The 57,671-nt window shown below is 64.4% G+C and carries 43 protein-coding genes and 1 pseudogene (1 of these 44 running past the window's edge); 9 read left to right on the forward strand and 35 right to left on the reverse strand.

Annotated elements, in window-relative coordinates:
* Window positions 1-1,074: 1,074 nt before the first annotated feature.
* A complete protein-coding gene (locus tag ACIBG0_RS36775; RefSeq protein ID WP_397039276.1) occupies window positions 1,075-1,605 on the reverse strand; it encodes a DUF6907 domain-containing protein in 531 nt (176 codons plus the stop codon).
* A gap of 357 nt (window positions 1,606-1,962) precedes the next feature.
* Between ACIBG0_RS36775 and ACIBG0_RS36780 the strand changes: the two genes are divergently transcribed.
* Window positions 1,963-2,103 carry a hypothetical protein gene (locus ACIBG0_RS36780; protein WP_397039279.1) on the forward strand — a complete coding sequence of 47 codons (141 nt, stop codon included), beginning with the start codon at window positions 1,963-1,965 and terminating at the stop codon, window positions 2,101-2,103.
* Here ACIBG0_RS36780 and dnaG read toward each other — a convergent pair.
* The 21 genes from dnaG to ACIBG0_RS36885 all read right to left on the reverse strand — a co-directional run bounded on the left by dnaG (window position 2,084) and on the right by ACIBG0_RS36885 (window position 31,010).
* On the reverse strand, window positions 2,084-4,066 hold the full coding sequence (gene dnaG, locus ACIBG0_RS36785; RefSeq protein WP_397039282.1) for a DNA primase: 1,983 nt from the start codon (window positions 4,064-4,066) through the stop codon (window positions 2,084-2,086). The genes ACIBG0_RS36780 and dnaG overlap by 20 nt on opposite strands.
* On the reverse strand, window positions 4,063-5,574 hold the full coding sequence (locus ACIBG0_RS36790; RefSeq protein ID WP_397039284.1) for a hypothetical protein: 1,512 nt from the start codon (window positions 5,572-5,574) through the stop codon (window positions 4,063-4,065). The genes dnaG and ACIBG0_RS36790 overlap by 4 nt, the downstream gene beginning before the upstream one ends.
* A 360-nt stretch (window positions 5,575-5,934) precedes the next feature.
* Window positions 5,935-7,788 carry a hypothetical protein gene (locus ACIBG0_RS36795; protein WP_397039287.1) on the reverse strand — a complete coding sequence of 618 codons (1,854 nt, stop codon included), beginning with the start codon at window positions 7,786-7,788 and terminating at the stop codon, window positions 5,935-5,937.
* A 201-nt stretch (window positions 7,789-7,989) separates the two neighbouring features.
* On the reverse strand, window positions 7,990-9,156 hold the full coding sequence (locus ACIBG0_RS36800; protein ID WP_397039289.1) for a hypothetical protein: 1,167 nt from the start codon (window positions 9,154-9,156) through the stop codon (window positions 7,990-7,992).
* A 69-nt stretch (window positions 9,157-9,225) separates the two neighbouring features.
* The gene (locus tag ACIBG0_RS36805; protein ID WP_397039292.1) at window positions 9,226-11,523 is read right to left on the reverse strand and encodes a hypothetical protein; all 2,298 of its coding nucleotides are present in this window, start codon (window positions 11,521-11,523) and stop codon (window positions 9,226-9,228) included.
* 815 nt (window positions 11,524-12,338) lie between these two features.
* The gene (locus tag ACIBG0_RS36810; RefSeq protein WP_397039294.1) at window positions 12,339-12,830 is read right to left on the reverse strand and encodes a hypothetical protein; all 492 of its coding nucleotides are present in this window, start codon (window positions 12,828-12,830) and stop codon (window positions 12,339-12,341) included.
* The gene (locus tag ACIBG0_RS36815) at window positions 12,827-14,233 is read right to left on the reverse strand and encodes a type IV secretory system conjugative DNA transfer family protein (protein ID WP_397039297.1); all 1,407 of its coding nucleotides are present in this window, start codon (window positions 14,231-14,233) and stop codon (window positions 12,827-12,829) included. Before ACIBG0_RS36815 ends, ACIBG0_RS36810 begins: the two co-directional genes overlap by 4 nt.
* On the reverse strand, window positions 14,230-14,748 hold the full coding sequence (locus tag ACIBG0_RS36820) for a hypothetical protein (RefSeq protein WP_397039300.1): 519 nt from the start codon (window positions 14,746-14,748) through the stop codon (window positions 14,230-14,232). Before ACIBG0_RS36820 ends, ACIBG0_RS36815 begins: the two co-directional genes overlap by 4 nt.
* On the reverse strand, window positions 14,745-15,728 hold the full coding sequence (locus ACIBG0_RS36825) for a phosphoadenosine phosphosulfate reductase family protein (protein WP_397039302.1): 984 nt from the start codon (window positions 15,726-15,728) through the stop codon (window positions 14,745-14,747). The genes ACIBG0_RS36820 and ACIBG0_RS36825 overlap by 4 nt, the downstream gene beginning before the upstream one ends.
* Window positions 15,729-16,062: 334 nt before the next feature.
* Window positions 16,063-17,568, reverse strand: coding sequence for an ATP/GTP-binding protein (locus ACIBG0_RS36830; protein ID WP_397039305.1), 1,506 nt, complete (start codon window positions 17,566-17,568; stop codon window positions 16,063-16,065).
* A 22-nt stretch (window positions 17,569-17,590) separates the two neighbouring features.
* A complete protein-coding gene (locus ACIBG0_RS36835; protein WP_397039307.1) occupies window positions 17,591-19,162 on the reverse strand; it encodes an SCO6880 family protein in 1,572 nt (523 codons plus the stop codon).
* The gene (locus ACIBG0_RS36840; RefSeq protein ID WP_397039310.1) at window positions 19,159-21,336 is read right to left on the reverse strand and encodes a hypothetical protein; all 2,178 of its coding nucleotides are present in this window, start codon (window positions 21,334-21,336) and stop codon (window positions 19,159-19,161) included. The genes ACIBG0_RS36835 and ACIBG0_RS36840 overlap by 4 nt, the downstream gene beginning before the upstream one ends.
* Before the next feature lie 7 nt (window positions 21,337-21,343).
* On the reverse strand, window positions 21,344-22,102 hold the full coding sequence (locus ACIBG0_RS36845) for a hypothetical protein (RefSeq protein ID WP_397039312.1): 759 nt from the start codon (window positions 22,100-22,102) through the stop codon (window positions 21,344-21,346).
* 28 nt (window positions 22,103-22,130) lie between these two features.
* Window positions 22,131-22,478, reverse strand: coding sequence for a hypothetical protein (locus ACIBG0_RS36850; protein ID WP_397039315.1), 348 nt, complete (start codon window positions 22,476-22,478; stop codon window positions 22,131-22,133).
* A 74-nt stretch (window positions 22,479-22,552) separates the two neighbouring features.
* Window positions 22,553-23,977 (reverse strand): MinD/ParA family protein, encoded by a 1,425-nt coding sequence (locus tag ACIBG0_RS36855; RefSeq protein ID WP_397039318.1) that lies wholly within the window; start codon window positions 23,975-23,977, stop codon window positions 22,553-22,555.
* Window positions 23,961-24,419, reverse strand: a complete 459-nt coding sequence (locus ACIBG0_RS36860) for a hypothetical protein (RefSeq protein ID WP_397039321.1) — start codon at window positions 24,417-24,419, stop codon at window positions 23,961-23,963. Before ACIBG0_RS36860 ends, ACIBG0_RS36855 begins: the two co-directional genes overlap by 17 nt.
* A gap of 275 nt (window positions 24,420-24,694) precedes the next feature.
* Window positions 24,695-26,323 (reverse strand): peptidoglycan DD-metalloendopeptidase family protein, encoded by a 1,629-nt coding sequence (locus ACIBG0_RS36865; RefSeq protein ID WP_397039323.1) that lies wholly within the window; start codon window positions 26,321-26,323, stop codon window positions 24,695-24,697.
* Between the two features lie 3 nt (window positions 26,324-26,326).
* The gene (locus tag ACIBG0_RS36870; protein ID WP_397039326.1) at window positions 26,327-28,288 is read right to left on the reverse strand and encodes a cutinase family protein; all 1,962 of its coding nucleotides are present in this window, start codon (window positions 28,286-28,288) and stop codon (window positions 26,327-26,329) included.
* On the reverse strand, window positions 28,285-29,013 hold the full coding sequence (locus ACIBG0_RS36875; protein ID WP_397039329.1) for a hypothetical protein: 729 nt from the start codon (window positions 29,011-29,013) through the stop codon (window positions 28,285-28,287). Before ACIBG0_RS36875 ends, ACIBG0_RS36870 begins: the two co-directional genes overlap by 4 nt.
* 107 nt (window positions 29,014-29,120) lie before the next feature.
* Window positions 29,121-29,870: a hypothetical protein gene (locus ACIBG0_RS36880; RefSeq protein WP_397039331.1), complete on the reverse strand. Its 750-nt coding sequence runs from the start codon at window positions 29,868-29,870 to the stop codon at window positions 29,121-29,123.
* A gap of 27 nt (window positions 29,871-29,897) precedes the next feature.
* Entirely contained in the window at window positions 29,898-31,010 is a 1,113-nt protein-coding gene (locus tag ACIBG0_RS36885) for a hypothetical protein (protein ID WP_397039334.1), read from the reverse strand.
* A 731-nt stretch (window positions 31,011-31,741) separates the two neighbouring features.
* Here ACIBG0_RS36885 and ACIBG0_RS36890 point away from each other — a divergent pair.
* Entirely contained in the window at window positions 31,742-32,227 is a 486-nt protein-coding gene (locus ACIBG0_RS36890; protein WP_397039338.1) for a hypothetical protein, read from the forward strand.
* 93 nt (window positions 32,228-32,320) lie between these two features.
* Here ACIBG0_RS36890 and ACIBG0_RS36895 read toward each other — a convergent pair whose 3' ends face one another.
* From ACIBG0_RS36895 to ACIBG0_RS36925, 7 genes and pseudogenes are all read right to left on the reverse strand, one after another.
* Window positions 32,321-34,468 (reverse strand): hypothetical protein, encoded by a 2,148-nt coding sequence (locus tag ACIBG0_RS36895; RefSeq protein WP_397039340.1) that lies wholly within the window; start codon window positions 34,466-34,468, stop codon window positions 32,321-32,323.
* 358 nt (window positions 34,469-34,826) lie between these two features.
* A complete protein-coding gene (locus ACIBG0_RS36900; RefSeq protein WP_397039343.1) occupies window positions 34,827-36,641 on the reverse strand; it encodes an acyl-CoA dehydrogenase family protein in 1,815 nt (604 codons plus the stop codon).
* Between the two features lie 99 nt (window positions 36,642-36,740).
* Window positions 36,741-38,252 (reverse strand): flavin-containing monooxygenase, encoded by a 1,512-nt coding sequence (locus tag ACIBG0_RS36905; RefSeq protein WP_397039345.1) that lies wholly within the window; start codon window positions 38,250-38,252, stop codon window positions 36,741-36,743.
* Between the two features lie 130 nt (window positions 38,253-38,382).
* Window positions 38,383-38,775 (reverse strand): hypothetical protein, encoded by a 393-nt coding sequence (locus tag ACIBG0_RS36910; protein WP_397039439.1) that lies wholly within the window; start codon window positions 38,773-38,775, stop codon window positions 38,383-38,385.
* Window positions 38,776-39,153: 378 nt separating this feature from the next.
* Window positions 39,154-39,540: pseudogene (locus tag ACIBG0_RS36915) on the reverse strand (GAF domain-containing protein); the annotation flags it as partial.
* Window positions 39,541-40,180: 640 nt separating this feature from the next.
* On the reverse strand, window positions 40,181-40,654 hold the full coding sequence (locus tag ACIBG0_RS36920; RefSeq protein WP_397039348.1) for a hypothetical protein: 474 nt from the start codon (window positions 40,652-40,654) through the stop codon (window positions 40,181-40,183).
* Between the two features lie 85 nt (window positions 40,655-40,739).
* A complete protein-coding gene (locus ACIBG0_RS36925) occupies window positions 40,740-41,993 on the reverse strand; it encodes a cutinase family protein (protein WP_397039350.1) in 1,254 nt (417 codons plus the stop codon).
* Between the two features lie 875 nt (window positions 41,994-42,868).
* Between ACIBG0_RS36925 and ACIBG0_RS36930 the strand changes: the two genes are divergently transcribed.
* On the forward strand, window positions 42,869-43,621 hold the full coding sequence (locus ACIBG0_RS36930) for a helix-turn-helix transcriptional regulator (protein ID WP_397039353.1): 753 nt from the start codon (window positions 42,869-42,871) through the stop codon (window positions 43,619-43,621).
* Window positions 43,618-44,037, forward strand: coding sequence for a hypothetical protein (locus ACIBG0_RS36935; RefSeq protein ID WP_397039355.1), 420 nt, complete (start codon window positions 43,618-43,620; stop codon window positions 44,035-44,037). Before ACIBG0_RS36930 ends, ACIBG0_RS36935 begins: the two co-directional genes overlap by 4 nt.
* 33 nt (window positions 44,038-44,070) lie before the next feature.
* Here the strand turns inward: ACIBG0_RS36935 and ACIBG0_RS36940 are convergent, their stop codons facing one another.
* The 4 genes from ACIBG0_RS36940 to ACIBG0_RS36955 all read right to left on the reverse strand — a co-directional run bounded on the left by ACIBG0_RS36940 (window position 44,071) and on the right by ACIBG0_RS36955 (window position 51,864).
* Complete coding sequence (locus ACIBG0_RS36940) at window positions 44,071-44,820, reverse strand: DUF6545 domain-containing protein (protein ID WP_397039358.1); 750 nt, start codon at window positions 44,818-44,820, stop codon at window positions 44,071-44,073.
* Between the two features lie 1,380 nt (window positions 44,821-46,200).
* The gene (locus ACIBG0_RS36945; RefSeq protein ID WP_397039361.1) at window positions 46,201-46,770 is read right to left on the reverse strand and encodes a hypothetical protein; all 570 of its coding nucleotides are present in this window, start codon (window positions 46,768-46,770) and stop codon (window positions 46,201-46,203) included.
* Window positions 46,767-48,599, reverse strand: a complete 1,833-nt coding sequence (locus ACIBG0_RS36950; protein WP_397039363.1) for an FAD-dependent monooxygenase — start codon at window positions 48,597-48,599, stop codon at window positions 46,767-46,769. The genes ACIBG0_RS36945 and ACIBG0_RS36950 overlap by 4 nt, the downstream gene beginning before the upstream one ends.
* Window positions 48,600-49,224: 625 nt before the next feature.
* Window positions 49,225-51,864: an AAA family ATPase gene (locus ACIBG0_RS36955; protein WP_397039367.1), complete on the reverse strand. Its 2,640-nt coding sequence runs from the start codon at window positions 51,862-51,864 to the stop codon at window positions 49,225-49,227.
* 416 nt (window positions 51,865-52,280) lie between these two features.
* On the opposite strand from ACIBG0_RS36955, the gene ACIBG0_RS36960 reads away from it, so the two are divergent.
* Window positions 52,281-53,600: a cytochrome P450 gene (locus ACIBG0_RS36960; protein ID WP_397039372.1), complete on the forward strand. Its 1,320-nt coding sequence runs from the start codon at window positions 52,281-52,283 to the stop codon at window positions 53,598-53,600.
* A 7-nt stretch (window positions 53,601-53,607) separates the two neighbouring features.
* Window positions 53,608-54,450 (forward strand): class I SAM-dependent methyltransferase, encoded by an 843-nt coding sequence (locus ACIBG0_RS36965; protein WP_397039374.1) that lies wholly within the window; start codon window positions 53,608-53,610, stop codon window positions 54,448-54,450.
* A 162-nt stretch (window positions 54,451-54,612) separates the two neighbouring features.
* Here the strand turns inward: ACIBG0_RS36965 and ACIBG0_RS36970 are convergent, their stop codons facing one another.
* Window positions 54,613-54,855 (reverse strand): hypothetical protein, encoded by a 243-nt coding sequence (locus ACIBG0_RS36970; protein WP_397039376.1) that lies wholly within the window; start codon window positions 54,853-54,855, stop codon window positions 54,613-54,615.
* A gap of 395 nt (window positions 54,856-55,250) precedes the next feature.
* Between ACIBG0_RS36970 and ACIBG0_RS36975 the strand changes: the two genes are divergently transcribed.
* The 3 genes from ACIBG0_RS36975 (at window position 55,251) to ACIBG0_RS36985 (ending at window position 56,407) form a co-directional block, all read left to right on the forward strand.
* Window positions 55,251-55,628, forward strand: coding sequence for a hypothetical protein (locus tag ACIBG0_RS36975; RefSeq protein ID WP_397039441.1), 378 nt, complete (start codon window positions 55,251-55,253; stop codon window positions 55,626-55,628).
* Window positions 55,511-55,957 carry a GNAT family N-acetyltransferase gene (locus ACIBG0_RS36980; RefSeq protein WP_397039431.1) on the forward strand — a complete coding sequence of 149 codons (447 nt, stop codon included), beginning with the start codon at window positions 55,511-55,513 and terminating at the stop codon, window positions 55,955-55,957. The genes ACIBG0_RS36975 and ACIBG0_RS36980 overlap by 118 nt, the downstream gene beginning before the upstream one ends.
* A 252-nt stretch (window positions 55,958-56,209) precedes the next feature.
* Window positions 56,210-56,407 (forward strand): hypothetical protein, encoded by a 198-nt coding sequence (locus tag ACIBG0_RS36985; protein WP_397039379.1) that lies wholly within the window; start codon window positions 56,210-56,212, stop codon window positions 56,405-56,407.
* A gap of 726 nt (window positions 56,408-57,133) precedes the next feature.
* Here the strand turns inward: ACIBG0_RS36985 and ACIBG0_RS36990 are convergent.
* Window positions 57,134-57,671: the 3' portion of a transposase gene (locus ACIBG0_RS36990; RefSeq protein WP_397039432.1), read on the reverse strand. Its footprint extends 371 nt past the window's final position; the window shows 538 of its 909 coding nt (coding positions 372-909); its start codon lies beyond the right edge, outside the window — the gene reads right to left on this strand; its stop codon occupies window positions 57,134-57,136.

A 57,671-nucleotide genomic window follows, 5' to 3' on the forward strand; every position in this document is an offset into this window, starting at 1 on the left:
CAGCCACACCCATCACCCCGTGGTCTGCGAGATCAACTGAAACCGATCGACCCCGGACTCAAAGACCGGATGGTCGCATCATCGGGGACCGGCCATACTCATATCGCTACCTCCGTAGTGCTCGGACTTGACGAAGATTCGATCAGGCCTGGCGACTTAGGTTGGTATCTGACTTGCCTCGCCTTGCTTACTACGAAGCTACGATTTGCTTTCCCGCAACTGAGTCGTGGGCTCGCCGGTAAGGACCAGTAGCCGCGAGAAACACGGCCAGGTGCCTGTAGGCGCGCTTGAGACGGTCGAAATGAGGTCCCATGCAGTGTAGATCAGCTCGTGCGAGTTGTCTCCGATTCGTGACGGCGCTTCGTCGGCAATGTTGAACGCAAGTGCGGTTCATCCGTTTGTGAATCATTTCGAGTAATTGAGGACACTTTCGAAAGTCGCGTGTTCTTCCGCGGTGGCTTGACCTTTACGCCCGCTCCGCGAGCTATTTCCCTTTCGGCAGATCGGGCGCGGGTAGTCAGTCAACCGCTTGCAGGGCTTGTCGATACACGCATGGGTGCGGCTAGGTTGTGTGGAAGTCGAAGTCGAGTGCTAGGTGTGCGCAGAGCCATAGCCATCGGTCACCCAAACTCTGCGTCCATCGGTCCCGATGGACGTCCGCTGCTTCCAGAACTCGAGCTCCACAGACCGCGACAATCAGTACGAAGTCACAGCAGCGAAGTTGCTGTAGCATGTCGGCCGCTTCGCGGTCCTTTGCGGCGGCCGGGCACCAACCCAACGGCCGGATAACAGGGCGCCTGGTGTTTGTGTGGGTTGTTGTCGGCCACGTGGGCATGGCCTCACGTTCCGGCTCCCGACGCGGGCGAGCCTGACGCGAGCTTGATGCAGTAGCGGCTCGTTGTGCTGAGGCCCGCCGAAGTCTGGGTCATCCCAGAGAGAAGGAAGGACAAACTGGCGTCCGGCCGCTGCTACGCCTTCGCCAGCTCCCGACATCGGTTACGCAACACATCCATGGTCGCACCGGTTTGCCGCGTTGATGTGCGGAATGCGACCAACTCCGGCAAGAGGACGACGTCAATTGCCGATAGCGCGGGCGACCTGAGCGAGCAGCAGACTAGCGAGTTGGGCGGCCTCGCTGACGGTCATCTCGTGGCCGCCGTCCCCCACGTCCATGACAATGGTGGTGAGTTGTTCCCCTGCCGGGCTATCTGACCGGGCGAGCCCCACACGTGTGGGATTGGCGCGGTCGGCGACGCGGATAGTTTCGTCCTCCGCGAAGTGGAAGTGCCCGCCGTCGGGTTCGTCGGGGTCGTGGTGGCGTGCACACCATGATGGGCAATTGCGTTGCTGGACTACATTCGACATCTGCCGGAGCCTCCCCTTGATCTTCTCGGCCCGAGAGATTCCCAGCGTACTACCGCTTGCCCTTTGGCTACAGACCTCCACGCCCAAAAGCCTGGCGAGTTCGCGGATGATCGCCGGGCGCTCAAACGGCTTCGAGTCGCGCAAGGCGTAGATCGAAACGGCTGTCCGCCATGCAGCGGCAGATGCAGGCTTAAATGCGGCGGCAATCGCCGTAAGGGTGGCAGCCACGATGAATTCCACTGCGTTCCGTCTCCTAGCCTCCAGCCGAGACAGAGCGGGCAAGCCCTCAGCTCGACCAGAATTCGTCTGGTTGAACCAAGGTCCTGCCTCCGGCAGTGGCGGATCTTGATTGGAAACACAGGACTCTCAGGTGACACAGCAGACATCAAGCGGCACTCCAGGGCACCTGCCGGGCGGCGCCCCTCGGGTGAATCCGAATGCGCGCGAGCCTACTGACCGCGCATAGTCAACGCAACGGCCTCGGTGGTGTGTCGGGTATTCCCCAGGGATCGACGAAACAGATTGGCCTACTGAGCTTTCCGAAACAGCTTGTCACCCTGGGCGGAGGTTTCATTCGCCGTCCAGTTCCCAAACGCCGTGACCAGCGCGGGCCGCAACAAGATCGATACCACCAACGGTGCAGCGGGCGTGCGTGCGGAGGTGCCCGAACCTGAAGAGACGCTGACCTCGATCTCTGAAGGCGCTCTTTCGATTTCGGTCAGAGCCGCGGCCTTCTGAATCGCGGGTTTGTACGGGCGGTTGCTGGTTGGTGCCTCGCGGTTCGGGCGTTGTCAGCGGCAATCTGAAATCTCGGCGCGGTTGTGGATGTCGAAGGTGAAGCAGGTGACGGCTCCGTGCGCACCGCTAATAGTTCGTGTCGGCGTTGCTCGGTCTTCTGGATTGCCGCTATCAGCTCGTGAATGCGGTCGGGATTGTCGAGCACGGAGACCGAGTCCAGTTCTCGGCGTAGTGTTTCCGCGTGCGTTTCGAGGTGTTGGGCGGTGACTATGGTGAACACGGCGCGCAGATAGGCGCCTGGTTCGGCACCTGGGATGGGTAGTGGTTCGATGATCAGTTCGGCGACCGGTGCGGTGTCGGTGCCCAGTTGTTTGGTGATGGTGTCGAGCCATATTGCGGTGTTGGCTGGCGCGGCCTGGACACCGCCGATATCGGCAATCGCTCGATACAGCCGCGAGTAGAGCGGGTGATCGAATACGCCGACGGGTACGTCGTCAAATCCGTGTTGAGCGGCAAGCACGGGATGCTGCAGGGCGGCTTGTATTGCAGTGCGCTGCCATCGAATCCGGTTGTCGCCGGGCGCGTGGGCCCGTCCGTCGGGCGCGTCCTTGGTCGGCGCGGTGGTCTCGTGGCCGTACGCGTGGTTGGGCTGTAGCGCGGCGTCGGGGTCGATGCCGATCCATCGTGCGAGTTGACGGGCGTATTCGCCACGGATGACCGGATCCGTGAGGTCGTTGAGCAGGGCGGTGCCGTGGTGCATGGCTGCGATGCGGCCTTCGACGGTGTCGATGTCGTGTTCTGTGATCGCGGCGCGCAGCACGTATCCGACCAGGGCGGTGCGTGATTGGAGCAGATCGTGCAAGCCCACGTCGCCGTCCCGCTGGCGCAGTTCGCAAGGGTCTTGGTTGTCGGGAACGATCGCGACCGAGGATCGCCCAGGTGTGGCTTTCACATGGGTCAGGGCATGTGTGGCGGCTTTGATTCCGGCGGCGTCTCCGTCGAAGCAGTAGACGATTTCGGCGCGCCATGGACTGTCGTCGTGCAGCATCCGCCGCAGGGCATAGAGGTGGTGTTCACCGAAGGCGGTGCCGCACGCGGCGATGGTGTTGGTGATTCCGGCTGCGTGCATGGCCATCACGTCGGTGTAGCCCTCCACGACGACGGCTTGGTGGGTGTCGCCGATGGGGCGGCGGGCGTGATCGATGCCGAAGAGTACCTGCGATTTCTTGTACAGCACGGTTTCGGGGGTGTTGAGGTATTTGGCTTCGACGCGGTCCTCGTCGAACAGCCGCCGCGCGCCGAAGCCGAGGACTTCACCGCTGGCATTGCGGATCGGCCAGAGCAGCCTGGCGCGGAACCGGTCGATCGGTCCGCGGCGCCCGGGCCGCGACAGTCCGGCGGCTTCCAGTTCTTGGATCGAGAATCCTTGCTGGAGCAGATGTTTGGTGAGCGCGTCCCAGGCGGTGGGTGCGAATCCGCAGCCGAAGGCGTCGACGATCCCAGCGTCGAAGTCGCGGTCGATGAGGTAGGCACGTGCGACGGCGGCATCAGTGTCGGTGTTGAGTCGTGTCTTGTAGAACTGGGCGGCGGCGGCGTTGGCGGCGATAAGCCGTTCGCGGGTGCCGCGCCGCGCCGCGGCCGAGGCGCCGCCGCCTTCGTAGCGCAGGTGGTGCCCGATGCGGTGTGCGGCCAACGCGACGGCGTCGGGGAAGTCGAGGTGCTCAATTTTCTGCAGGAAAGTGAACACGTCGCCGCCTTGTCCGCAACCGAAGCAGTGGAACAGGCCACGGTCGGGGCGCACGTGGAACGACGGGGTTTCTTCGACGTGGAAGGGGCACAACCCTTTGAGGCTGTCAGCTCCGGCCGGTCGCAGCTCGACGTAGGCGCCGATGACGGTGTCGATCAACGATCCCTCTCGCACCGCAGCGATTTCGCGGTCGGGGATGCGCCCGGCCCGAGTCATAGTCGTGGCTTCCGGACCCGGGGCTGCGGTGGAAGCACATTTCGGGCGGCCCGGCTGGAGGCATCGGTCAGGCGCGGTGGTGTTCGCCTGGGCCGGATGGACTTTGGCGGTGTGCGGGTGGGTGAGATATGGACGGTTTCGATGCGAGGTCCGTCGTAGTGCACGCTGAGGACCTTCTCGACGTACACCCGGGTGTTGTTGAAGGGGTGATGGTTTCGTGCATGCTCCATCGCGGATTCGAGGTCGCGGCGGATGGCGGTTTCCCTGCCGTAGTTGTTGATCGCGTTGCGGAAGGTGATGATGAAGTCGCCAGGTTCGACGCGCTGCGGGCCTTTGCTGATGCGTGTGGCCAGGCGGCGCAGGCGTCGTGCGTCGCGGGTGAGGTTGCTGCTGCGCCGGTGAGCCATTTGGTCGTCGCCGACCGCCGCGCCGGCGCGGGCGGCAACGATGGAGTCGAAAGTGTCGGCGCGGGCGCGCAGTGTGGTTGCGATGGAGTCGATGCGCGCTCGCATGCCGATGCTGGTGTCGGCGTGGGCAGCTGGGCTCAGCAGGGTGTCGACGTCAAGCCCGCAGCGGGCGACGATGTGGGAGAGGTTATCCAGGCGGTCGACGGCCGCGCGATACAGCTCATGTGTGATGCGCAGATCGCCGTCGATCCGGTCCACACCCTGCCACCCGCGGTTGTAGGTCTCGGCGCGGTAGAGGCCATCACGACGATGTTGAAGTCCGAGTCCGGCGGCACGCCATTCCGCGATCCTGCCGAGCGCGATCTGGGCGGCATCGGCGAAGGTAGGTGCGGTGGGATATGCCCAGCGAGGATTGCCCCGAACCTCGTAGGCGCAGCCCTCGATGGCGACGGTAACCGCTCGTCCTGCGTAGACGAAGTAGCGCGTGTTGGGGTCAGTGCTGTCGTGCACACTGACATCACCGGGCATCTGTATCCCGGTCAGGTCGAAGGGGTCCAAGCCGTATCGCCAGTCCTCGAAGTTCGACAACCGTTGGGGCAGTACCGCATCCGCATCGGTACGTAGCCGATCGATCTGTTGGAGCAGACCATATTTCTCGTGGCCTGCCATGGTGGGCTGGCTGGCGAGGAACCGCTGGATGTGTTGTTGCTGGGCCACGATGAGTTGGAAGAGCGCGTCCTGGTCTTGCGGTGCGGTCTCGTCGCGGACGACCCAGGTCAGCTGATACAGCCGCGCCAGGTCATCGAGTGTGGGTGGAGTGATGTCGGGATCACCGTGGCTGTCGATGACAGCGCGAGTGCGCGCGGCGATGTCGGCGACGCTCGGCCAGCGATACAGCGGGTCATGCTCGGTGTCGGGCGCGTCGATGATCTCGGCGATGACCGCATCAACGGCATCGCGTTGCTCGGGCACGGTTGCCACGAGTTCGACCAGCCGAGCCCACGCCCCGTCGAGGTCGAGTTGAAGCTGGGCATGGAATTCCGAGGTCAGATCCGCGAATTCGGCAAGGAGGCGCTGATATTGGTCGATGGCGATCCGCATATCCCCTAGGACGAACCCGGAGCTCGGTGCCCAGGTTGGGGCAGATGGTGAAGGTTCAGGCCCAGCGGGTGTGGGTGTGGTCATCAGCGATGCCTCCTGATCGCCACGAATCTCACTGGGGTCGGTGCGATCGGATAGTGAAGCTGGACTGGGCGAATCAGAGCGTGCTGCTCCAGTGCGGTATCGGAGGCGGCGTGGTGGACGGCGGTCCGATCGCCGCGTTCGACCAATTCCGCCGGCTGAGCGACGGTTCCTGCATCGGGGTGCGCGGTGTCGCGGCACGCAAACGCGGGTGTCGTCATCGTGGGTGCCTCCCTTGTCGAATCATGTTGTCTGACAATCCAATTTCGTTAGTCGACTTCAGGTCCCGAGGCGACGCGGGCCCTGAGCTCTGGTGGGCAGACTTGCTCGGATGCCGCGCCTTTGTTGTGGGGTCCAGGCGATCGCGGCCGGTTGTGGTGGTGCGGGTGCCTGGGCGGTGGCGTTGTGTGCGGGCTGGCTGACTCGGTCCAGCGCCGTGGTGCGGGGTGGGCTGTTCCCGGCGGTGGTTGTGGGCGTGGTGGTTGCCGTGGCGCTGGAGGTGACGGGGGTGGCGTGGCGGATCGTGTCGAGGTGCGCGCGCGTGACATCGACCAATGCTTGGGCGTGTGCGAGCTGGGATTCCAGCTCGGCGAGCTGTTGTGCTGCGGCGGGTGTGACGGGGAAGTGATCGACGAGCTCTTCCACGGTGGTGAAGTAGCGGGTGTTGTCGCTCAGGTCGGTGGGTATGGCGCTCCATGCGGTGAGGAACCACGGTCCGAGCTCGTCGTCGGACCAGGACCCGGCGGTGAAGTGGAGGTCCTTGGATTCCGGTGGGGTCACATCGACGCGTCCGGCCGCGCGCAGGGTATCGAGTTGCTCGTTGAGGTGGGTGAGGCGTTGATCGAGGAACGACACCTCGGCGCGGGGCTCGCGGAATAGGCGTTGCCGCGCGTCGATGTCGTTGATGTGGCGATCGGCGTGGGGAAGGCCTGCCGCGTAGGCGAATTCGATGATCTGATGGCGCAGGTTGTCGTGGTGGATGATGGTCTCGAATGCCACCGACGCGCGTCGTGGGTCGTTGAGTTGACCGGTGGCCCGGCTGTATTGCGACAGCATGTCCTGCAGCTGTCGGTTGTCGGTGCTGTAGTCGCCGGTGGGAGCCGGCGCGGCCTCGGCGTGGGCCAGCAGTTGCAGGTGTCGGGTGAATTCGGCGGCGGGCATCGCTTCGATCTGCGTGCACAGGCGTTGTTCTCCGGTGGCTGGGTCGACCCGGAAGACGGTGGCGTGCACGAGTTCGTCGGGCCCCGATCGTTCGGCCATCTCGGCGAGCCAGTGCCGGGTTTCGGTCTCGCTGGCCCGAGACGTCGCCTCTGACCGTCGCGTCCCTGCGGCGAAACGGACCGAATAGGGGTATGGGGGTTCGTCGGTCATCAGTCGCCGCCACACCCGCAGTTCATCGACCTGATCGGCGAGTTGAGCCCCGGTGATCGAGCGCGGGATCGGGATGTGCGGGCCGTCGCCGGGTGGGTCCAGCAGCGCCAGCAGATCGGCCTCGGAGCGGTCGGTGAGGTCGAGGTCGGTGCGCGCCCAATCCAGGACACATCGCTGTTCGAAACGACTCAACCCTGACGCGCCGGAAACGAACGCTCGGTCGAGGGCTTGGTAGGCGTGTGTCAGCGCAAGCCCGTTCAGCGGGGTGTCGGGGTGGGTCAGGCCAACCCGGATGCGGGTGCGGATTTCAGCGTCGGCGGCGCGTAGATACCGGTAGCGATCCACCAATTCCGCGGTCGATTCGAACCGCTGCTTGCGCACACTGGCGATGATCGCTACGGAGGTCTCGACCTCCGACGGCGTGACGGTGGTGAATCCCTCGATGTGGTCAGCCAGTGAGATGGCTTCGGTGAGGCGCAGTTCGCGCAGCCACTCACCGAACGCGTGACGTCGATCCCCGACCAGCACCCCGAGGGTGTGGCGTTCGTAAGCACGCGAATCCGCTAGTGGCAGCAAGGTTTCGTCGAGCCGGTCCAAGATGTAGAGGTCGCGGCGAACCGCCACATCACCATAGACGTCAACGGGGTCGGCGTGGTATTCGCGCAGTATTTGCCGAGCTGCATCCAGAACTTCGGAATCGCTGGGTATCGGTCGCCGGGAGATGCGACCGAACTGGTTCGCGGGTGCGGAGGGCTCGGTCACGATGGCGTCCTTGCCAGGGTTGGGGAGCGCCCGGTCGATGGCGGTGCGAGGGGCGCGGGAAGCGAGCGGTGGATGCGGGTTGATGGTTCTGCCATGTGGTTGCTCCTGTTTCCGAGAAGAGGGGACGGTGATCAGCTACGGCTGTAGGGGGCTGTTTTGGTGGTGGCGGTCGCCGCGTGCCCGCACGGCGCTAGTTCGGGTTCACGGGGGTCGGTCGGTGTCGGCGAAGGACCCGCGAAGGTGGATGCCTAGCGGGGCGTCGGCGGCGAGGAGTTGCGCGGTGACGATCCCGGTGTGCTCGGCAATGCTGGGTTCGGTGAGCATGGCGGTGATTTCGCGGCGACGTTGCTGGTGGCTGTACAGACGGGTCTGCCAGTGCGGGTCGGTGCCGAGGTCGATGGGGTTTTGGCTCGTGGCGAGGTCGAGAAGTGTTGCGGCGCTGTGGCGGTAGTCGGCGACCAACGCGGTCAGCAGTCGTTCGTCGAGTTCGGGGATGCCCAGTAGGTAAGTGCCGTCGAAGTCGGTGACAGCCAGGAGTTCGTCCTGGATCGAGGTGGCGGTGCCGGTGACCGTATACACCGCGACGTGCGGGTCGGTGCGGGTGTCGATAACCTCGGCATGCAGCGCGGCCGGGTCGGCGCCGTTGGCGGGTGTGGCTTCGGAACCGAGTGTGTGGATGAGGTATTCGCGGGCATGGCGAGCACTGGCGAAGCGTTCATCGGCGAGGCGGCGCACGGTTGCCAGGACCGGGACAGATTCAGGGTGCCCGGTGGTGACGCGGTCGATGACCGCCCGAAAGGCGCCGTCGTCACATATCAAGCGGGTCAGGTCGGCCCGGTGTAGCCGGATGCTGGCGTGTTCGTGGGCAGCGGTGGAGATCGCTCCCGTGGCCAGCACGGCACCGATGTCGTTGCGCAGCACCGCGCGATAGCGGTACAGAATGGGATCGGAGTTGCTGCGCAGCTGTGCGAGGCACCATTCGTATTCCTCGATGAGGGAGAACAAGACCTTCCCGTCGGTGCCGCAGTGGCCGGTGACCGGAGAACAATCGGGGCGGACATCGGCCAGCACCGTCAACGTGGCCACGACATCGAGGGCTGGCCCGCACGCCTCATAGATCCCCGGGCGCGCCAGGCGATCGCCATCCATTTCGTCGATCGTGGCGCGACGCGGTGTGCTCGGTGAACGGTCGCCGGCGTGACAGCTGTGGTGCTGCAGCCAGCGCCGCGCCAACCACGTGGTAGCGAAGCGCTCGCTGTGCTCGGTTTGCACCCATGTGTAGGTGGGGTCGAGGGTTTGCAGCAGCGCGCGGTAGCGGCCGCCGCGCTGACTCGGAGGGCACCACCGGTGCAGGATCGTTTCTGCCACAGGCGATGTCGGTAGGTCTGCGCGGATGTCGGTCACAGGGTGTCCTTCGCTGACGATGCCTGACGCGGCTCAGGCCCGGGTGTGTTGATTGGTGTCGGGCCGGACGCGGAAGTGCTGCTGCCAGAACTTTTTGCTGCGTTGGGCTCGGTTGTAGGTGCGCTGCCGCGTCGTGCGCGTGTCCGATCCCGACGCCGATGAGGTCGAGGGGTGCTCGGAGGTGTTGGGCGATGGGCCTTGTGTGCGCGGATGCTCGGTGGCGGATACGGCGCGTTCGGCCCAGCGTGCGCGGCGATCGCTGCCCTTGACGGCGTGCGCGGCCGCGTCGCGGGCGTGGTTGTCGATGGTGCTGCGGATCTCGGAGCGGATGGGGTGCTCAGCTCCGGCCGCGACGAGGTGCTGGCCGAGGGTGTCCATGGCGGCCTGATAGTCGCGCAGCAGCCGGTCGCGGCGGCCCGTACCGGCGGCGACCGCTTCGATGATCTCGCTGAGTTGTTGTAGTGAGGCGGTGACGGCTTCGTGGTCGGGGGTTATGAGCACGCCGGTGTCTGCGAGCATCGCGGTGAACCGCCGCGCGACGCGGTCTGGCCGTTGCGCGAACCGCGGGTTGGGCATATCGGTGTGAATGAATGTCGCGATCCGGTCGCGGGTGTCTTCGTCGACGCCTAGATCGCTCAGGTGTTGGCCCAGCTTGTCGGCGGCACTGAAGTACTGGTCGCGGCGCTGCTCGACGGGTCCGGTTTCTTCGCGACACGCGTCGAGCATCGTTTGCAGGGGTGCGCGCACAGTAAAAGGCAGCCAGGCCATCTCCGGTGGATCGGTGGGGGCGAATACCTTGGCATTGTCGAGGGTTTCGGTGACTCGGGCGAGCGCGGTGGCGGCGATCTCGCGTCCTCGGGCGCGGTGCAGGTATTCATCGGCGCTGCGTTTGGAGCTTTCCTCCACCCACAGCAGTGTGGGCAGTTCGGTTTTGCCGGTGTCGATGTCATAGAGGACCGCGCGGATCTGCGTGCGTTCGATCGGCGCCAGCCCGGGACCGTGGTCGGCGAGGTCGAGTAGTTGGTGACGCTGGATGCGCAACGCATCGGTGAGCTGGTGCATATCGTCGGTGATGGTGAGCGTCAGGTCGTCGCAGAGAGCGTCGGCGATGCCGTGCAGCTTCTTGATGTTGGCGAGGTACTCGCGCAACTGGCCGGTCAACTCCGCGCGATCCACACCCACCGCATCCGCCCTCGCGGATGAGGCTTCATCGACCGCATCCGGGCGCGGTGGCTGGGCAGGGTTGGGGGCGTCGGCGCGTGCGGAATCCGCTACAGCGGCCGGCGGTCGGGTGGGAGGCCCCGAATTGTCTTGGGGCAGTGTTGCATCCGGACCCGCTCCCCCATCACGGGGCGCTGCTTGGGGACTTCCGCCGCCTTCGCTCGGGAAGGACCCCGCTGCTGGATCTGATCGCGACGCAGAGGTCGAGGCTGAGGGAGCCTGCGTCACAGGCTGTTCGGGCTGCCCGCTGGTCGGTGATGGTGTGGTGGCCGGATCGGCTGCGTAGGAAGCGGTCGCGGGGTTCGGTGAGGGTTGCGCCGCGGGGGTCGGCACGAATACCGGTGCTGTGTCGAGCAGGTCGACACTGTGGTGGTGTTGGTCGCCGACGCGGGCGGTGAGGTAGTCGACCAGGAACAGGGCTTCGGCGCGGTCGTGGTCGCTGAGTGGGGTGTTCTCGAGGTGGGCTCCCAACTCGTCGCGGCGTTGCGCGATCGCTGCCGGGGTCAGTGCGGTGGAGTCCATGTGAGGTCCCGACCAGGCGGTGACGAGCTCGTTGACTTGGGATTGGACGGGGGCCGGTAGCGGGGACAGGGTGATCAGGGTGGTGACCGCGGCGGCCGCTGATTGCTGGCGCAGCCAGGTTGCGTTGTCTTCCATCGCGGTCTGGATGTCGCTGGCGGGGTAGTCGGGGTCCACGGTGAGGGTGCGCCCGGAGGGGTTGATCTTGAGCCCGAATTCGCGGTCATAGAACTCCACGAGGTCTTCGAGAGCCTTCGCGGCGATCGGTGAACTGTCACTCCAGGTCAGCGCGTCGACCAACGCGGCGGCGATGTATTCGCGCGGCGCAGCGAAACTCAACCCCCGAAGCCGTGTCTCGGCGGCTGCGCGCTGGGCGGTGACCTTCTCGGCGTGGCGCGCCAACGCGGCGTCGTCACCGTCGGGGATGCGGCTGAGGGCTTCTTGTCGCTCGCGGATCTGTCGGGCGGCGCGGTTCATCGCCAGCGCGACGAGCAGGTAGGCGAGCCGCTGGACCAAGCCCACGGCTTGGCTGCGCCGGGGTTCACCTGGCGAACTACTGGGGGTGGCCGAGGGGGCGGCTTCAGATGCCATCGTGGGTTCCTTCCGGGGCTAGGTCCTGAGCAGTAGCAGCAGGCGCGGCGGGGTCGATGTAGGACTCGGCGCGTGGCCAGCGACGTGCAAGTCGACACAGCCGCCACCGCCGACCGCGCTGCGGCGGCCGCAGGCGGCGGAGTTCCGTTGTCGAGGAAGCGGATTCGCTGGGCTGCCGCCCGGTACCGATCGAGATCGGTGATGGCCTCGCACACCGGAGCGTGTAGGAGCTGGTGTATTGCTGCGGCGTTGCGGCGTGCCTGCTGGCGGTGATGGGTCTGGACGCGACGACAGCCCAGAATCCTTGTTCGGCCCGCGGGGCCGTCGAAGCGGCTGAAGGGCTCGACTGTGTCGATAAATCTTGGTGATCGATGCACGAGGAGTCGCGGGTAGCGAATGCCGAATGTCTCGCAGGAAAGGCACCGATGTCGTAGTGGCACAGGGGCATTGGGATCGGCGGCCACCAGGTCGCCACGGCGGAGGGGACGCCGCGACGGAGTTCCTGGTGGCCGCCGGGGTGGCGGACCGCGACCAGGCGGCGCGCATGCGCTGGTGGCTGTACGCATCGCAGCGCGGATCGTCGGGTCCGCGGCCTGGTCGCACGCTGCCACGTCCTGCCGCTGTCGCGACAGGTGAGGTGAGCGCGTGCGTGGTCATCGATATCTATCCGTCCGCGCCCTCTGCCCAAGTCTTGGTTGCCAGGTCTTCCGACCATGCGACCCCGCCGAAGTCCACACATGGGCGGTCATCGGCTGTCAGTGGATGCGAGTGAGCTTGTCCGTGACGTAGGCGAGCGGCCATCTTTTCCGACACCGTCATCGGCTCCCCACCGCCGATCCGGAGGCCGGCGCGCCGGTGTTCGAGCGTCGACCGACATCATCGGTGACGAACTGATCCATCTCCGGGTCGACCACTATGGCTTGCGGTTTGACGTGGGCGCAGCCGTCGCGGGTGCAGTCGGCCATCATCCTCGCCAATGCGTCCAGGCTCGAACGCAGCCACTGGGTGTGCCAGGCGGTCAGATCTTCGCGGTAGGTCTCCGCCGATTCTGGATCGGTCCGATAGACCGCCTTGTGCGAGACCATCAGCGCGGTCAACTCTTCACGGGCAGGCCGATGCCGGTACCAGCACGGCTTGATCTTGGTGTCGGTTTGGTAGGTCGCGCGCAACCAGTTCACCCACTCGATCAGTTCCTTCCACAGGTCTCGTGCATCGTGTGAGTCGAGTTCGTCCCAGGAGAACCGGCACGGCACCAGTTGGGTTGCGGCGCTGCCGGTTTCGGAAGTCGATGTTTCGGCGCTGGTCATTGCTTGCCTTTGCTGAGGATGGTGGATTGTTCGTGTCGGTACTTCGTTGGCACGCGGCCGGAGGTGATGACGGTGTCGAACTCGCGAAGTGATGCCTCCACGCGCCGCTTCGTTTCCGGCACCTGCCACACCGTGGGTAGCTGGACTTTCATCGGGCGGGCGTTGCGGTAGAGCAGCAGCGCCTCGTCGGTGTCCATTTCCCGCAGCTCGGCGGCGGTCATCACCGGTTCATCGTGCAGCTGGTAGGCGGGGCTGCCGCGGCCGATGGTGGCCCGCCATTCCTTGCGATTGCCGATGAGCCGCGAGATTTCGCCGAGTTCGTCACCACGCATCCCGGGCAGGATCAGCAGCGCCGGTGCCGAGTAGGCCAGCATCAATCCGCCATGGTCGCCCCACCGCTGTTGGTTCTGTCGTTGGTTGTGCGCGAACGCCCACGTCGTTATCCCGCGGCCGCCGGAATCGGAGAAGATCGCGGGCAGGTCCGGGATCGGCGCGACGTTGTTCACCTCGTCCAAGACCAGCCGCACGGGCGGATCGAGCCGCCCAGAGGGGTGCTTCTGCGACGCGCGGTCAGCGATGTGGTGGACCTCGGCGGCCAGCGCGGCAACGAAGGGCGCCATCGATCCTGATGTTCCTTTGGACACCAAGTAGAGGGTGTTTCGCCGGGTGGGATCGAGAACAAACGGCGCGATGTCGAAGGATTCGTCTTGGGGCACATCGATAGCCGACATGAGCTTCGGCGATGCGAGTGGTTCGAGAAGCCTTGCCGCTGCGGCGATGACATCATCAGAGGATTCCGAGGCCGAGTCGAGGATCTGTTCGAGCTCTGCGGCCCAATCCGGCAGAGTGCGGGCCAGGATCTCGCGCGCAACGGTGGTCGTGCGCGAGGACACCCACTTGCGGACCTCACGAATGCGGATCTTCTCCACGGCACCGGCGTGCAGATAGCAACGCAGCAAAGTGGCAGCCTTCGCCTCGAAGTAGCCGGAGTTCCGCGCTCCTTCCATCGGCATCGCCCTGGCCATCGCGGCTGCCCGCCGGATCGCGGTGTCGGGATCTTCGCAACCCGCCAAGACCGACCAGCGGATCCGTGCAGGCCAGCCGGTGAGGTCTTCGGGATCGAAGACCGCCACCGCGCCGACGTCGGCGCGGTCGGCGATGGTGGCACCGAGGACATCACGACTCTTGGTGGTCGTGGCCAGCACGAATCCTGGTGCGCCATCGACGAGTTGGTAGGCGATTCGCCAGGTTTTGCCCGATCCGGTAGGGCCTTCGACCAGGACGGCGTCACGATGCTGCAGATAGACCATCTCACGGGGGTTCTCGACCAGCGCCCCGAGAGCGACCGCCATTCTCGTGGGGTCCAGCCGACGCCGAGAGGTGAAACGTGGCAGCGGGCTCATCGCCTCCACCTGCCTGATAGCCGCTTTGGCAACGGGAGTTGGCTACGGTCGGCGAGTTCGGGGAACTCGTTGACGGCCTTGTCGACCGCGCTTCGCCCATCCAAGCCGGCGCGACGCAGATCCGAGCCGGTGGCCATCCCAGAGCGCTTGCGACGGTGTCGGCGGCGCATATCGTATTCGGCTCGCAGGATCGCCATTGCGGAGGCGACGCCGACAGCGACCAGCATCATGCACGTCCAGGTCAGCCACGCTGGCCCCGGTCGTGGGTCGCTCGGCCATGCAGCGGCCGGATCGGCGGGGTTGTCGAGCAGTGCCCTGATCGTGTGGCCGATGCCGTGCCACCCGGGGGCGGGAATACCGTGCCCCGACAGGACACCCGATAGGGCTCCGCCGCCGAGAATGCCTGCCAGCGCGACTACGCCGAGGAATACGGACAGCTCCATGCCCGCAGGGAGCAGAGATCGCTCGCGCACAGGCGCGATCGGCATGTCTTCGCGGGAATCTCGGTCTCTCACTGGCTCCTCCTAGGAGGCCGGGCGCCGCCATGATCTGCTGCGCGGACACGTCGAGGATCGGCATTCGCCGCGTCATGTCCTGCGGTGCACGACGATTGGTGCGACTGGGCTGATGCGGTGTCCTTCGCGCTCGGATCGACCCGCGTGAGACCGCAAGTGCCGCATAGCCGCCCAGACCGTGACCGCCGACCACTGCCATGCCCCCATCGGTTGTAGGGTGCACGGTGCCCAGCGGCAGTCACCGCTGCGGCAATGTCGTCGAGCTCGGCGCCGGTGTCGGGGTACCACCACCGAATCTCTTCCAGCTCGCCAGGTTTCGCGAAAGCTCCGCACAAGCAGTCCCCAGACATGTGCAGTGCTGCGCTTACCGGGTTCCGAGGAACATCGCCGTGGACTTGCCGGTAGGTGTTCAAGTCCAATGTGGTCCAGTTGGCCAGCGGTGAGGCCCAAATAACCGAATCGACCCGCTCATACAAAGGGATATCAGCGCGTCTGGCGGACTCTTGACGGCGTCGTCCCGCGATGAACAGAACCCGCTCTTTGCGACCGTCGGTGACCAGCTTTCGCCTGGCCTGCCGCAGCCCGCGTTCCTTCAACCGCTGATACATCAGCAGATGCATGGCCGGGCCCGGGAAGCCCCGTTCGATCACCAGCTGCCGGTAGGTCTGGGGCGGGTACTCCTCGATCAGCGGCAAACCCCACTCGGTGCAGGTGTCGCGCACGAACTGGTGGGTTTCCTTGACACCGATAGTCGTGTTGCAGTGGATCGCATGTGTCACCCGATGGCGAACCATGTGCGCGAGGACCGTCGAATCGTTTCCGCCGGAGAACAACACACACCTCGCCACCAAACGGCGATCACCGAGATGGGTGTCGAGCGCGGCGGCCAGAATCGAATCCGACTGTTCACGCAATGCGATTACTCGCCGAATCCGGTCCGCCGGACCAAGACTCGCCACATCCTCGATCGGTGTAGGCACATCAAGCCCCGGAACGAGCGGGTCGCAGCGCCCAGGTGAATATCGCTGATCAGCAGTACCGAGTACGACCACATCCGTGGCGCTCGCCCGCCTTCGGATGGGTCTGGTGTCTCTGCCCCGGACGCGCGCTCTGCCCGGGGGACCGGCTGCGGGTGCTCCGCTGCGCCCGCGTGGGCGATTGAACGGCTCTTGCTGTCTGTCCCTTTTCACAGCGTTTGCCGATCTCGACCGGCGCGTGCGTGTGTTCCTGGCGTCTGGGCGCTTCCTCGATGCCGGTGTGCGTCCGGAATGTGGGCACGGTGTTGCATAAGTCGTCCTGAACGGCGTGATCTGCTCATGCTGGCTGTCCTTTCACGGCGGAATCGGTGTCGGTGAGCACGATTTCGTGCGGGGACCGGATGTGTTCGAGGAGAAACGGATCGCGGTTGCCGATCTTGACCAGGGCGTGGCCGCGTCCCAGCCGCATCAGCGCTTCCTCGGTGCCGGGCGGCAGCCGGTACATGCGTACGGTCTCTCGGACGTCGTCCTCGCGGTCTTGGCCGTAGAGGACGACGATGCTGGCTTCCTGCATCAACGCGCGCGCCGGTGAGTTCTCGGGTAGGTCGCTGATGTGGTGGAAGGCGCTCACGGTGGCCATGCCCAGACCGCGGGAGAGCTTCATATTCGCCTGGAACACCGCGCCGGTCGAGCCTTGGGCGACGTGCCATCCCTCTTCGACGATGAGTACGGTCTGTTGGAACCGTGACGAGCGCGCCGCCAACCGGTTGGCCAGCCAGGTATTGATGACGGTCATCACGATCCGCAGTGCGGGTCCGTCGGTCGGCAACGCGGACAGGTCGAAATGCACCAGGCTGTGGTCTTCGAGCGCGTCACGCACCTCGGGGCTGGTCTCTTGGTCGACCAGCCCCTTGAGATCGCGGTCGGCCAACCGCAACAGCGCCAGGCCGGGCTCGAGTCCCCATTCGGCTGCCCGCTCGGCCCACCGGTCGCCGAACACGGTGCCGTCGCCGGGACGAGGATCCAGCAGCCGCATCGCCAGCTCGCGAATCACCGGCGCGCGTCCCCGCGTGCGTGCCTCGGCGTTGACAACTTCCAAAGCCGCACCGACGGCAGCTTTTTCGCGTTCATCGAGGGATCGGCCCATGCTGTCCTCGAGTACCGCGAGCACGAGCGCTTCTTGTCCGGCGGGGACGACACCGTCGAGGCCGCCGGAGTGATCGCCGCCGGTGCTGATTGCTGGATCGAGGAGGTTGACGCAGGCGCCACCGCCGCCGGTTTGGAATCGAATCGAGGCCGCTCCCAGAGCGCGGGCCAGTGGTGTGTACTCCCCTCGCCCGCTTTGTGGCTTCTTATCGAAGATGACGGCCTGCCGGCCGGCGACCAACTGGCGCAGACAGAATGCTGATTTGATCAATGCGGACTTGCCGCGGCCGATATCACCGATCAGGCACACATTGATCCCGGAGATCTCCTCGCCGTAGAGGGCGAACGGATCGAGGATTTCCAGTTCCTGCGAGATCTTGTTGAGCCCGGCCGCCACACCTTCCTGGCGGACGGAGCGGCGGCTGGTGGCCAGGTTGAGACCTTCGGCCTGGCGCGTGGTCGTCCATGCCCCTTCTGGGCGCGGCTCGTACCAGCCGAGCTTGTCCAGCCATCGGCGTCGCCGCGGGGTTGGCCGTCGCGCAACCTCCTGCCCCGCTGTCGCTTTTTCTGATTCGTGGGTACGGACAGGTGTGTCACCGCGGAGGCCGACCCCGAGTAGGCGCCGGGTGAGGCTGCGTTTGCGGCGTTGCGGCGCGGGGGTGGTGGTCGGTGCTGGTGAGGTGATGGTGCCGGTCATTGTTGTGCTCGCCCCTTTTCCGTCACCGGGTGTAGGACGTCGGGGCCAGGCCTCGCCCGAGTGGGAGGGTGGCGAACAGGGCGATATCGTGATCGTCGTCGGCCCAGTCGATTTCGCCGATGGCGGAGTCACCGGCGGCTTCGCTGACCCGCAAGCAGGCACGTTCCAGATCTTCTTTGTCGCGTCCGGTGACCGCGACGGCTACGGCATAGATCGCGCCGTGGTGTCCGGAGCCGGGCATCAGGTCTTGCCTTCGGCGGTCGGATGCCGACAGCAATACGTCGCTGCTGCCGTCGTCGATTTTCCCTTTCCGGCTCTCTTTGACCTTGCGGGCTTCGTCGGCGGTGAAGTCACCGCGGGCAGCGGCTCGCGCTTTGGGTGCGGGGACGAAATCGATACGCACGCTGATAGTTCTGATCGTGGGCATCGGTGCGGTGTCCTCGTCCCCAGGGTCGGCGTCGACCCCGGTCAGCAGCGGCGCCAGCCACAGTGGCCCCAGTGGCACCGGTTCGATCGCGCGCGGCGGGATGAACCCGACGCGGGTTCGCCACCGCCGATCGGGTGTGATCGCTACCGAGTCGCGGCCGCCGACATAGCTGGGCCAGCAGGAGTCCCAGACCGCGTCGCGGTGGCGGGCGAGTTTGAGGTCGGGATCGATGCAGGCCCGGAACACCGCGCAGGCTCGCCGCTCGCCGTACACCTCGACCGCACCCATTCCCGCCATCGCCAAAAGCCTTGCGGTGCGTTCGGTTTCGTCGCGCACGACCTGGGCGATACCGCCGTGGATCGACGCCTTTTTGGATCTGGCGACACGCGCGGTCTCGGCCATGAACGTCTCGGTTTGGGGGAACTTGAGACAGATGTAGGCGCGGTGTTCCTCAGCCAGCGGAGTCAGCACATCCAACAACGCCCCGTAGCTCTGCACGGCGGGCAGGAGTCGTTCGTCGCTGAGGGTGGCGACCTGGGCTTCGGCCCACCGTTCGTGCGGGGTCATATCGGCGGGCACCGATCGGTGAACGAGCTGGATACCGCGCACGAACGAACTCGACTTTGCCATGTTCGCCAGGAACGATCCGAACGCTGAGGATGTGGCGGCGTAGGCGGCGTCGCCACGCAGCCCGCTGGCGACGCCGTCAACGGCGAGAACAACCGAAAAATAGGTGCGCTCACCGGGATTGGCGTGTCGGATGATGAACATGTCATCCAGGCCGGTGCCCGAAACGTCGACCGGCCTGGCATTGCCCAGCGGTGGCGGCAGCTCCCAGCCCGGATCCAGGTCCGGGTTGGCGAACGCTGGGTCGCTGCGATGGCGGTAGATGTGCTCACCGCGACGGCGCCGGTCCCAGGTGCGCACGGTGTGCAGCTGCAGCGATGCCCAGGAGCGCTGCCCGTTCCACTCCATGGTCGCCGCGACCACGACGATCAACCCGACGATGATTGCGCCGATGGTCCAGATCGAGGTACCGGCAAGCATGTACAGCGCGATCGCGCTCAGGATCGCGATCGCCCACGTCGCCATCACCGGTTGGGACAGTCCCAGCCATGATCGGCGCGCGATCTCTCCACCGAGGATGTAGCTTCTCTGCTCGATCATTGCTGCTGCTCCGCTTCTCCGGGACCTGATTCCGCCGCAGCACGCGCCTTGTTCAGTGCCGCCGCCGATGCCTGCGCCGCCACCGGCACGGCCAGCGCCGCCGCACCGGAGGCGGCTGAACCTGCGCCGCGCAGCAAGCCGCGTCCCAAAGCCACACCGGCACCATCCTTTTTCGCCACCGTCGCCGCGCCGCCGCCGCGCCCTGCCCGCGTGCGGCGGTTGAGCATGTCTCCGAACCGGGCTTCGGTGGCGCTACGGCCGTCGCCGCGGCCGGCGGTGCGCCATTTCGGGCCTGGATCACCACCGCCTCCACGGCCGTTGCTGGATTCGGAGCCGCCGCGGGGACTGCGGTCGCGATATCCACCACGACCTGCGCCGTAGAACAGGCGGCTGCTGGCGACCCCACCGAGGGTGCCCGCCAGCAGCGATCCGGAGTGGGCGCCGAAACCGGATGTGTCCGAACGGGTTGGCAACAGCGGCGCGTACTTGAGCAGGCTCCACGGTGCCAGTCCGACAACGATGAACGACGCCACGATCATGGCGAGTTTGCCGAGGTTTCCGGTGTCGGATTCGAGAGTGGACTGGCCGGTGAGCTCAGCGTTGATCAGCCCGCTTTCCACCCCGAGCAGCAGAAACAGCAGCGGTTTGGAGAACACGATGCCGATGAAGACCAGCACCGGCCGCAGCGCCTTCGGTCTCCATTTAGGGTGCACCCACATGCCGAACCCGATGCCCGCGGCGACCGCGAGCACCGGCAGTGCGTTGGCGTGCATCAGCAATCCGAAGAACACACCGAGCGCACCGGCGATCAACAGCAGGAACAAGATCAGTCCCACGATGACGCCACCGGGAATGGCTGGGGCGGTCAGTTCACCGGTGAAATGCTCGATGTTGGTGATCATCTGACCCATATCGGGTCCGGACGTGCGAGTGATGGCCTGCGACAACGCGTTCGACAGTTCCACCAGCATCTGCGCCAGCATCGGCGCGAACACCATCAAAACCACTCCGGCTGGTGCGTACCCGAGCAAGTCTCCGGCGATCGTCTTGATCGTCTCGCCCTTGGCCGAGGCTCGCCACAGCGCCAGGATCGTCATCAACCCCATGACGACGACTCCGATTCCGGTCGAGAGTGCATACCAGCGCAGAAACCATGCGGCGCTGGGGTCGAACCCGCCGACATCGGCCAACCCGGTCAGGACCTTGGAGGCCAGATCCACCGCGCCTTGCTTGGACGCATCAGCCCAGTCGTCGATGACCGACTGCGGGTCGGCGACGAATTTCGCGACGTTGGGGACCGCGGTTCCCCAAAACCATGCGAAGGCGCGGGTGTATGCGGCGTCGACCCGGAATTGCGGGGTGGCCTCGATCGCTTCGCGCAGCCGGTCGGAGAACGATGTGTTGGCTTGCAACCATTGCGCGGTCCCGGTGAACAGTTGCCCGACCGAACGATTCCACGCGATGCAGCGACGCAGATCATCTGGTGAGGGATTGGCCTGATCGCAATCGACAAAGAATGCGTGTATGCAGTAATTGCTCGGCACCTGGCCCCCGCAGGGGGACGTCCATGCCTCGGCGGGGACGCGATCGAATCCGGAGGCCTTGCGGATGTCGTTCATGGATTGTTTGTCCGGGGAGCCCGCCCATTGGAACCCCCACGCGTTCCATTCACTGGTGGACCACCGCTTGAGATCGTCGGCGCAATATGCGGTGTGCATGGAGTACGCGGAGTCCCCGGCGGGGAATACCTTGGGCAGCAGCTCGTACGGTGGCTCCAGGCCTTCGTCGACGTATTGGTCGACCGGGGTGGTGGGACTGATCGTGCCTTGGGAATGTAGTAGCCCGTTGTGGAGCAACGCCTTTTTCGCGTCTGGGCTGGCCGACCAGTAGATCAACCGGTCTTCTACGGCCATCGTGGCGTTGATATAGGCCCCCATATCGCCGCCACGGTCCTTGCACTCCCCGGAAAACCATGGGCCGGAACGGAATTCGTCGGTGCCGCCGACGAAATTCTTCAGATCGTCGGGGAACCCCTTCGGCAGCGACCCCGCCGACTGCGCCGACGCGCCAGGGGCACCGGTGCCGGGGGCTGCGCTGGCGCCGGACGCGCCCAGCAGCGTCGTCGACAGCACCAGCATCAGCACCGTCATCGCCGTTCGCCGCATGTCGTTCATGTCCGATTCAATTCACGTAGAAGGTGTAGTAGCCGCCCAAGAGGGGTTTGGTCAGCGGTGATCCCGAGTTCGGTGCGACCACTTCGTCGGGGGTGGGACCCACTCGCCCGGATTTCTCCTGTGCTTTCCAGTCGCCGTCCTGCCACACCAGCGACACCGCGCTTGTGGACCACAGCGTGGTTACCGACACCGGATCCCCCGGGCCAATGGACGCGCGCGAGACCCCCATCGTCCATACCGATACCTCGGCGACCGTGTCGGTCAGCGAGGTCACGGTCACCGCTGCGGGCAGCACGGTGAGCACATCGTCGTTGTTGCTGCGCCCATCGCTGATATCGACGGACTTGCGCAGTTCCGGGCCCGGATTCGTGGCGACAAGCGCCGACACCACTGTGCTCATCTGTATGCGCCCCTGGCCCGCCTGAGCCAGGGCCTGAACGACGTTCACCGCTGCTGTGGCCGCGCCTTCCTGGTCGTGGCTGTAGCCGACGGGGACGTTGTCGATGACGCGGGTCGGCCCATGCGCGGCCCGCACCGAAAACCGGTCGGGTTGACCACCATTGGCGTTGTCATGGTCGGTGCGCCCGGTGACCAGCGCGGTCACCACCAGCACGATCGCGGTCACCGCCGCGATCGCCGCGATCCACAACAACGGCAGCCGCTCACCCATGGCACGCGGGCGCCGCGCCCCTGCAGGCATCGAACTGTCACCGGTCATCTGCTGGTCACTGTCTGGAGACAGGGAACCGAATCCTGTTGCGCTCATTGGTATCTCCCTCTTTCCGCCCGGACAGTCAGCCACCGACAACGAACAAGACTGCGGCGACGATCGGCGACGCCAGACCGGCCAGACCGAGGGATACGAACGCGTCCTGCAAGTCCTCCATGCCTTCGGACAGGTCGTTCGCGTAGCCCCGGTTCTTCGCGCGCCGTACCTTGTAGGCGCCGATGATCACGCGCACGGTCGCGCCGATGATCACCGCCGCCCAGATCGCGGCGACCACACGCTTCCACGCGGTGTTGAGTGCATCGCCGAACAGCCCGAAGTCCGGGGCGATGCCCGACAGCGGATTCGCGATCTCGGCGGAGGCGACCCCCGCCGCGGCCATCGTCCACACCACGACGGTGATCGCCGCGACCACGACACGTCCCGCCCGTGCCCATCGCCTCGCTCGCGTTCTCATCTCCGTTGCCTCCCAGTCGGATTCGATGTCTTTCATCCCGCCGCCTCCCCGGCTCGGCGGTAGGGCACCGGCCCAGAGATCCCCCGCGTGTCCATGACCGCTCCTGGACGGCGTTGAGCCATCCGTGGCGGCAACCGGGCATCGAATTCGTCAGGGGTGCTGCGCGATTGAGGCACGTACTCGCTGCGCAACTCAGGCTCGGCGTGAGCGAGCTCCTCTGCGATGCCGTCGGCGACCACCGCCGCCACCTGCGTCCAGGCACGCACGGTCGCATCGGCAAGGCGAGAGAACACGACGCGGTCCCCGCCGGCGAGATCGGAATCGAAAGGCACATGCACGATGCGATCGATCTGCGCGCGCGCCAAGGCTTCGTGCACAGCGTCGCGGGCGGCGGGATCGGCAGCGGTGCCCTCGGCCAAGACCACGACCGCCGCACGCACCAGCTCGCTGTAGCCTCGCGCGGCGATGCCATCGAGGGTGCGCAGCACCTGGTGAGCGGCATCACGGCGGTAGGTCAGTGGGATGACCAGCTGAGTAGCGTGCTCGATCGACCACACGAACGCCTCACCGCGGTCGTTGTTGCCGGTGTCGACCAGCACCATCGTGCGATGGCGGCGAAGGACTGCCAGGATCGCCGCGCACTCCTCGGCACCGATCATCTCTTGGCGCTTGCTGGACTGATCAGAAGCCAGGATCTCGTCGCTGGTCGGCTGCGGGAGCAGGAACCGGCTCACGGCCGAGGCCACGACCGTCGCCGAGCACAATTCGCCAGCATGAGCCAGCAGGTCCCAGGTCGTTGCCACCGATTTCGGTGCGCTGGCGGCGCGCGCGGCCAGCGTTCCGCGAGTCTCGGCGTTGTCCCATGCCACCACGCCATGTCCGCGATGGCTGCCGAAGATGTTCGACAGCATCAGCGTCGCCGGGGTGACACCGCCCCCGCCTTTCGGATTGACCACGACCACCAGCGGTGTACCAGGTAGTGGTTGGCGGATGCGCTCGATGGTCAGCCGGTGTTGTATCTCGGCGCTGGTCGGGGTGAACTTCGCGCCCAAAGCATTGGCTTTGCCACGCCACCCCCACACTGCGGGATCGGTCTCCACCCCCGCGGGCCGACCAAGGACACGGCGCAGTTGTTCTTCCCGAAGCGACTCCAGTTCAGCCGCGGTCAATGCCGGCTCGGACAGGTTCGCCGAGCCCACCCCGTACCGGTCGCGGGTGGCCGCCGTCGCGCTGTCGGGCAGGCCGGCTGTCGGGGTGGCGCGCAGTCGAAGCCCCGGCGCTCGGTCCTCGGATGGCGCTCGTAATCGCTGCTCACGCAGGTTCACCGGGCGCTCGGCGGAGTAGTCCGCCACATCTCCGTCCGCGCTGCCCGCCATCTCGTGTGCCGGTTGCGTACCTGAGGGTGCCGCAGCGTTATCCCAGCCCTCGATTGGGTGCTGGTCAGCGTGAGTCGACATTGCTGACCTCCCAACTCGATCCTGAGAGGTGCAGCACCACACGCACTGCGCGGGTCACACTGTCGATGAGCTCGCCGAGCGGGGTGTAGACCGACTGCGTGACGACGAAGGCCCGAATGGCTTCGGTGGCGGTCTGCGGCGGAACCGTCTCGGCAGCGGCCTCCACTTCAACGGCAACCGTCGCGTGTTGGTGGGCCCACTGGTTCCATTGCGCGCCGGGCCCAGCCACCGGGGCGGTCCCAGTGATCGCGGCGACGAGGTCGCGTGACAGCAGCGGCGCTGACCGGGCGGCGGCGTTGTTGGGACCGGAGTCGGTGTTGGTGTTCCACGCGAACCACACCCCCAGGACGGTGCGCGCGGTGGCGTCCGGATCCCCACGATTGACCTCGCCGATCTCCGCAGGCAGCGTCGTCGCCGCGACCGGACCCTGCGGCCCCGCCACAGCAGGCGGCAACGCTCCCGGTGACCACGGCCGAGCCGATGCCGATCCCGTCGCGCTCGGTCCGGCAGACCCGGCGGCACAGCCGCTCATGGCCAGGCCGACCGCCGCCGCAGCGACAACAGCCAGCCAGAGGCCGCGCCGTGCTGATGGCCTCGGTTCTTGCGATGCAGCTGGATCCAAGCGGGATCGCCCGAGAGCGTGGCCATTGCCGGGCGGGGACAGCCCTAGATTCGGTCCGGAGTGAGCCGAGGCCTGCCCGCTGACACCGTGGCCGCTCATGATGCTTTCCCTGCCGTCGCGGCGGCGAGTTCGCTCGCGCGTCGGGGGATGTTTGCGACATAGGCGACGGTTTCGGGGTTGCGGCAGACGCCGCCGGAGGCCAGGGTATTTCCGGGTCCGCAGTTGTACATCGACAACCACAACTGGGTGAGGTCTCCGTGCAGATTCCCCTCTGCCAGAGCAGTTTTCGCCACCGTTGCTAGCTTGCAGTCATATGAGGCCTGCGACATCACCGCGTCGGGGATGCTGCGCGGATCTCGACGGCCGTCGCCGTCGCCGTCGACGCTCTCCTGATCCCAGGTTTTCGGAAGGAACTGCGCCGGTCCAACCGCCCCGGATGTGGCGTTGTACGCCTCGGTGCGGAAGCCGGATTCGTTCTCCAACTGGGCTGCCAGCAGCGCCTGCGTGACCTCAGGACATGTGCTTGCTGCCTTGGCGATCCACGGGAGGAAGGCCGCGGGTACAGCAGCTGACGTCACCGCCGACCCGGCGGCGGGTGCGCTGGATGTGTCGCACCCAGATGCTGGTTTCGAGGTTTTTTCAGGAGCTGGGCCGTAGTGCTGGCCTGGCTGTGGGTAGCCGCCGCCTGCCACGGTCGCGTGGACGTGGTTGAAGTGGTTGGCGGTCGCTTTCGCGATCGGATCGGTGCTGTTCGCCTCGCGTTCTTCCATCATGTTCGGGACTCCGGTGGCCGGTCGGTATTCCTGGCGCCAGATGATGTAGGTGAGGTGAAAGTCGTTGCGGTGGTCCATGATGTAGTCCGCGATCGCGTCACCGAGGGCTTTACCGTCAGGGGTGTCCCAGTTCGGGACCATGATGTCGGCGGCCTGACCGTTGGGGTGGTCGGGAAAATCGTCGACGGGTCGCCAACCGCCGATGCTCTTGATTTGCGGGAACCGCACCGCGATCGCGCGGACCAGGCGGATCGTGTCGATCTGGAGATGGTCTTCGCTTCCTGTCGATGCTGGCAGTGCAGGCATCTCAGCCTCCGACGTGGATGCGGTGTTGGCGGCAAGGCGTGAATTCGCCCCCGTTGCCGGTTGGGTGGGTCCGGCATGCTGGATGAGCCATGGGATCGGGTCGATGGCAGTGCCCCCGGACAGGCGTCCGCCGGGCACGATTTCGAAATGCAGGTGCGGGCCGCTGCTTTCGCCGTCGTTGCCGACCTCGGCGATGGGTTGGGCTCCTCCGGCGTGGACGATGTCGTTGACGCGGACGAAAACGCCGTCGTCGAACATGTGCCCATAAACGGCGGATACCTTTTCGCCGTCGATTGTGCTGTCGACGACGATCCAGTTGCCGAATCCGTCCGCGTGTCCGGCCGCGACGACCCGGCCATCGGTGGCGGAGTAGATCGGGGTTCGCAGCGGTACACCGAAGTCCGCGCCTTTGTGGAACCCGCCCGGGCGGTCACCGAACGGTGAGGTCACCGCGTCAGCCCCGGCGGTGACCGGCCACACCACCGGCGAGGTGCCTTTCGGCGCAGAGGGCATGTTCGGCAGGCAATTCGGGTCGTGCTCGGCGCGGTTACCCGAACCGATGACGAACGCACCAACCAGCAGGACCGGGATCGTGGCGGCCAGCCACAACCAGCCCTTGGGCTCGGATTCGGTGTGCTCGACCATGGCCTAGACCCCGACCTGTCGGATGCGGTTGGCGAACCATTTGGTCAACCACTCGAGGGCTGTCTCACCGCCGGGACCGACGACGTAGCTGTCGTAGGACTGGTGCGCGCCGGAGTTGTAGAACTGTGCCGCGTCGATTCCCTCACTCACCAACTGCGACAGACTGTCGGCTCCTTGGGAACTGGCTGAGCGCGTGAGTAGTTCGGCGATACCGGCGAGATCTGTCCCACCGCCGGTAACGGTGGTCGGTGTGTTGAGCATCTCGGGTGAGGTCTTGGCCGCTGATCCGGTCAGCGTGTCCACTGCGATCGTCGCGAACCCGAGCAAGGTGGGCACCAGTTGCGCGAACGCGCCACCGATCGCAAGCAGATCACCTCCGCCGGTGATGGTTTCGGCGATGTGCCAGAGGTTTTCCTGCAAAGTGCCGACCTGGCGTGCCAGTCCGATGACGTCGAGGTTGCCGAGTAGCCCGACGATGAGCGAGACGATCGAGGCGATGCCGTTGGGGTCAGGTATCAGCTCGATCAACGTGGACACAGTCGACAGGTCGACTCCGGCGGCCATCTGCACCAGTGGCTGGCAGAGGTTGTTGATGGTGCCGAAGATCTGGTGGACCGCACGCACTTTCGCGCCGAGGTCGGGGTTCGGGTCGGTAAACGCCGCACCAATCTGGCGGGCCGCGTCGAGGATCTTCGGGATGTTGGCGGCGAAGGTGAATGCCCCGCTGCCGACGGTGGTGATCTGCTTGACCAGGGTGGATGGTTTGAGCAGCGACAGCACTCCGGCGGCCTGCGAAAGTGCATCAGTCGGTGTGGACGTCAGCGGTTTGATCGCCGATGCCAATGTTTCTGCGGACTGGGCCAATGCTGGATCAACGGTGTTGTGGCCGTTCCCGGACGCCCCGAGATTCTGGGTGAGCGAGGTGGTCGCATCGATCGCCGATTGGATGTCGCTCTGCTGTACTGCGGTGAGAATCTGTCCGGCGAGTTGCTCGGGTGATCCCGGACTCGCGTTCGACAGTTGTCGCTGCACACTGGGGTTACCGGTCGCCCACCTGCCGAGGTCGGCGAGTCCGCTCAGCACCGACCCCGCCGAGCTGGCGGCAGAACCGACACTGGTGGTGTCGATTCTCCCCGATGTGATCTGGTCGACGATCGTCGCGATGTCCGTGGTCAAGTGGGTGAGGTCGAGTTTGGAGAAGCCCGCGTCCAGCGACTCGGTCAGCCCCTGAGAGGTGGTGTCCGTGGATGCGGCGGTGGATGCGCTGGTCGGCTGGGACAGGGCCTTGCCGAGTCCGGCGAGGATCGGATTGCTCGCGGCGTCGGTCGCGCAGTAGCGGTCGCGCTGTTCGCACAGTTGCGCGGTTACCGCGCTGAGTTGGCAGAATCCAGTGGGGCGGGTGCCGCGGATGCCGGTGCCATTGACCTGGGGTCCGACCAGTTTGCCGCCTTGGGTGCCCTGTTTGGGGTCGGCGATCAATCCGACCGCGAGCACGCGTTGCGGCGGGATCGGGGTTTGGTCGCACCCGATCTCGGAGGCGAGGTCTCCGGCGGCGTCGGCGCCCTGGCTGTATCCGGCGATGATGAATTTCGTTGCGCGGCATCGGTTAGCGATCTCCGAGAGCGCGGACTTCGCGGCCGCTACTCCTTGCGCTTCGCTGTCGCCGTAGGACATTCCGTCCATGGCGCGCGCGGCGTACGCCGGGAACCGATCCTCGAATTTGTCGCCGAATTGGTTTTCCAGTTCGGCGGCGACCGGTGCCAGCAGACCACGGGGCCTGGTGGGGTCGGCGTCCACGCTGGTTTCCCAGGTGCCCGGCACGAAGATTCCGGCGACGGTGGGGCACCCGGCACCCGTGTTCGAGGTGAGTCCGGGTTGGGCGTCTGCTGTGGCGTGGGTGATCATCACGAACGCCAGGCTCAGTGTGGTTGCGGCGATGATCGTCCGCCTATAGGTCGCTTTCATGCCCAGATCCCTTCCAGCAGTTGCGCATACGCGTGTCGGGTCTGTGGCGACAGCTCGGCGTGGGTGATGCTCAAGCCTGCGGCCAGGTGCCGGTCGTAGGGGATCTCGGCAACCTCGCGCACCCACCGACCAAGGTGTTCGCGCAGCTGAGCTGCCACGAGTGGCGCGTCGGGTAGCTGGTGGGACACGACCAACGTGGTGGCGGCGATGGCTTCCTGGCCGAGGTGGTCGTCGAGCCACTGCAGGTTCGCGCGCATCCGATTGGCGGCGTCAACCCGCGCGGAAATAGCCAGGACGACGCGAATAGTGTTGTCCTGCAGTAGCGATCGCAGATGTGGCGCTGACGGTGGAGACCCGCCGTCGAAGACGGGTGTGTATCCGGCGCCAGTGATCAGGCGGGCGGCGGTAGCGAAGGTCGTTCGCCGTTGCAGGGGATTCTCATCTCGCCACAGCAGGCGCGCTCCGGAACTCGCACGGGACAAGATCGTGTCGATCGTGGGCCCGCTCCGGGTCTCAGCGGCCGCGAGCCACGGTTGCAGTGGCGTCGGCGCAAGATAGACATCCGCACCCCGGATTGCGAGGTCCCCGCCAGCGGCGGTGGCGTCCACAGCCACAGTCGGGCAGTCGATGTCGCCAGCCGCCGCGGCTCCGGCTAAGCCCAGAGCCGTTGTCGTCGCACCCGCTCCGCCGCATCCACCGACGACGAGGATCGGCGGCGAGGTCACCGGCCGACGGTGGAACACATGAACATACGAGCGCGCAGCCGGGATGGGTGATCGCGCGACCTCGTCGTGGGTATACCGCTGGGGTGTGGCCAGAGTCCATCGTGCGCTCATCGCACCCCGATCGATGCGATGAGCACATGCCCGTCGCGGCTGGTGGTGGTGATGATCTGTGCGTAGACCTCGGGCGCTTTGCCGGGTCGGTGCTCGGTGAGATCCACGGCATAGGTGTCGGGTCCAGCCGGGGTTATACGCACGCAGTGTGTGGTCGCCGTCGGCACGGAATCGATGCCGTGCTGGATCGCTTCGGCCGAGGGCACGGCCGCGTCCGGTGCGGCTAGCTCGCGTGCGGTGATTCCGCTGCGGGCAAGGTAATACGCGGCTTCGAACGCGAAGATCACGTTCGGCCCGGAGTCGGTACCACCGCGTTCCGCGCCTGTGGTGGTCTCGCCGTCGACTCTTGTCGGACACCCGTCGGGCGCTGTCGGTGGCGGGCTTGGCAGCGCCGAGGTGGCGGGGACAAGGGAGACATGTGCCGCCGCGGTCGAGGTGGCCTCGCCCGAACTCAATGCCAGACCGATGGCACCGGCAACCCCCAGCACCGACGCAGCACCCGCGTACAGCCGTATACGGCGACGCCGCCGCGCGCCGACATCGTGGACACGATGGCCTTCAACAGCGAGTTCGTCGAATCGGTCTTCGAGGCTGTCAGCCCAATCAGCTTGTTGGACAGGCTGATACCCGTCGTCGACCGGTGTGGTGCTGTCGTTCGTCTCGCGAGTAGGGGCCGTGCCCAGAAGGTCCAGATCCAGAGAGTCGAACCAGCGCTGCACATCTTTGCTTGTGTGTGATGTCGTCATTTCCGCCCCGATCAGTGGTGGCCTGGGTCAATCGGGCACCCCACCGAACAACTCCGGCGGGATGGGCGGAATCGACAGCTGCGCCAGGAGATTCGCCGCCGAATCGACGACCGCGTCAACCACCGGCACAACAGCACCGACGATCGCGTCGACCACCGGCGCAGCCGCATCTACGAGGTCTTGCACCACATCCGGCACCGGGATGGGCGCCGGTATGGGTTCCGCGACCGCGGTCGCCTCGACAGAGAGAGCTGCTGCTCCCGAGTCTTGTTCGGGAGCTGGATCCGACGGCGCGGTGTCGGCCCATGGCGGCTGCACCGGTGTCGAGTCCGTGCTCGCACCGACGGCTGCGGCGATGCCGCCGCCGATGACAGCGCCCAGCCCTGCGCCAATCACGACGCCGGGGATACCGGTAACTGCGGAACCGATGATAAGACCGCAGATCGCCCCGGCAGCACCGCCCGGGATCGCCCCGATCCCGCCCGCGAGCGATCCCACACCTACGCCGACCGCGGTGCCGATCACTGTGCCTACTGCGGCACCGACCGCGGTGGTCCCAACTCCGAGGACCTCGGCACCGGCGAGTCCGCCGACAGCTGCGCCGGTCACGGTGGACAAAGAACGCCGATCGGATTCCTCGCGCGGGACACCGGCCTGGTCGTACCGGATGGCGATCTCGGTTTCGATCCACCGCGACCACTTCTCGATCTGCTCAGCAGTAGGTTCGTCGACAAAGTCAGGCACCACGAACTCGGCGTCACCGATGCGGATCATCCGCGGATCGGGTTCCGTGGCCGGGGGCGACTGCTCCTCGACGATCACCTCATCCTCATCAACCGCATCGTCGCTGCCGCCCGAATCCTCACTAGATGGCGCAGCGGGTGCGGGGGCCAGTAGGTGCTGTGGTTCGGGGGCGGGGCGATCGGGCACCGATTGCGGCGGCGGATCCGGAATCACCGAGGGCGGTCGAGGCGGAGGGGCGGGTTGACTGGGCGTGGTCACCCCGGCTTGCCCGCCTGGTGTAACTCCCGCCTGGCCCGGGTCAGCTGTGCTGGTACCGGCCATGCCAACTGCGACGGCGACCGGCAGCGCACCGACCATCACCGCTCGGCGTAGCCGACGCTGCTTCGACTCGTTCATGCCTGATGCCCCTCATTTCGAGACCGAGGTCTCCACGGATGTCAGCCGAATCGGGTCCATCGACGCCACTAAGGCACGACACTTCAGGCGGCCGCAGACGCACGTCGGCGGGAGCCATTCGATTCGGAAAGCCGCTCATCAGACTTCGGAGTTGGTTGGGCCGAAGTGAAAAAGCGACGCTACATCCGGATCCGCCACCAGCGAGATACCGGGAAACCCCAACAACAGGGCGCACTCGTACTGTATGCCGAGTCGGCTTCAGCCGCAACGATCTTCCGCAGCCTTGCACTCGCGCCCGGCTCAGCGCGGGCGTGCCACAGCCGCGAAGGCGACCGTGCCTGCCGGGAATCGCCTCGGATAGACAGAGCACCTTCCTATTCGGACGCCGTCTCGCTGAGCTGGATCAGCCTTATAGGGTTCATCGGAAGGAACAGATCACCGAACGAATGATTTTGGAGGACAGTGACTTTCGTACTCCGCCCGGCAGGCTGGCTCGCAGCCCTTAGTGATCCAAAATGATCGGGTCTCCGCACCATGGAGGGACTGAACCTGAAACTCGTTGTCACGGACACGAAACCGTCGTTGATCATCAGCATTACGCCCTGTGCTAGGCTGAATCTGCAGGAAGAGTCTTAGCACTGGGATTGATTACGATGGACAGAAGTCGTGCTCAACGAGCCGCTGCTGCTAGATGGAGCGGCGGTAACTTCGGAGCCGACCAGGTCGAGCATGTGAGCCTGGCTGTGCTTGCTGCTTGGTGCGCACGCGCGGGCCTGGATGCGACCACACCGAGTCGCGACCATGTCCGCTACGACTGCATCGTCGCCGACACTGGTCTGAGCTGGGTGCTTCCCGTCATGGTGAAAGGCGTTGCGCGCGATGGCATGTCCGTCGCGCGGAAGAACGCCGACTTTCCGGGCGTCATCGCATGGGTATTCCTGGGTAGACACGATGGCGGCCTCGACAGTCGCCGCGAGACGACCATCGTGGTCATGGACGCACGCACGGCCTGGAGCCTGCCGACACGGTTGGGTCTGCAGATCGGAGACGACGATCCCAGCTACCGGTGGCCATCGATCACCCAAGCACTCCGTGACGAGCTGACCGATAAGACGGCTGCCACACCTCAAGACCTGCGGTTGCTCTTCGAAAAGCACGGCTGGCAACCAGATGACGCGGACCGCCCGAAATCCTTTGAACCGGTTCGGGATACGTAAGATCGGCTCCAAGGGCCGCCTCGACCATCTTCTTTACAGCCTTCTCTGCTGCGGAACTCGGTGTAGTGGTTGTGATCGGTTGGGGCGTCCGGCTCAGTGTCCTAGTCCATTGCGGCGTTGCGTCGGTTGTTGATGGCGCATCGCGTTGCGACGCTGATCAGGCTTCCATTGCCTGCTTGTCGGACCGGGTGAGGCCTTGGGTGGAGAGGTCGCCGAGGGTTGTTCCGGAGTCGCGGTCTGGCCGCGGCGCAGCGCGTCGACCTGGCCCAAGCGGTTGCGCACACTATCAGGGACTGTCGCGGGGTTCAGATTGCGCTGGGCACCGCTGTTGTCCCAGTAAATGAATCCCGTCTGCAACGCTTGGATCATCGATGCTGCGTCGGCGAATACCGTGGCGGCCTCGGCGATTCGCCATTCCGGGTAGCCCGGGTAATCGACGTAGCTGCGAGCAACCCATTGGCCGGCCTCCGTGCCGACGACAAGTTGACGCCCGGGGTTGCGGGTGTCGAGGAATGACACGGTGTGGTTGTCCAACGTAGTGGGATCGATGGGGCCCCATTGCTGCTCGGGCATGGGGGCGAGAACGTATTCGGCTCGACGGGTAGGGATTTCGACGTGGGGGTCGTGTCCCATGGTGACAATCATGGATTTGAGGACGGTTTTCTCCCCCGAGGTCAGATCAGGGTGGTTGGCCACTCTTGTTTGGAGATGGCGATGTTGCTCCGACAGGTTGGCGCGCAGCGAGTTCCGCAGTGGCGCTTCGGCCTCGGCGGAAACGACACGTGTCAACTGGTACATCCTGATCAGATTGTCGATATCGCGGCCGCGGACCGTCATGTCCTGTGCATAAGGGGCGCTGGCCAGTTCCTTCGCGCGCATCTCGATCGCCGCGGCACTCGGCATTGCGAAGATGGGCGTGTACCCATCGGTCGGGTTGTTCACCGCGCTGGCCATATCGTCGAGTACCGCGATGCGGTCGGTAGCTGTGAGCGTGGGATGGGGCAGGAGTTCGCCGATCCTTTCGCGGACTTCCTCGATTCGGGCGGCTATCACCGCCTTTCCATCCGACGACGTATTCGGCCTGTGTAACACGATGTTCAAGTCATGATGCTGGTCCAGCGCGATCTGTAAGTCTGCGCCCACAAATCCCGACGAGGCCACGGTGAGTGTGGAACTCAACGCGTTCGGGTGTGCTCGTTTGGCTTTGTCGGCGGCGGCCAGTAGCGGCGTCCAGTGCTCGGCTTGATCAGCCAGATGTGGGAGAGCGAGCATGTGTGCGATCTCGGTGCCGAGTTGGCTGAACCGCGATTGCGTCATCTCCCGGCGAGTGATGCCGGGCTCCCCGACGGAAATGTCGAGGAGTTGAAAGGTTGGCTGGTCGTTGGCAGCCAGCTGGTATTCGGCGACCATTTCGGCCAGGCGCGTTCGGTCGACACCGACGATGCCTGTGACGTACGCGCCGTCGTAGTCGACGCGCGCCGCTAGTTCTGCCGCAACCACATTGGGGGCTGCTGGTTCAGACGACTGCGAGGTTCTGGTGCCGTCGGGTTTGGTGTGAATGATCGTGGCGCGGACCGGGGCTGCGTCGGCAGGCTCCATGACGCATTGCACCCGCAGCCATTCGCGCGCGTGCCGTGGGCTGTCGAATCGCTGCTCGCGCAATAGTTGAAACTGCTGGGATTCGGTGGATCGCTCCAACACCGCAACGAATCTTCCGGCCGGGCGCGCCAACGGCATCAGGTCGACCTCGTCGACACGAGCGACGGCGAACGCTCGGTCGGCGTCGAGGATGCCCTCCAGGGCCACTGCGACATCACCGCGGGCCACGGTGCGCTTCGCGGCAAGTTGCGTGTCGTCCGATTCCCGCACGAACTCGGCAGTGATCTGCTCGTAGAAATTGATCAGCTGTGGAAATACCTCATGCGGATCGAAGGACCGATCATCTCCGAACCGTTCGAAGACCGATCCACCATGATCATCGCCGAGCGCGGCCAGAAGTCCGGGCCCCGAGCTTGTCATGCTGTAGAGCTGGCTGCCGACGTAGCGCAGATTCACCGAATCGGTGATCCGGACATGATACCGAGCAGGCCCGATGGCCGATTCGTCGGCGGCGCGGATCTGGCTGCGCAACCATGCGCGTGCGACTTGCGGTTTCTCGAAAGTCCCCACAAGGGACTCTGGATCGTCACCGGTCAATCGCGTCAGTGTGGCCTGATATCGCCCACTGGAAGGATGTGTCATGGCAGGGTCCGCTCTATGGAGGCCGCCGGGCGACCGAACCGTGGCCACCGGCCCGCCGGTGTTTCGGGTTATGCCGTTGGACCCACGTGCCGCAGTTCCTGCGGCACGTCACGGTTCGTCGCTGCGGGGATGGGTTTCTGCTGGGCATTCAGCGAGCCACCACGAAGCGGCCACGAAAGTGACGATTCGGAATTGGAGGCGCTACATCCGGAACCGCTGCCAGCGAGAACCGGGTAACCCCGACGAAAGCGGAGCGCATTTGTACTGTATGCCGAGACTTCTTCTGGTGCAACGCAGTACCGGCGATCCCTCAAGGCCTATCGAAGTCGCCGCATCGAATAGCTGAGTCCTATTGGGCTCACTTGGTGTCCGCGAACTTGTGCCGCCAGTTGAGGATGTCGAGCCACCCGATGATGTAGCTGTCGGCATCGATGACGGCCGGCAGTGCGGGAACATCGGCAGCGTCGACCAGATCTGACAGATGCCCAGCCAGGGTTGAAAACCGAGTCGACAGCGCGTATTCCACTTCTAGGGCACGCTCCTTGGAAAACTGGCCGCGTGAGGCGAACCAGGTCGCGTGGGCACTGATTCGCTCCAGGCAGTAGACAGCTACGAGATCATCGACAAGCGCGACTGCTTCGGGCTCCTCCACGGCAACAGCGCATGCCGAGAGGGAATCCGCTGCCATTCGCTCCATCGTCGCGACATAGACCTCGGTAGCCGAGGAATCCGGACGCACAGAACTCGCACCACTCCCGGCCCTGGCTCGGGCATCGGCTGTGACCGTTCGCTCACGTTCCTGGACCATGCTGTGCCACCATGGCAGCTGCTCACCCCGCGACTCGATGTACAGACCAGATGTGTCCATGCCTGACAACGCGCGCCCGGCGGCGACCTTTAGCGCAGAATTGGCACCTTCGGCAATTCCGATAGCGAGTACACGCAACAGGTAGTCTCCGATGAGATTCACGCTCGAAATCCCCTGCGCACCACAGATTTCAACGCAAGTCTCAAGAACATAACGGGCGGTTTCCGACGCCGCCGGTTTGATGAGCATGTCCAGAATCGCCGCACTCGGATCCCGCGCCTCGTGACGCGCCCGAGCGAGGTTCGTCAACGCGGTGAGCGCGAACAGGCTCGACGCGCACGACACCAGAGACTCTTGTGCACCGTCGCGGTCGGCCAACAGGACCTCACCAGAGGTGGGCCGTTGATTGGCGTAACGGCATGTGATCGCCCATCCGGCGCGCGCGCTGGCCAGTGCGGCGCCTGCGAACAACACCCGTCCCGATCGCAGGGCGCCGGAGCTGTGGTGAAACCGCTGGTGATGGCTGAGGTCGCACTGGAATTCGGCATTCTCATCGAATCCGGCCGAGGGCCCGCTGAGGAGGGCATGTTCTGGGAGGACCATTCCATCGAAGCGGAACGCGGCGTGGTCCATAGGCGGGCCGAGGGTTGTCGGTGGCAACGACACGATATCGACACCGTCAGCGACGCGATCGCGATTCCGCAGGCGCACCACAAAGGGCCAGACACCTTCGTCGCGGCCATCAGCGATGAGACGGGCAAGCAGGACGAACGTCTTCGCGACCCCCGCCAACCCGACGTTCGGCCACATCTTGATCGCCTCGGCGCTGGAGGTGTGTAGCGTGATCTTCCGCGCGTCGCGGTGCCAGACTGCGATGGTTCCGAGCCCGAGAAGGTTTGTGCCGTAGCCGAGTTCGGTGGCCGCCAATCCTCCGACCGCGCGCACGTCGTCCAGTTCGTCCAGGCAGCTGAGCTGATAGGGCTCGTCCGTGCCGAGTGCTTCGATGGTCCCGATGCCGAGATTGAAGTGGCTCAAAAATGGCAGCAGCCGCGGCGCACGGACCGCTGCACCGTCATATATCGCGCACAGCAGCCCGAAATCCTGAGCTATTGCGCGTGAGGACCCACCGAGCCCGGCAACCAGCTCCCCGAGCAATTCGTAGCCGCGCCGGATTTCGTCACTGTGAGTTCGTCCGGGGACCGGGCGATCGTCCAGGGTTTGCAGCAGCGCACGGACCCGTGCACGCTCTTTCTGGTCATCGCCAGCGATGCACCGGCTCAGCGCGATATTCGTTGGCCGCCTTGCTCGACTGGAATGTACTGAGCGCCAATAAGATTTGCCGCTGTGTGTGGCGTGGGTGGTCATGAATCTCCAAACGTCGTGTGGTGCCTGATCTGCAGGGATTGAGGGAGGTCGGTGTCGTCGTGACGCGCGTTGGTGGACCACGCGGTAGAACTGACTCGTTCATCCGATCGACCCCGATCGCGCCCGCTGCGATGCGCGGGGTGCTGTGAGGGGGACGAATGTCAGGGCGGGATCGCGGCGCGCGTATGACGCGAATGCACGGGCGGACGCTGGCCATGGGTTGGTGATCCGTGAATCGGAATTCCCTGCGCGGGGGGCTTTGTACCAGCTGTTCACCCCGGTGGGCCAAATCGTGCGGGCCATTGCGTGGTTGAGCCACTGCCGGTACTCGGCGATTGCGTGTTCGCCGATCTCGAACGCTACCGCTCCGGATTGGCGACGCAGAAGCATCGCCCGGACTATCAGCCCGATCTGGCTCTCTTTGATGGCGATATTGGAGTTGTGTGTGATAAATGAGTTCGGGCCGTGCAGCATCCACATATTGGGGAAGTTCCGGACCGCGACGCCGAGGTAGGCATCGGCACCATCTGCCCACTGTTGGTGAAACTGCATACCGCCACGTCCGGTGATCCGGATCGGCTGCAGGAACTCGGTCGAACGGAAGCCGGTGGCGTACACGATCGTGTCGACGTCTCTGCGACGCTGATCGCTGGTGATGATGCCGTCGGAATCAATGGAGGTGATCGGATCGGTGATGAGCTCGACGTTGGGTAGGTTGAGAGCCGTGTAGTAGCGGCTGTCGACAACGATCCGCTTTTCTCCGAGCCGATAGCCAGGCGTAAGGCGCGCACGCAAGGTCGGATCCGGAACGCGGCGGCGAAGGTGCTGACGTGCTATCCAATTCATAGGCCGGGCCGACCAGCCTTCGGTCATGATCGGCCCCAGAATCCGATCGGCTCCGAGGTAAATGGCGGCGCGGTAGGCACTATGCAGTATGGGAAACACGGCAAAGGCCGACCGGGTGATAGGGCCGAATCGAGTTCGAGGCTTGGGAAGCACCCAGTTCGCTGTGCGTTGGTATACGTCGACTCGACGTGCGACGGCTGCGATCTCGGGCAGCATTTGTGCCGCACTGGATCCGGTGCCGATGATTGCGATGTTGCGTCCGGCCAGATCCTGGCTGTGGTCCCACTCTGCAGTATGGAAGGCGCTACCACGGAAGAGATCTCGTCCAACAAAGTCGGGGATGTAAGGGCGGTGAAGCATTCCCACCGCAAATACAACCTCGTCGGCAGCAACAATGGCGCCAGCGGCGGTGGTCAACGCCCACCAACCGGTGTCGTGATCCCAACGGGCATCGGAGATGGCGGTGCTCAACTGCAAATGCGGGCGGAGTGATTGGTCGTCGACTATCTGTTCCAGATATCCTTGAATGGCTTTCTGTCCGGGATATCTCGTCGTCGGATCACGGTAGGGTTGAAAGGAATACGAGTAGAGGTGTGATGGAACGTCGCAACACGCCGCGGGGTAGGTGTTGTCCCTCCAGACGCCGCCGAATCGGTCCGCCTTCTCGAAAATTTTAAAGTGTTCTATGCCGGCTTTTTTCAGGCTGACGCCCATACCAATTCCTGCGAAACCGGCACCGATCACCGCGACGTCGAGATGATCCATAGCTCCTGCCTCAGCGTGAATGCCGTCAGCCGATTCCTGCGGGGCCGGACTGATGGCTGATCTCGTAATGTGTTGATCCACTGATCTTTTGATCGCATGACGACGTGTCTCCTGCGCCGGTCACTGTCCGTCAGTCCTGTGCGTTGCATTGATCGAAAGGCCTGGTGGATCGGGGATTCCGGGAGAGGTGGTGATTGTCGGCGGGTTGGTTTTCCACGCGCAAGTCAAGGCATGCCTGTGGCGCGACGTCGCGTGTGAGAACCGTTAGCCGGGCGTGCACGGTGACCCACGGGGCTGTGCCGAACCGGAGGCGCCATGTGATGTGCGCTTGATCTATGCCTGCGAGTAGCCGAGCGCGGATCTGTGCCACTCTGGCGAGATCATCGGGATGGGTCTCGGGGATCTCGTACATCCACAGGTCCAGTGGAGGCGGGCCTGGCGCGATCCACAGATGCACCAGGCCGGTCACCAGATCGGTGACGCCGACCGCGTGGTAGGGCTCGACCGGGATCGTTCGTATCAACCGTGTCAGTAAGGTTGGCGATGGGACCGGTTTTGTGTCGCTGATGTCATAGACGAGTGCGCGAATAGTCCGCCCATGATCGGCACGGACGCTGGCCGCGGCGATGTACAGGTTCCTCCGTGCACGGGTGGTGATGCCCACGGTCACCGCTGTGCCGCACCAAAGTTCGGTCGACTCAGCGGATGCGTCGAATAGCCTCAGTAGCCCGGCTCTGTCCTCGAGGTCCTCGAGATGCCGCATGAGGTCCGGGAGCGTCCTTGTCGCAGAGTCATCGACGGCGCTGTCGAGCAGGTGCTCGAGCGTCGGATCGGTGGAGGCGAGGCCATTGCGAGTGTTCCACCAGGTCAGTGTCCCGACATCGGGTCGCGGCGGTACTGGTTGAAATCGAGGTCCTGCCCAAACATGGACGGCAGATACCTCGTCGGTAGGCGTCAGCACGGGGACTGCAATGATCCTCATGCGCACGCCCGACGGCAGATACACGGAGCGAACCTGCGCCTGGTGACTGCTGATCGCAGCGCCGATTGTCGAGGGAAGATGCTGACTCACAGTGCTACTGCCCGCAATACGCGTGCGGCTCAAACGCGTCCACCGCCGCGGATGCGCCCCCTCGCCGACAACCCACCATGCCTGCGGATCCGCCAGCGTCGCAACCAGCACCCAGGGACTTGCAGTGTCCCTACCGGCTTCGGGCCGACCCCTGCGATCACGTTTGACAGTGGGTACCTCAACGACAATCTGCTGGCCCGAATCTGAGACGTTCATCGGCCGGTCTCACTATCCAGTTGCGCAGCGCGGCAGCACCAGATCCGGCGCGTGGACGCGCCACTAGCAAAGACCGCGTAGGCATGAGCTCTGCCGCATGTCGGTGAGCCTGGTCGCCGGGGGCGATGCCCGCGGACTGTCAAAGCAACGTTAACTCCGAGAGTCAGCGCGGAAATCGTTGTGGGATAGAGGAGCTCAGTCCAAGCCATTATCATCCCACCTACTGCGATAGACCGCGCCCGCCGTCACCGTTGTCGTATCCGACGGTCCTTCTGGAAGCCGGGTGTCGCACGCCCCACGCACGGCAAAGGCTGCCTTGACCAAGCCCAGACGTTCAGTCGCCATTCCCATCACCTCTCCGCGGCAATCTGCGAAGACCTCAAACGCCAGAACAGCTCTGCCCTGCAAACATCCGAAGTGCACATCAACACCGCGACATCGGATTCGGCGAGTTGTAGGACAGGCATGGTGTTGCGACGACAAGGCTCCCGAGTCGATGGCGACCCATCGAGCGCAACCCAGACCAGCACGCCCACAAGCAGCAGTGCAGCCAAACTTGCTACAAACCCGACCAGCGGGAATGGGTCACCGGAACCGCAGGTACAGAGAGTGCCGTCTCCGAGGTGGTCGCGCATGATGCTCACGGTCGATCCACATTTCGGTGCAGGCGTGCACGTGCATTCACCGCAGCAGCAAAACGAGGAATCCACCGCCGTCGTCGCCGTCGGTGCCTCGCGATGGGCAAAACCCCATCTCGCGGGTGGGTCCGTGACAGATCAATCCACGTTCCCAGGGACAGGTCCCGCGTGTAGATCACAGCAGCGACCGTGATCCCGTTCGCTGCAATCTGTTTCGCTACCTCGTCGACGAGTTGGCTCGCTCTGGCCAGATCGCCGATCGTTCCAACAACGATCACGACAATCGTCGTGGCGCTGACCGATGCGGGGATGCAGGCGCTGACTTGCAGCTGGCTGATGCGCCGGTGCATGGTGTCGGCGACGAAACCGTCCTGACGAAATCCCACGATGACTAGGCCTGAACCTGCCCCTGTGTAAACCTTCCGAGCCTCCGTGAGCGCGGTTGCCACTACGTCGAATTCGATGCTCGCGCTCATGCCGACACACTCCAGCCCCTACGATCGGGCAGCTCCAGCACTGAAATGGATCGAGGCGGACGTTGTGAGTCGATCATCACGAGGCTCACCCGTGAAGGTCGTGCGATACGGCAGCGAACCATTCCGCAGTCTGCTGGGCGGTGCCATCGCTGCCGTAGCCGGTGTGGTTGGCGATAACATTCCCGTAGTGAGCGAGTACCGCCGGATTAGCCAGATCGGCGTTATCGGCCAAGTTCGCGGCCACCGCCGCACCGATCTGTCCGACCAGCCGAGGAATCTGGCCGATGGGATCGGCAACGATGGCTGTGGCGATCCGGCTGATCTTGTCGGTGGCCGCTTCCGTCTGCTGCGCTGACGGATCGGATATGCGCGGATCAGCAGAATCGGCCAACCGCTGCGAAACCGATTCGCCGGGAAGGTAATTCACCTGTCCGTCTGCGACCTGGATGTCCTCCAATATCACCTGATTGCTTGCTTTTGCCACCGTCGACGACCACGCGGCGCCCAGCGACTGCACCGCCGCGATCGGATCAAGGAAGTCGGCTTGCGCGGCGATCCCAGCAACTGTGCGAAGTGCAGCTGCATGCCCAGGGGCGTCACAACTGAGATCACCGGCGGCACAGAACTCACCGACCCGGCCAGTCAAATCACCGAAACCTGTATTGTCCGCAGCGATTCCGCCGGTGCCAGGGACCGCAGGCAGCCGCACCTGCGACGTGGCTACCCCATCGGTGTCAGGCGGCGCATCGGGCGTTACCTGACCAGGCCGTCCAGGGATCGGTTCCGCACCATTGGGTCTCGTCCAGTCCGACATCACTGCTACCGCTGCAACTTGGTCGGCCGAGACAGGGCCTTCTCCTGCGCCGGTCCGCCGGGCAAAATCTGCCGCCACACCGCCGCCTTGGCTGAACCCTACGATCGCGAGCCTGGTACCAGGGCATTGAGCGATCACGGCCGCGGCCGATGCGTCCAGCCGCGCCTGCGCAGCAGACACCGAGTTTGCGAACGTTTCAGTGCCGCTTCCGGTTCCTGGCGCACCACCGAACGCCGCGTCGTAGGGAATGGTCGCATGCTCAAGGTCCACGCCTTGGGCCATCATCGGCTCGAAAATCTGGCCGAGCATGCCGGAATTCGCGAAAGGATCTGCGTTGGGCGATGATTCGCTCGTGCCCTGCACCCCGAGTACGTACAGACCAGGGCATGAACCTGACAAGATCGGGACGGCGCTCTCGTCAGCGGACGCGGTTCCCGTGACCGCCATGACGACCGCTGTGCACGCCGCAGCGCCTAGTCCGACGCGGGTAGGTGCGCAAACTCGGCGAACTCGGTGTTTGCTCATTCGACTACCGCTTCCATCAGAAGACCTACATGCGAAATTCCGGCCGGGAACAGGCCGCGGCAGTCATCGTGATCTGATTCGGTTGAGACGAAACCGTCTGCAGTGCCATTGATTTCGTCGGCACCAGGATTCCGGTCGCTGCTAGCCGGCGGTAGGGGTGGCGATTCGTTGCCCGCGAAGCAGATGCCGACAGATCCACTACAGATTCCTGGGTGTTCGTTTGTGGTGATAGAGCGTCGCAACGGTCGTCCTCACTGCGTGTGGGTGTGCACAACCGTCACCTGCTGCGACTTTCCCAGACAGCTGTAGCCAGCGACGACGTCGACAGACTTGGCGAAACATGGTGTGCAGGATGGTCTTTCAGAAGTTGAAGGAGCCCTGCAAATGACGAAGCGCGCCCGCCGTATTGCATGCGCGGACGCACGCCGTCGGATACGACGGATCGGAGAGGGGATAACTCTGAATATGCCGACAAGACGGCGGAAGTCCTTGCGCGGAGCGTAACCATTTGCAGGGGAAGGACACGGCCCTTGCGGTGCCTGTGCGTGGGGGAGTCGAACACCGCAAGGCCGGTCACATGCCTGTCGCAATCCGTCGTGAAGCTACGGGATGAGCGACAGGACGAATCCGGCCAGATTGGCCAGTGTGTTGAGCACGTAGGCGCCGTTCGCCAGGACGCTAGATCCCGCGCTGAGTGCGGACAAGATATCCATTCATTCCCTCCCTCCAGGGTCCTCAGTCCGTGTTGACATGAAGGACGCTACGTGGAGGTGACTTTAAACGCAAGCAGTATTGGACAGTTTAAGTCACTGAAGGGCGGCACAGGACAGCTCAGCTGCCCTGATATGATCCGATATGACTGCTAAGGTGGACAAATGGATACGCGTGGGGAGAAGAACGCGGCCGAGGAGACATCCGCGGATGCTGTCTCGTCATCGGGTGACGCGGATGGCTCGCGTCAGGTGTTGCTATCGCCCGATGAGCTCAAGGAGTATGGGCAGGTCCTGAGGCAGCGGCGAGAACACCTAGGACTCACGGTGGTGGAAGCTGCCCGTCTCGGCCAGGTGTCGCGACAGACCATCCACGACATCGAGGCTGGGAAGAAGGCACCCGGGCGCGGAGACACCTGTAGACGACTCGATAAGGCCTACCGCTATGTGGGGGGCTCGGTTTTGAACCTCTACAACTTCAAACAGCTGCCGGTCAACGCCGATGACCCGGTCCCCGCAGCGCCGCCGCGCGTGCCTACGACCGACTTTCGCGCTGAGCTCCCCCTCAAAGCCCTCATCGAGCTGGTTGAGGCCGACCAGCGACTCGAGAAGATGGCGCAATCCAGCGATGACCCCGAGTTGAGGGAGCTGCGGCAGGCGATCGGTCGTAGTACCGATCGCTTGCTGCGAGCATTCGTCGTCTCGCAGGTCGAAGGCCGCCGCGCGGCCGGTCACGATGATGGCGAGTTCATCGCGACCCTCCTGGCCGTACAGGTACGACCGCCGATCGCCGACGACGAACAGGACCGCGATGAATCGGCCTATCTCCGATGGCTGCTCGGACGGCCCGAGAACATACCTCCAGAAGATCAGGCACGCTACGCCGAACAATTCGCAAGCCGCACGCAGGGAAGATGATGCTGACACTTGAGATCAAACTGAACCGGCTGTTCCAGCTCAGGCACGACTACGGCCAACCCGAACGCACCACCGATGATGTCGCCCGGGCGGTTTCTCGGCGAATCGGCACAGCGGTCCGGGGTGCGATGCTCAGCGAAGCTCGCTCTGGCCAGCTCACGAATTTGCCTGTCGAGATCGCCGAGGGACTTTCCGCTGAGTTCGGGGTCGACCCCATCTATCTGACAAACGATGAAGGTCCCGAGGTCAAGCAGATCGACCTCTTCATCCAAATATTCATCCTGCTACGCGATCGTGGGCTGCATATCGCAGGCCGGGGATTCAGCTCATATGACCTGGACACCCTCGAACAGATCCTCGAAGTACTCAAGGAACCCACTTCCGAGGAAACGGCTTCGGTGCGCAACACGGCGTAGCCCACCGAAGCACATCGACTGATCTTGAAGGTGTTAACGAGAACTGCCCATTTCGAGCCGGGTCCAGGCCTTCGCGACTGCGAGCACAGCGCGCTCATCTGTCGGCCATGCCGGACTGACGGCATCAGCCGCGGCCCCGGACTCTGCGCGATCAACCGCCTCTGCAATTGCGCGAGCCCATGCTGCCTCGTCGTTCGCGTGACCGGATAAGTTGATGATCGGGGCCAGCGCCACGATCGCGTCCTCGATTTCGACACGCATCCTGTGTTCCGCAACGATCGCCGATCGTAGGTGCCCAGGGTTACCCAGCCGAACCTCCGGCACGACCGCGGTCAGTGCCGTCCACAGCGGTTCCAGGATTCGCGAACGCCTCTCAGCACCGTGCGAACCTCCTGGCGACAACTGCGCGACCTCGCGGGTCATGAGCGCAAGCTGGGTGCCGATCGTCTCGGCCTGGATCTCGGACTCAGAGTCAAGGGAATCTCGCTGCATCGCAGCAGCGAGCGCTTCCGCATCCAGACTCGTCGCAAACAGACCTGGGCTGCTCTGGAACCTCCTGCCTCCCAAGTGATCACATAGGACATGACCGAATTCGTGCATCGTCTGCTGTATCTGATGCCGAAGTGACCGCCGCCCGTCGTATCGAACCACGAGGCGATCCTCGAGTACCAGCAATGCCGCGCTTTTTGGTCGCGAACCCATCGTCGTTCGCCATGCAGCAACGTCTATCTGCAAGCCGGTCTGCTCGCCGAACCAATCGCAGATTTCGTCAAGTTTCCACAACCCCGATCCAGGCAGCCTCACCATCGGATGCGGCAGACTGCCTGATCGCCGAGCACCGCCAACCGCTGTCTCCGGGCCCCGGCCAAAAATACTGTGTGACAAGATTTCTCGCGGGTACCCCGGTGGCTGGCGAGCGAGCCTGGCGCACCCAGGTTCCACTGCAGCGTCATGGGCTCGCCTGGGCGACGAAAAACCATCTTCAGCTTTGAGTTTGCTCTCCGAATCTGTTGGGCGGTCACGCCGAGCCCCCGCCCAATGTCTGCAGTCCAGACATTCATTTTCCCGCTCACCGATGCAGACGTCGATGGCAGACAGTCCCGGTCCTCGTCCAACGCTACGCAATTGATTGCTCCCCCGAGCACCACAGAGTGGATACGACTAATTCGATTGCGGTCATCTGGTCCGAGGATGAAGCAGTAGCCAGCACAGCTCACCGCACGCACCAGGCCGAGCAGATCACGGGTCGAACAGACTTGAGCTGAATTTCGAACCCCAGTTTCGGCCGCGACCCGACCGATACTTCGAATGACCAATTCTCGAGCCCATGTCAGCACTACCCGGAACTGTACGAATGTGCTGGCTGCAGTGTGTGCGGCCACGGTTGCTCCGGCGAGGTCGTAGCAACGAAACAGTCCCAGCACACCACTCCAAACATGCCAAAGCCCGGCGAGCCGACGTTGCTACCGCCACGACCGTGGCGAGCATAAACAGCACCAGGCCAGCACCGAAGGCACGGCCCCGGACCACTGGGTGTAGGTATCTACAGCTGCCGCGCCCAGGACCAATGTCCGCTGCTCTCGATACCGTCGTGGCCGCACCGCAAGGCCTCGCAATCCCAAAGCTGACCCGCGCCGCAAGGTGTTTGGCGTGTGGCCCGGCCAGTCGTCGGGACTGCTTCCTAGCGACCTGCGGGAATCGAGCTGCACGGCCACGCGCTTCAGGTGATCTCGTGCGATTCGTGAATCGGGCTATCACAGCCACGCCTCTCGTGCGGGCTGGACCGTTTTGGCCGCCACCATTACTCGGTACGCGGCTGCTTTCCGAGCGCACTCGTCGCGGCGGCATGACCGGTGCAGGCGGCATTCGCGCTGTGCCTCCGGGAGCGTGAATCCCTGATCGGGCGCGCTGTGACTCAAGATCATCGGCAGGACAGATTGGCAGGTGGCGGCTATCGATCCGATAGATCTGCTCGGCGGGGGTGCAGCTGTCGTGGTCGGTGCCGTGCCATCGAGCACGACGAACAGGCCTAGCAGAGGGCCTATTTCCGCGATAACGACAATGACCGTCCACACCGACTCCCATCCCGACATCGCGATCACCACTGTCCCGTACGCCGATTGCAGAGGCCGTGCCGCGATATCGAGCGGCCGAATGTCGTGATCATGGCAACGCCCTCGGTGGGACCGCTGTGGCACCGGCTGGACAGGGCCAAAACTGCTCTGGCGAGGTCGTGGCGACGGCGCATGCCCGACCCACAGCCTCCCGGCAGTCGTGTCCCTGCAGATCGGTCAAGTACTGATGGTGGGGCACCACCACGGTGTTGGCGCGGTAGTGGTGCACCTGGTTCAGTAGGCGTTCGATCGGATCGGTGATCGTGTCGGTCTCCGGCTGTAGACCCGCTGTGCTCAGCACAGCGGCCATTCGCCACTGGTGCTGGAGGGCGATCGCCCGGATCTTCATCTCCTCCGCGTCGACGGCCGCCTGCGCGGCCGCGCGATTCCGGGTTGCGCGCAGGTCTGGGCGCAGCAGTCCGACGACGATGGGGTGCGGGTGCTGTATCGCCAGCGCGCTCAACGGCCACGGTCCCCGCACCGCAGACGAGAGCGGGATCGGCGCGGCGGCACAGGTGCCAGTGGGACCGCATTCGGTGGGCATACGACTTGTGCCGACGTCGTCGGCGAGCAGCAATGCGCCGGAAGAAATGCCGCGATGGCGGGTTTGGGAGATCACGTCAACACCGCCTCCTTGAACGTGGCGATTGCTGTGGCCAGCTCGTCCGCTCCGCACCGGAAACTGATGTGCCCATCCGGCCGGGTCAGAACCACCGTGTCCTTGTCGTGCTGGCCGTAGTGGTGGAAGATCTCGGGATTGTCGGCGATGTGGGCACCGGCCGGAGCAGTCGCGCCCGCTTCGGGTGCTGCGATCACCTCGGTGCGCATCAGATCGCGGAAGGGCGCGGTGGCTTCGGCGACATCGGCGGCCACCGTGGAGCGCGGGCGGCCCTGAAACACCATCAGGGTGTAGTCGGGGTGGGCAAGCAGATCGTGCACGCCTCTGGTCGAGGTGATGGGGGTATTGGGGGCGCGGTCCCCGGCAGCGAGACCGGCAAGCGGTGTCAGACCGGGCTGAGCGATGACGTCACGGTAGTGAAAGCCCAGCCCTGCAATCCGCTCGGCGGCGCTGTGGTGGAATCCCGGCTGTCGGACGATCTCACGACGGGCCTCGAAATTGTCGTCGAATGCCATCATGATGTCGCGCAGCATGGCGGTGGCCTCGCCCACCTGCTCGGCGATCGGCAGCCGCTCGGCCTCGTAGGTATCCAACAGCGATTCCGGGGCGCGTCCCTGCAAGACAGCTGCCAACTTCCAACCCAGGTTGAAGGCGTCCTGCATACAGGTGTTCATCCCCATGCCACCAGTTGGGGGATAAACGTGCGCGGAATCGCCGGCAAGAATGGCCCGTCCGCGGCGGAAACCGGTGGCCCGCCGGTGCATGATGTCGAACTCGGTGCACCACTTGGGAACGCCGAGCACCGTATCGGGCAGCCAGGAGTTGACGACGGGCTGGAACGCCTCGCGTGCGGCGATGGGATCGGGGTGGGCGACGGCCCGAGGAGCGTCGCGCCTATCGCTGATCAGCACGCGGTGGTAGACCGACGGTAGCGCGGTCATGAGAAGCATGGCTTCGGGATCGATCCGGTATTCGATCCACTCGCTGCAGCCGACAGGGGCATTACGCACGTCGACGTCCATCATCCGGAACCGCGTCCCGGTGTAATTGATGCCCTCGAAGCCGAACCCACACTTTTCGCGGACGGTGCTACGCACTCCGTCACATCCCACCAGCCACTCAGGCCGGATCACTTCCCGACCGCTGCCCTGGGCGTTCGCGTGACGCAGGACGGCGGTGATCCAACCGTCGCCGTCGATCGTGATGGACTCCAGCACGGTATTCCACTCGATCATGCCGCCGAGCCTTTCTACCGCCTCCCGCAGCGCCGCCTCGGTATCTTGCTGCTCATTGATGAGGATGTACGGATTGGGGGTCTCCAGCTCGGTGAAGTCCAGATACTCGACAGTGTCCACGCCGCGGAAGTAGAACGCCATGCCCCGGTGCTTCAGGCCGACGTTGAGGAAAGGTTCTAGCAGCCCTCGCTGATTGAGTTGCTCCGCAGTTCGGGGCTGGATGGCGAAAGACCGCGAATTGAGGTCAGGGCCAGATCTCATGTCGATGATGCGGCACGGCAGCCCGTGGGACAATAATTCGTAGGCGGTGCTCAGTCCGGTGGGGCCTGCGCCCACGATAAGCGTCGGAGCGCGCGAAATTACGGATCGTGACAGAGACATGGTAATTCCCTTTGTGCCATGCCGGACTCCCGGTGAACACAAGGTGAGCAAACCGGGCTCGGATTTCATCTGGTGGTCGAAGTGAAAGTCTTTATTTCGTCGATGCTCGCGCGTTCCTCCTGGTAGAGGCGGCTTTGTGTTGACGAGACGACTGTCACATAGTCCGGATGATTTTGAAATGGGTGAGCCCCCACGCATCCCCCAGAAAACCACCCATCCATTACTCCCCCATCCGTCACGAATTAATTCCTTTACCTGGCGGTTTGATCCACGACCGGACCATCGAAGGCACCGAAAATTTGTCGAGCCAGACGGCCGGCAGCACAGCTCGATGCCCGCGCGTTCAGACGCGCATGGGTTGACGTGGGGGTGCGTATTGACGACCGGCGGGCGAATTCCGGCACGGTGCGTCGCGTCCCGTTTGTGGTGGTGAAAAGCGAGCATGGCCGACGTCGAAGGGGCCGTTCGCATGAGCCGCTGAAACGGCAGCACGCATCGCTGACCGAGTACAGTCGGCGAGCTCGTCGCAACTCCCCGGGCGCCACCGGTGCCGCACGGGCTACCCCGACTACGGAAGGCCGCTGCCCGAATTGCATTGCAACGCAACGTGACTACGCGCAGGCGCACGGTGTTGAACCCACGTATGTTCAGCGACCGCGCCATCACACGCTCGGCGTGCGCTACTGCATGTCCACTTGCCGATCACAAGACCCGCACTAAGAAGACTTTCCCGTCACTGGCTCACGCGCCCTGCCCCGATCCCCGCGGTGGGCATGGACCGTCGTCCCAGTTGGGTTGCCGGAGACGAGTCGACCCGACGACGACGGCCGCGATGCCGCTATCTACGAGGCCGAGCACTGTAGCGCCCATCTGGGCGCGGCTTGTGGTGCGCCGGAACGTATTCGTGGACGTGTCCCCGCGACGAAATGCCCAGCTTGTTGAGTATCGCCTGAACTTGCTTTTCGACAGTCTTCTGGGTTGTGCCACGGAGGTCGGCAATTTTGGGATTGCTGTGACCTGCCGCGATCAGAACTGCGACGTCCTTCTCTGCCCGGCTCAAACTATCCCAGGGCCCCAGTGCCGGATCGGTCGTCTCACTCAGTGCGGGTGTGGTGTCGAGGACCAGGTCGCCCAAGGCAAGCCGATGCACGTCGTCGCTGAACGGACGCAGGTCCCGCTCACCACGGTTCATTTGGGCGATGAAGACGACGTCGCCGAGTACTCCACGGGCGGTCTTGATCGCGTCGTGGCATGCGACCGCGAATGTTCCCATGGCGCCGATGTCGACACCCAAGTTGGACCGCAGGGTCTTGACACCGCCTGCGAGGTGGGCGATTTCAGTCGCGACCGGCACAGGATCGGCGGTGCCGGCGTTGATGATCGCCGCCAGTGCCCAGCACCGCAGTTCGATCGACCATGCCGCACCCCACTGATCGCCGATGTCCATTTGGTCCCTAAGCGTGCCGCGCAGCACCTCCGCCGCTTCGATCGGATCGCCGTGTTTGGTCAGTGTCACGGCCCAGGCCAGCAAGGCCCAGGACGTCACCCACTTCGCTCCTGACTGGCGGGCGCGCTCCACCGTGTCGCACGAGATCTCGATGGCGCGGTCGCCGGTCTCGTCAAGCAGTGCCGCAGCCAAACCGGCGAACATACCGGCCAGGACGGCGGCACCGTAGTCGCCACTGTCGAGGAATTTGCGACGTGCCCGTAGCAGCACGTCGACAGCCAAGGGATCCTGGTCATCCATGAACATCCGTGTCCCCAACACCAAATCGAGAACGGCGGACAGGTCCTCGAGTGCCGCGGGGTTGTGCCGCCAGTCCATGCCATCCGGCACGCAGGAGGCGATGCATTCCTCAAAGAGGCCCGTGGCCTCGTCGGATTGGCCTTGCCGGACGAGCATCCAGGCGACGGCCGATTTGGCCTCGAGCTGGACATCGGTGGGCTGCGGCGTCAGCTTCTGGCTCGCTTTCAGACACCGGTCAGTCCAGCGCGAGACCTCGCGGATCGAACCCTCCAGGAAGGGCTCCCGCACCCGAATCAGATCGCGGCAGATCTCCAAACCCGCGAGTGCCTCGCCAGCTGTGGTGGTGCTGTTCTCGATCGCGGTGACGATATTGGGCCACGCCGCCCTGATCCCGTCCAACAATTCGCGCTCGGCCGGGCTGAACCAATGGCGTGCGGCATCGGCAACTTTGTCCCGGTAGTAGTGCAGGTGCCGGCGGGCCAAGCGGACGCGTTCATCGGAACCGCGTTGTGTGAGCCGGTCCCCCGCGAACAGCCGCAGACTCTCCAACAGGGAGTATCGAACGGCGCTGCTCGTGATGTGGATCGTGACAAGAGACTGGTCGACGAGTCGCTCGAGAAGTCCTTCGATCTCATGCCTCGGCAGCATCAGCTGCCCGTCGTCACCGCTGTTCTGCTCGTCACCGCAGACCGCTTCGATCGCCTCGATGTCCGCACCGACTGCGGTGGTGCTGCCTGGGTCGCCCTCGGTGCCGCCGCCCGTCGCCGCGAACACCGACATCCGTTCGAACAACACCTTTTCCATGTCGCCGAGCAGGTTGTAGGACCAGGCGATGACATTGGAAACCCTGTGATGGCGCGTGTCGGCTCCCGAACGTGGCCCGGACGTCCAGCCCAGCCGCCTGTCGCCTGGGCGTCCAGTGAGCTCGTCACGGAGACCTCTCAGAGACTGATGCCGCATCCTCGCCGCCGCCAACATGATGAAAAGGGGAAAGGCCCCGACGTGGGCGCAGATCTCTGCAACAACACCTTCTTCGCTCGGGGGAATCGGGGCGCAGCCGGTGAGATTGGCACGCTGCACGAACAGGGTCACGGCGTCGGCTTCTCGTAGCTGCTTGACGGGGATCAGGCGCTCGTCGATCCATCCTGTGGGGCAGCGGCTGGTAGCCAGGATGATCAGCCCCGGGACGGCATCGAGCAGAGCCGGGATCAAAATCCGCAGGCCGTTGAGCACGTGTTCACAGTTGTCCAGCACGAGGACAACGCGCCGACTACGCCCCGACTCGTCTGATTGGTCGAGGCGCTCGACCAACGCGTCCCACGCATCCTTCCGCGAGTAGTCGGCCCCGATCACCGCGTCCGCGGTTTCCCGCTCCACCGCCGCGTAGTCCGACTCCACCGCCGCGTCGTCCAACTCCACTGCTGCGGAGTCCGACTCCACAGGCAGTCGCGCCAGTCGCACCCAATGCACCTGAACACCGCGGGCCGTGGCCATACTGCCAGCCTCCGCAGCCAGACGGCTCTTCCCGACTCCCCCAGGACCGACCAGCGTGATCATCCGATCCGATCCGGCCATCAGCAGACCACTGATGAGCTGCAAGTCCTCTGCACGTCCGACGAAGCTCTGGCCCTGTGTCGGAACCGCGCTCCCCACCCCAGGTTTAGTCACCCACTGACTATAACCCGAAAGAGGCCGAGCGGTATTCAAACAATTCTCACCGGACTCACCCATCCCCCGTCTGTGGATGGTTTATGGGTGACTTATGGGGGACCCCCATTCCCGAAGCACCCTATGGGGGTCCACAATCCACGGCCGACGCCCGAAACGATTCATCCGATTTCGCGCCAGGCGATGGACAAACGGTCCGAAAAGCACAGCACCCTGGGCTTTCTCGTCGCATTCAGAGGCGCCACTTCCCTTGCGAGCCGATGCCCGCGACCGTCGCGAACGGATTCGAAAATGAATTGTTAAATATGGGGGTGCGTTTTGGGTAGGTCACCCATTCCAGTAGCGACCGTGGGTATGGCATGGTGCTGTTCGGCCGCCGAAAATAATTGCGTTTGATTTCGCACAGGCGACGAGACCAATACCAGGCCCGTGCACGCTTGGACGCTGTCCAAAAAAGGGGAATTATGTTGAGTTGTCCTGTGGCCCACGGGTCTCCTCTCGGCACGGACGACGACCGTTTTTCGCTCGACGATGAGACGTACACCAGCGATCCGCATGCAGCACTCGAGCAGCTGCGAAAAAAGTACGGGACGCTGGCACCGATCAACTTGGCGCCAGGCGTACCAGCCACACTCGTGCTCGGCTACCCGACCGCTGTACGGATCCTGCACGACCCGGAGCACTTTCCGGCCGATCCACGCCAGTGGCAGGAGAGGGTCGCCAAGGAATGTCCCCTGCTGCCGATGCTGGCGTACCGGCCCGCCGCGCGACACACCGACGGGCCCAAGCACGCCGGGTACCGGGAGGTAACCCGCGCTGCCATCGACCCAGTCGACCTGTACGCGATGCACGCCACCGTCGACGATCTCGCCACCGCACTTGTCAACACCTGGATCGAAGCAGGTAGAGCCGACCTCGCGAGCCAGTATGCGCTCCCGCTGACCTTCGCCGTACTCAACAATCTCATCGGCTGCCCAGCCGATATCGGGAAACGAGTCACAGCTGGCATGGCCGCTCGCTTCAACGCCACCGCTTCATCGGAGCAGGGCATGAACGAGGTGACTGAGGCGCTGAGCGAATTGGTGCAGCTCAAGCGCGACCAGCCCGGCGACGACATGACCACGCGGCTGATCAACCATCCGATCAAACTCCACAACGACGAAATCATCAAACTCCGCGACGACGAAATCGTCGCCCAGCTGGCGAGCTTCTATGGCGCCGGCATCGAGGCAACGCGCAACCTGATCGTGAACGCCCTGCACTTGATGCTCACCGACGACTCATTCAGCGGCAGCGTGCTCGGCGGCAATCTGTCCCCTCGCGACGCCGTCGACTGGGTGCTGTTCAACAACCCGCCGATGGTCAACTTCTGCATCACCTACCCGAAGCAGTCGGTCATGGTCGACAACATTTGGCTGCCCGGGCGCCAGCCGGTCGTCATCAGCATTCTCGGTTGCAATCTCGATCCGGACGCCGATGGCGAGCTGAGCATCGCTGGCCCTCACACCGATCCAGACGCCGTTGACCGCACCGGCAACCGGTCCCATCTCGCGTTCGGCACCGGCAACCACGCTTGCCCTGCCCGAGACGTGGCCTACCAGCTCGCGGTAGACGCACTCCTCTACCTGCTCGACCTGGTCCCCGAGATCAAGCTGGCCAAACCCGCCGAGGAGTTGAAGGTGCGGCCAGGCCCGTTTCAGCGGGCGCTCGAGGCGCTACCGATCGTGTTCCCTCCCGCCAAACCGATCCTTCAGGCACCGCGGACCAAACCGCGAGATTCCCAACCGACGAGAGGGTGACGAAGACATGCAGAACGGGCGACCCAGTGAAACCGCAAGAGCCATCGGCCACATCAGGGCCCTCCACCAGACAGCCGAGAACGGATTGATATTCAACGATCCGCTGGCCGTGCCGATCCTCGGTGAACCAGTCCTGCCCGAAACAGAACTCGACCGCGGGCTCCACCCGGACGTAATTCGTCGTCGAAGGCTGTACATCGCAGCACGCTCCCGATTCGCCGACGACCGCGCGGCAGCCGCCATCGCCAGGGGAACCGAACAAGTCGTGATCCTCGGCGCCGGACTCGATACGGCCCCGTACCGCAATGTCCACAAGAATGTCCAATTCTTCGAGGTCGATCATCCCGACACCCAAACCTGGAAACAGCACCTACTCAGGAAGTCCGGGATCGCGATTCCGGACTCGCTGACCTTCGTCCCCATCGATTTCGACCAGTCCACACTCGCGGACGGACTCGCCGAGGCAGGCCTCGACCGCACCCGCAGCGCGGTATACATCTGGCTCGGTGTCTCGGTCTACCTGACCAGACCCGCAGTCGACGCTACCCTCAGCCACATCACCGACCACGCAGGGTCGGAGGTTGTCCTGGACTACTTCTACCCCGTCACCTCGACACCACATGAGCACACGACAGACCAGCTACAGGCACGCGCCGAAAGCACCGCACGCCTTGGGGAACCGTGGCAGACCTTCTTCACCGCCGACGAAATCGGCGCCCTCCTACAGTCTTTCGGTTTCAAGCAGGTCGTCGACCAGCCTGGGTCAGAGCTGGTGGCAACCTACGATGATCGGGCAATTTCCCGCCCGACAGAATCGGGACCACACGTGGTCCACGCCTACGCGGCTTGACCGCACCAACAGGCACGACATCACCGTGCAGTCAGGCGCGCCGCCTGTAGCCCGCCAGCAAAGCACACCGCCGACGCCGCGCGAAGGCATGACCTGCGTTCGGTTTCTCGCGGCCCAGACCGGATCGGTGTAGTGCCTCACCGTGACCGACCAACGCTGTGATCAGGCACCTAGACGACTGAGCATCGCGCCGGCCACCACAGCAATACTGACGCCGACACCGTAGGCGATCTCGCGCAACGACTGGCCCTCGGTATGGCAGGGAGCGATGTCGTGGCGGCGGCCCTCGGTGAGCGCTAGCTTGAGAATCAGGCTGCGCTTGGTGTGCTCTCCGAGGGCGATGCCGCGAGGGGTCTGCTGCGGCGCCCTTGGTTTACGTCCTGTCGATGACTGCAGTCTTCGCACGCTGTCAGCACCGCCAGGAAGCAGCGTGGCGGGTTGTAGTGATGCTGTGGCCGCAGCGACAGGGAAACGCCAGCGAGAAATAGATGCGGCCCACGACAATTCGGATGATGCTGACCACCAGTAACGGCGCGGTGAGGTGCATTGGTGGGGGGCCGGACTGGTAGGACCGCGTATTCAACTGTCGCGGATTGTCGGCGTTTTCCAGCCAGCAGGTGACCGGAACCGGGTTGCGGTGACATAGCGGCTCCAGGTCGCTTCGGTCTCGGAGGCGAGCTTGGCCGTGGTGACGGGGGACCGAACGGAATCCGACGCTAATGCGGCGGTTCTGCGCGGGGTTGATGCCGGAGCCAGACGTAAGCGATTGCGGCCGAGGCTATTTGCTGCGGGATCCACCGATGGCGAAACCCCGTGGCCCCGAAGGACACCCAGCGGCCATGATGGCGGGCATGAGCCTGATGAAGTACTGGCCCCTGGCCGGATTGCAGGTGCGGACACCGCAGCTTGAACTGCGAATACCTGGTTTGGAGGACCTGGGCGCACTTGCCGGGCTGGCTGCTGAGGGAGTGCATGATCCGGCGGTGCAGCCGTTCACGGCGGAGTGGACGGATGCGGAACCGGACGAACGTGCGCAGAGGGTGCTGCGGTGGCACTGGCGATGCTGGGCCGACTGGCAAGTCGACACGTGGACCCTCAATCTCGTCGTGCTCCAGGACGGGGAGCTGGTCGGTATCAGTCGATCGGTGCGAGGAACTTCGCGGTCTGCGCCGAGGTGAACACAGGATCCTGGCTCGGCCGAAAACATCATGGTCAAGGCATCGGAACGGAGATGCGGGCCACGGTGCTGGAGTTGGCCTTCGCTCATCTCGGGGCCGGCTCGGCGGTATCGAGCGCGTTCGAGGACAACCTGGGCTCGCACGGGGTCTCCCGCAAACTCGGATACGAGCCGGATGGGCTCGAGGTGCACGCGGTGCGGGGAAAACCGGCGACGATACGACGGTTGCGGCTGACCCGCACGGGCTGGGAAGCCCATCGGAGCGTTCCTGTGGAAGTGACCGGGCTGACGGAGTGCCTGCCGCTGTTCGGAGTCCGAATCAAACCGTGACGACGCCGAACGTCAGGGCTTCGGCCTGACGTTCGGCGGCGTAAGAATGGTGAGACCGCTACTCAACTGTCGAGGGTTAGCGATGGCTTCCACCCGACGGGTGATCGGAACCGGGGCGCAGTGACAGCGGCTTCAGGTAGTCGTTGCCTCAGCTGCGAGTTTCGTTGTGGTGCTTTGGTGATAGCCGAGAGCGTCAGCGACCACCGGGCCTGGCATCTGCTGGACGTGTTGGCGTATGGCGGAGGTTCAGGCGTGGACGTTGGGGACTCCGAGGACCCTGACCAGACCGCCGAGCGTTTCGGGGTGCATTGGTTGTCCGGCTCTTCGGCCGGGGAACAGGGTCTCACTACCCCTCGTGGCGCGGTGGCCGACTTCTCCATGTTCGTCTGGCAGACCAAGCCTGGCGGAGTCCAACGGCTAGCCGAGATCCTGGGCGAGAAGGGCCGCTGAAACGGCAAGAGCTATCGGCTCATCGATTCCTATGCCCGCGACCTGCTCCGTCACGCCCGGATTGAGCAGGTCAAGAGTGCGCCTCAACTCCTGGCGATGATCAATGAGATGACTGCGGTGCAACGCCACGCCCTATCGCGGGCCGTTATCGGCAGTGATGGGACGCGGATAGTCAGTGGTAGCTCGGAACAACTGCGGATCTACCAGGATGATGGCCCTCTGGTCGACGTCATAACAATCCTCGGCTACTTCTGTGGCTACCGGCCAAGCGTCCTCAAGCGCGAGGTCGAGGGGTTTCCGGACTATGAAAGCAAAGGCGTCCATATGAAGATCACTCTCTGCCACCCAAGCAGGGCCCCAGGTCGCCAACCCAAGGTTTCCTCGGGGTTATGACGGTGTGGTGCCCCACTACCGAATCAGGAAGCTGGACAGCACGATTCGGAAAAAAATCCGGTGCTCACTGACAACAGCGACCACAGGGGATGACGCCGGTTCTGCGTCTCCGGTGCGGACGCACCAAAATCAGCGTAAGGCGTTTTGTGTCAAGCGGTTTGGTCGGTGCCCTGTCCTTCGTCGTCCCGGCATAGCGGTAATGGGGTTGGTCCCTGCAGCGTGTAATCGGGTTGTGGTGACGACGGGCGGGGCTGCCCATGATTATGGGCGAGATCACGGTGTGTCTCGATGCCGAGCGGGGCTCGCCCCGACCGACCGCTCAACCGGCCGCCGTCAGACAGCGGTCGAGACCGTGGTGGGCGCTTTGGTCGTGCCGTACGTGGCGATGTGCAGGTCCCAGGGTTGACGTGTGCGGATGACGGCGTGCAGGTGCCGCAAGATCGCTGCGGCGATGGCGGCTTGGGCTTGCCCTGGTGTGAGTTTGTTGGTGTCGCGGCAGGTCAGATGCTGGTACCGGGCTGCGTAGACGGGGTTGGCGTGCCGTGCCGCAAAGACTGCCCGCCAGGCTGCCAGCCGGATGCCGGGACGGCCTCGGCCGGTGAGTCTGGTGCGACCAGTGAAGGTTCCGGACAGTTTCTCCCGAGGTGCCAGGCCGGCGTGTTTGACCACGGCACGGACAGTGAAAACCTTGCAGGGGCGCCGGTTTCGGCCAGGATCGCCGCGGCCCCGACCGCTGACAGCCCGACGATGGAGGCGACGAGATCGGTCAGCTCGAGCCCATCGAGCACTCCGGTCATGCGCGCTTCGGTGTCGGCCAGGCATCGCTTGCGGTCGGTCCAATCGCCGAGCAGTAGGTGCACGCGTTCGAGAG

This window comes from Nocardia sp. NPDC050630 (genome assembly GCF_044457245.1).
Lineage (GTDB): Bacteria > Actinomycetota > Actinomycetes > Mycobacteriales > Mycobacteriaceae > Nocardia.

Bases quoted from the DNA above. Each gene is read 5' to 3' on its own strand.
- dnaG (WP_397039282.1), bottom strand. From the start codon at position 4,066: ATGACTCGGGCCGGGCGCATCCCCGACCGCGAAATCGCTGCGGTGCGA.
- ACIBG0_RS36790 (WP_397039284.1), bottom strand. From the start codon at position 5,574: ATGCGGATCGCCATCGACCAATATCAGCGCCTCCTTGCCGAATTCGCG.
- ACIBG0_RS36805 (WP_397039292.1), bottom strand. From the start codon at position 11,523: ATGGCATCTGAAGCCGCCCCCTCGGCCACCCCCAGTAGTTCGCCAGGT.
- ACIBG0_RS36810 (WP_397039294.1), bottom strand. From the start codon at position 12,830: ATGACCAGCGCCGAAACATCGACTTCCGAAACCGGCAGCGCCGCAACC.
- ACIBG0_RS36815 (WP_397039297.1), bottom strand. From the start codon at position 14,233: ATGAGCCCGCTGCCACGTTTCACCTCTCGGCGTCGGCTGGACCCCACG.
- ACIBG0_RS36830 (WP_397039305.1), bottom strand. From the start codon at position 17,568: ATGACCGGCACCATCACCTCACCAGCACCGACCACCACCCCCGCGCCG.
- ACIBG0_RS36835 (WP_397039307.1), bottom strand. From the start codon at position 19,162: ATGATCGAGCAGAGAAGCTACATCCTCGGTGGAGAGATCGCGCGCCGA.
- ACIBG0_RS36840 (WP_397039310.1), bottom strand. From the start codon at position 21,336: ATGAACGACATGCGGCGAACGGCGATGACGGTGCTGATGCTGGTGCTG.
- ACIBG0_RS36845 (WP_397039312.1), bottom strand. From the start codon at position 22,102: ATGAGCGCAACAGGATTCGGTTCCCTGTCTCCAGACAGTGACCAGCAG.
- ACIBG0_RS36855 (WP_397039318.1), bottom strand. From the start codon at position 23,977: ATGTCGACTCACGCTGACCAGCACCCAATCGAGGGCTGGGATAACGCT.
- ACIBG0_RS36865 (WP_397039323.1), bottom strand. From the start codon at position 26,323: ATGGTCGAGCACACCGAATCCGAGCCCAAGGGCTGGTTGTGGCTGGCC.
- ACIBG0_RS36870 (WP_397039326.1), bottom strand. From the start codon at position 28,288: ATGAAAGCGACCTATAGGCGGACGATCATCGCCGCAACCACACTGAGC.
- ACIBG0_RS36880 (WP_397039331.1), bottom strand. From the start codon at position 29,870: ATGACGACATCACACACAAGCAAAGATGTGCAGCGCTGGTTCGACTCT.
- ACIBG0_RS36885 (WP_397039334.1), bottom strand. From the start codon at position 31,010: ATGAACGAGTCGAAGCAGCGTCGGCTACGCCGAGCGGTGATGGTCGGT.
- ACIBG0_RS36895 (WP_397039340.1), bottom strand. From the start codon at position 34,468: ATGACACATCCTTCCAGTGGGCGATATCAGGCCACACTGACGCGATTG.
- ACIBG0_RS36900 (WP_397039343.1), bottom strand. From the start codon at position 36,641: ATGACCACCCACGCCACACACAGCGGCAAATCTTATTGGCGCTCAGTA.
- ACIBG0_RS36905 (WP_397039345.1), bottom strand. From the start codon at position 38,252: ATGGATCATCTCGACGTCGCGGTGATCGGTGCCGGTTTCGCAGGAATT.
- ACIBG0_RS36920 (WP_397039348.1), bottom strand. From the start codon at position 40,654: ATGAGCGCGAGCATCGAATTCGACGTAGTGGCAACCGCGCTCACGGAG.
- ACIBG0_RS36925 (WP_397039350.1), bottom strand. From the start codon at position 41,993: ATGAGCAAACACCGAGTTCGCCGAGTTTGCGCACCTACCCGCGTCGGA.
- ACIBG0_RS36930 (WP_397039353.1), top strand. From the start codon at position 42,869: ATGGATACGCGTGGGGAGAAGAACGCGGCCGAGGAGACATCCGCGGAT.
- ACIBG0_RS36935 (WP_397039355.1), top strand. From the start codon at position 43,618: ATGATGCTGACACTTGAGATCAAACTGAACCGGCTGTTCCAGCTCAGG.
- ACIBG0_RS36955 (WP_397039367.1), bottom strand. From the start codon at position 51,864: ATGGGTGAGTCCGGTGAGAATTGTTTGAATACCGCTCGGCCTCTTTCG.
- ACIBG0_RS36965 (WP_397039374.1), top strand. From the start codon at position 53,608: ATGCAGAACGGGCGACCCAGTGAAACCGCAAGAGCCATCGGCCACATC.
- ACIBG0_RS36975 (WP_397039441.1), top strand. From the start codon at position 55,251: ATGGCGAAACCCCGTGGCCCCGAAGGACACCCAGCGGCCATGATGGCG.
- ACIBG0_RS36980 (WP_397039431.1), top strand. From the start codon at position 55,511: ATGCTGGGCCGACTGGCAAGTCGACACGTGGACCCTCAATCTCGTCGT.